Origin of the sequence: Streptomyces spinosisporus (genome assembly GCF_022698145.1) — a bacterium.
In the GTDB taxonomy this organism is placed as follows: Bacteria; Actinomycetota; Actinomycetes; order Streptomycetales; family Streptomycetaceae; genus Streptomyces; species Streptomyces spinosisporus.
This window is the reverse complement of the sequence record NZ_JALDAX010000032.1, coordinates 1-52,258: the sequence shown is the minus strand read 5'-3', so window position 1 is coordinate 52,258 and position 52,258 is coordinate 1. Positions and strand designations below refer to the sequence as shown.

Sequence of the window (52,258 nt, the reverse complement as noted above, 5' to 3'; positions counted from 1 at the left end):
CGATGACCAACAGCCGAAGAGACTCCCTCATCTGCCTCACCATCGCCGCCGGATCCACCGCGTCCGGCGTGTACTTCGCCGTGCACACCAGCTGGCTGTGCCTGCTCGGCTTCTACTCCGCCGCACTCCTCCTGTGGTGCGCGTCCCGCCTCAACGCCGACCACCAACGGCAGATCGCCGCGCACGAGCAGGCACGCGGCGAGGCCGGCGCCGACGCGCCACCGCTCACGCCGTGCTGCCAGTTCTGGACCGCGTCCAAGGGTGAAGTCCACGGCGCCGACTGCACCCGCACCCGAAGGAGCAGCGCCGCATGACGACTCGCCAGACCCGATCCCAGCGCGTCATCGACCGCGGCCTGAACCGTCCGCTGCAGCTGGAGGAGGCCGTCCTCGTCACCAACGAGGTCGTCGTCGACACCGACGACGGTGAGAGCCCCTTCGGCTGGCGCGAACTGGACCCGCCGCCGCCCGTCAACCGCGCAACCCGCCGCGCCGCAGCGCGCGCCACACGGAGGAAGAACCGATGACCAGCCGCATCACACCCCCAGCTGCCCAGGGCCTCCCGCCCGGCGCACTCGACTCCGCGACCGACGGCGCCACCATGCTCGACGCCTGGGCAGAGACCCCCAATGGCCGCAACTTCCTCGCCCACGCCCTCGTTCAACTTGCTCGCGACGGCTGGCTCCCACGCCAACCCGGCGACGGCTACGAGACCATCCAAGACCGCACCGACACCCCCGAACCGCAGGAGATGCCATGACCAGCCGCCTCTTCCCCCTCGCCGATATCCTCAGCATGACCACCGGCCGGCTGCTCTCCCGCCGCCACATGGACGGCATCTACGAGATCGCCAACCACATGACTGGCGACAACTTCTTCACCCACCAGCTGCCCCGCGCCGCCGAGGCATGCGGCCCCGCGCTCCTCGACCAGCACCCGCAGTTGAGGGACGTGACGCCGCCCGAGGACATCGACGCCCCCGACCTCATGGCTTGGCTCGCTGACACCGAACGCCAGCACGGCGATCAGCTCCCCGTCACCCCGCTCCCGGCCGGGGCGTGGCAGCACCAGAACCCGATCGAAGAACTCTGCGACATGGTCGGCGCCGAGCGCGTCATCGTCGCCCCACTCCCGCCGAAGGAGTCGCAGTGACCGCCCGCCTCATCTCCAACCCCACCATCTGGCGCCTCCACTGCAGCCAGGGCCGCCGTGACGCCGTCTGCGACTGGCTCAAGGCCAACGGGCTCGACCCGCTCGCCGTGCTCTCCACCCACGACGCCATCGTCGAAGACGCACCCGACGGCGGCCAGCAGATCAAATGCACCGTCATCGAGAAAGACGCGACGCACCCCGTCGAGACCACCGTGCCCCTCGTCGTACCCGTCCCCGACGGATGGCCCCACTACACGGCCCCCGGCATGCCATCCTGAAACCAGTCCCGCCTGCCAGGCCATCCAGCCTGCGCAGGGCAACAGCCCGGGCCCGGCGGGCGGGCACTGTCACACCCTGGCGCTACCCTCGGACTGCTGCCCCGTCGTCAACCTGGCTCGCGGCCCGGCAGTGCTACTCGGCCCGGATCGCTTCACGGGCGCACGAAGACCCCGACCCTTATGGGCCGGGGTTTTCGCCGTCAGGGGCGCCTCCCGCTGTGACGCCACGACCGTACGGCCGCCGCTCAGCCCACGTCGAGACCGAGCTCCACCTCCGGCCGGCAGTACGTGCATCCCGGTACCCCGTCCGACAGCGCCACGAAGGCCTCGTGCACGTCGACCCACCGCACCTCACCCGACTCTGTCTTGCAGCCGGTCTGGTGGACGGTCGCGTACTCCTCGCCGCCACCCGACACCCGGTGCACGATCTTGAAGCGGGTCGGTGGCGGCATACGGGGGATTACAGCAGCAGGACCCCGCCTCGTCGAGACGGGGGCACAGTCGCGCGCGAGCCCTAGTTGAACCAGCGCGTGACCGCCTGCCGGTGGAAGTTCCACGTCAGCCACTTCACCGCAGCAGCATCGTCGATGTACTCGTGCTTGTCGTTGTCCTTGTCGTCCCACGTGTTCAGGACCCACAGGCCGTCCCTGGTGCGGCAGAGTGCCTGCCACTCGCCCGCACGCCTGCGCCGGGGGTGCTGGTCGTACTTGGTCGACTTCGGGTCGAACCAGCACAGCTTCGGGTCGTCCCGGGCCGTCACCTTCCCGCCCGCGAGCTCGGCGGCCGTGCGCCCGTTCACGATCACGTCAGGCGCGGCCTTCTCGGCCAGCTTCCGGGCGGTGCTGAAGTCGAAGTAGTGGCGGGCGGCCCACCGGTGGTTGCCGATTCGGTCTGAGTTGCGGATCTCTTCATCCCAGCCGCAGTCGGAGTTGAGGACTGCGCCGCGGTTGGTGGCGGCCCAGAGTTCGCCGGGCCGGGGTTTGAGGTGGATGGCGTAGTGGCGGTAGGCGGGGTGGGTGTCGGGGAGGTGGCATATGGGTTTGGGTTTCATGGTGGCCTCGCTCTCGGTTACCTCTCGGGCGCGCTGGATGGAGGCTGTCCTTTGATGTCTGTTCTCCATCCCGGCCGCGTGATCCGGTTCCGGAAGTAGGGCGCGGCAAGCCGGTAGTCGACGGCGTTCGAGCTTCCGATCTTCACCACGGGCGGGAAGTCCGGGTCTTCGCGCGAGATCTTCGACAGGCGCTGGTGGGAGATCGTCTCGACGATTCCGTCCTGAACGAGTCTTCGCGCGAGTTCGCGGAACGACACCATGTCCGGCCCTCCTTCAGCCTCGCCCATGGGCACCATCCTGTCTGACCCTGTTGCCGTGTGGCAACAGGGTCCGTTACTTTGAAGCTGGCAACAAGAAGTACGCCCCGGTCGGGCTCTCACACACCGGCCGGGGCCAGCTCGCCCAACCTGCCGTGAACAGGAAGGACAGCCGTGACACACGGTACAAGCACGCCGCAGGCGCAGCCCAGCCCCGCCACCGAGCCGTGGCCGGACGACGTGATCGCCCGGTACGAGACTGGAGTGGGCGCCATCGTCGAACTCATCGATGGCGAGCACAGCATCAAGGGCACCTGTTCCGGCTGCCCCGAGCATGCGCAGCCGTGGCCGTTCAGCTACGACCCCACGTGCAGCGGCTATCGCATGGACTCGTACGTCAAGCGCGAGGCCACCAACTGGGCGCAGGCTCACGCGGAGAAGTGCCGCGCCCTCCCGCGCCCCACCGCCTGACCCCCGCAGACTGCCGCGCCCCGGTACATCCCCCGGCCGGGGCGCGGCACTTCGCTCCAGGAGGAGCACCGTGAACACCCAGCCCGCCCAGGACAAGCCGCCCGCCATCCTCCACGGCGCCCGCCTCCTCGCCGTGCTCTCCCTCATCTGGTCCGGCTACGCCATCACCGACCTCATGCACAGCGGCCTCTTCGGCCTGTCCGTCGCCGTCGCCGGAGACGTCGGCTGGGTCACCGTCCTGTGGGCGGAGTACCGCGGCATCACCCTCGCCGGCCAGCGGTGGGCCGCACCGGCCGCCGGCTGGCTGATCGCCCTCGGTGTCGCCCTCCTCCTCGTCATCCACGGCCACGAGGCCGGAGGCCGGCCGCAGGCGATCGCGGGACCGTTCGTCGTCCTCGTCGGGAAGATCGTGTGGGCGTTCGCGCTCGCCGCGATGAAGGACCCCACCGAACCCACCCCCGAGCAGCGCGACGAACTCCACACCGAGCTGCGGGACTCCGCGCATAGCGTGGCCATGATGCACGCGCGCGCTCAGGCCCGGATCGCTCACATCCGCACGGAGGCCAGCGTCACCGTCGCCCGCGATGAGGCCGACTTCGAGATCGGACTGGAGCGGCTCGATAAGCAGGCCGCACTTCAGCGCCGCACCCCCCTCGCGCTCACGTCTCCCGTCCGCCCGGCTGAGCCGGCGAACGCGAACAGCGAGCAGTCGAACACCACGGCGAACGTGCTCTCCGCCGCCGCGAACAGCCCAGGCGAGCAGGTCGCGAACAAGGCCATCACCAGCCCCGCCCCCGCGAACACCGGCCCGAGCATGGCCGACCTCGTTCGCGAGCACGTCGCGAACAACCCGGACAACCGTGACGCCGTCGCCGCAGTGATGGCCGCCATGCCGACCGCGAACCGGGCCAGCGTCGCCGCTGCCGTACGTCGCCAGCGGCGGCACGGCCAGGGCTACAACTGACCGCCCCACCACCCGACAGGAGTAGCCACATGGCCGACAACGGCTCCGCGAACCGAGCCAACAACCGCCGCTACCGGGAGCAGCAGCGGGCTAGCCACACGCGCATCGACCTCGAATCCGGCGCCGAGTGGATCCCGCCCCGGGTCCCGCGTAACAACTACCAGGCGCAAGGCAAGAAGCAGCGCCAGCAGGCCCGCCGCCAGAAGACCACCAACCGCACCAAGAACAACACCCGCGAGTACCACATCCACATCAACAAAGGCGGCAACGACGGCGGGGGCGCGCAGGGCCAGTGGTCCAAGTCCTCCCCGATCGGCGACGCCGAGTTCCTCTCCGCAGGCCACGTCCGCGCCTTCGCCGAACGCGGCCGCCGCGCCATGCGGCAGGCCGCCATGGACTTCGCGTACGCCCACGAAGCTTTGCGCGCCGTGCTGCGCGAGGTGCCCCCGCCGCAGGGCGAGTCCCGCGGCCAGATGTACATGAAGGCCAACCGCACCGCCCGCTCCCTGAAGCGGGCCGCGAACGCAGCACAGGCCGCGTCCGCGCACTCGGCGCGGACCTGGCCGGCATTCATGCGGGAGTACCAGCCGTGGCTCGACGCCATGGGCGGCCCCCGCAAGCAGGCCCGCAGGCCCATGAACTTCGGAGCGTGAGACGACGATGATGGCGCGCCGCGAACAGACCGAACACGCAGGTCAGCCGGAGCTCGCCCCGGCCCGGCCGCACAACGGGCTGGTCACGTTCCTGTCCGACAAGGCAATCCAGCACTCCGGGCCGTTCGCGGTGTGGCTGGCCGAGTGGCCGCTCGCCGCGGCCGCGCACTGGCAGTGGGGCGGCTCCGCCGTGGCCAGTGCGTTCCTCACTCTGTCCGCGGTCGGGATCACCGGTACCACCTGGTGGGCCGGTCTTGAGCACGGGCTGAAGCGGCAGCGTCTCGCCATGGCGGTCGGTACCGCCGCGTGCGCGTCGTCCTGGTTCGCGGGCGCGGCGATCGGCGGCGCCACCACCACGCTTGCGGTGAACTCGTGGCTGATGGGCGGCCCCACGATCGCCCTGGCGTGGGCGGTCAAGCGGGCGCTGCGAACAAACGAGAACACGCAGGCCAGCGGCGACCAGCTGAAGGAAGGGCTGTTCGAGAAGATCGGCCTGGCCCGGGCCAAGGCCCGGGCGTCGAAGGTCGAGCCGAACAAGGTCACCGTCCCGGTCGAACTCGACCGCGGCAAGCAGACCCACGACGACGCGGCCAAGGCAGCGAAGGGCCTCGCCAGTGCCCTCGGCGTGCCGGAGAACGCGGTCCGCTGGGAGAAGGATCCCGAGGACGCCGGCCGTGGCCAGTACGTGATCGTGCCCGAGGACATGCTGAAGGAGCCCACCCCGTGGCCCGGCCCGTCCTGCCCGGGCGGCAGCATCGCCGACGCGCCCGTCCCGGTCGGGATCTACGAGGACGGCCCGGTCTGCGCGATCTGGTTTAACGGGGACGAGGAGACCGGCCGGAACGCGCAGCACTACCAGGTCATGGGGATGACCGGCGCCGGGAAGTCGCAGGGCGGCCGGGTCGCGCTCGTGGACCTGATGACGCGCCGCGACGTGGTGCTGTGGCTCCTCGACCCCAGCAAGGGGGCGCAGACGTTCGGGCCGATCCTGCCCGGCGCGGACTGGGCTGCCCTGTCCATGTCCGAGTGCCAGGCCGTCATCAACGTCCTCCCCAACGTGATCACCGCGCGGGCCAACCAGCTCGGCGAACACGGCTACGACCAGTGGACCGCTGAGGCCGGCGCCCGCCTGAACATGCCCTACCTGATCGTGTGGTTCGAGGAGGTCGCCAAGCTGTTCCGTGACGGCGTCGACCTTGCGCCGATCGCGCAGGAGGCCCGCTCAGCAGGGATCAGCCTGGTGTTCTCCCTGCAGCGCTCCTCCCACACGAGCATGGACACCGACGTCCGGGCGAACATCGGCGGAGCAGGCGTGTTCGGCACGAACAGCGCCACCGACTCCGGGTTCGCCCTGTCCGACGACACCATGGACGCCGGCGCCCGCCCCGAGGCGTGGAAGAACAACAAGCCCGGCTACTCCTACTGGGAGGCCGCGGGCCTCGACGAGGCACGGTTCGCGACGCCGACCCGCACGTACCTGATGGACAAGCAGGTCGCCGCGGAGACCATCGCCCGCTACCGCACGGTGCGCGCCCCCGACGTGGGGCCCGTCACCACGGCCGCAGCGGGCCCCGCTTACGCGAAGCGCAGCCGGTACGACAGCGCGGAGCAGGCCGCAGCCGAGCGGCCCGCCGGAGAGGCCACGACAGACGCCGACTTGGACGCCGACGACATGGCGTTGCACGCCACCGACCCCGAGTACGCGGACATCCCTATCGACATCGACCGTGAACTGTCGCCCGTCCCGCCGGGCCTGGACGTGCCCTTTGGTCAGCCCGGCGGGACGGTGGGGGAGAAGAGCCGGGAGGAGGCCCTCGACGAGCTGGAGGCCATCCTCAACGAGTTCGTCGACCGCGGCCAGCTCACCTTCGCCCCGGCCGACGTGTACCCGTTCCTGCCGCGTATCGGGAAGTCCGCGTCGTGGGTGCGCCGCGAGTTCCGGCGTCTCGAAGGCGACGGTGTCCTGTCCCTCACCGACGACACCGGCGTCTACCAGATCAACGTCGCACAGCCTGCCTGACCTGCACGAACAGCCCGGAACAGGTCCTGCACAGGGCCCGGCCCGGGGCCGTACAGGCCACGAAACAGCACCGCACAGCACCGCACACCCCACTGACCAGCACGAACAACGGAACAGGCCTGTGCAGCCCGTCGCACAGGCCCCGCCGATTTCCCTATACGCGCGCGCGAGGAACACCCCCTCGCACAGCACGCCGCACAGCCCACCGAACAGCAGGCCCGAGGAGCCCCCCGTGAAGACCCTGGCACTGATCGTCGACACCGTCCGGTGGCTCTGCCACGCCGCCACCGGCTACGGCGTGCTCTGGGTCGCAGGCAGCACCTGGCCCACCCCCGTCGCCGTCACCGTGATCTGCACCGCGGCCGGCGTCGACTACCTCGCCACCCGGCCGCTGCGGTGGGCGGCCGACTGGCTCACCGCCAACACTCACGTCTAGGAGAACCCGATGCCCGCCCCCAAGCGCCGCCCATCCAACGGGCTGCCCGTCGCCGCCATCGTCATCGTCCTGGTGCTCACCGCGGCCCGCTGGATCGCCGCGCACCCCGTGTTCGGTGTTCTCGCCCTGTTCGTGTTCGCAGGGGTGCTCGTGTTCGCCGCAGTTGTTCGCTACCGCGGTGCCCGCGTCCGCTGGCGCAAGCCGCTCCCGGCGGCGGACCCCTACCGGATGAGCCCCGCCGAGTTCGAGCACTACCTCGCCGACCTCTGCGCCCGCGACGGCTGCCGCAACGTGCGCGTCGTCGGCGGCGCCAACGACCACGGCGCCGACGTCCTCTACACCGACCCGCACGGCCGCCCCGGCATGATCCAGGCGAAGCGGTACGCGCCCGGCAACAGCGTCGGCAACGAGCACGTACAGATCGTCAACGGCACCTACCGCGACGCCCACTCCTGCGCCCACGCCGCGATCGTCACCACCTCCCATTTCACGCAGGCCGCGCAGGCGTACGCGAAGCGGGTCGGGATCGCACTCCTCGACAACACCCGCCTCGACATGTGGGCGCGTGGCTACCAGCACGCCGCGCCCTGGAACTGAACGGAGACCATGAGATGTCTGCGCTGCCTGAGCAGTACCAGCGCTACGCCCAGCTCGGGCAGCCCGCGGTCCGGCACGGCGCCGTCGAGCTGTACGACGAGGTCGATCCGATTGTGTACGTCGCCGACCCCTACGACCCGCGCCGGTCGATCCCTGTGCGTCAGTCGTCGCTGCTGCCTGCTGCTCCTACGCCGCCGCGGGATCTCACCCCGCAGCCGCTCATCGACCCCGTGGCGCAGCGCATGTTCGCTGGGGGAGTCGGGGTCGGTGCGGCCGGGGCGGGGCTCGGGTTCGGTGCCGGGCAACTCGCCGCGGGGATCGCGATGATGGGCACGTCCGGGATGGCGATTCTGCTCGGCCTGCTCCTCGCCGTGGGGAGCCTGCGGGGGCGGGGCGTGGTGAACATCCACAACGAGGTGCACCAGCATGCGCGTTGGGGAGGGAAGAACCACACAGAGCTGTGAACCCCGTGCCACACTGGAGGCTCACGCCGGGTAGCGCCCGGCATAACGAGGCCCCGCCATCTCCCCCCGTGGATGGCGGGGCCTTTGCCGTGCCCGGGGGCGGTGTCACTCGTTCGGGTGACTGACGCGCGCGCCGGCCGCGCCTACGGTCGGAGGCCGGAGCGATCGTGATGCACCCGCGTGTTCGCAGCGCGCGACGGGGATCGGGTCGAGCTGCGACGGCTTCCTCGTAACGGTCGCTCCGACGGCGGCGCTCCTGGTCTTCCGAGGACGTGAGGGGCGCCGCCTCATGATGCGGCCCCGCCTGGAAGCCAGTTCCGGGCGGGGCCCTCGTCAGGTGGTGGGCGCTTCCTTCGAAGCCAGGAACGAGCGGTCGGTGTCATCCGAAGGCAGCGTGCAGTAGCTCGGGCTACCGATCGCCCAGCCCGTCCCTGGCATGTCGCAGACTACGTCCGCCGGGTGCCTGTCCTCGTAGACGAAGGTGCGCTGCGCCTGTGCCATGTGCTCGTCGCAGATGAGTGAGAACTCGGCGAGCGGGGCGAGGCGCCATGCGATATGCCAGGTGGCTGGCGCACCGCAGCTCGGACTGTCGTCAGTGTCGCGAGAGCCACATCGGGGGTCGCCGATACGCTTGGTAGGTGTGAGGTTTGGCGACGTCATGGGGTTTCTCCTCGTCGCATGCGGCGGGCGTCTGCGGTCAGTCCCAATGCCTCGGCTTCGTCGGGGTCGGTGATCTGGCGGCCCGGGCTGAGCACCATCGGGTGGCCCTTCCGCGTGCTGTGGGGGAGAGTGCCACCGCTTGGCCGTGGGCGGCGCAAGCTGCGGACCACCCGGTCCCAGATCCGAAGCGGCCAGCGCAGCCACTTGGGGGCGCCCGGTCGGCTGCCCCACGTTCCGCAAGCGGCTGCGTAGGCGGTGATCGCGCTGAGGGCGAGTGACCACCACGCGCTCATGCGGTCTCCTCGCTGCTCGCCGGGCGCATCGCCCTCACCAGCGTGGCCAGAGCCGGGGCCGCCGACTGCACGGCCGCCCTCGCGTAATCGACCAGCGTCTGCTCCATCGGCGACAGCGGCCGAGGCTCGGCGCGCGGCGGCGTCTCGTCGGCGTGGCGGGCGAGCTGGTGGTAGGCGCGGCCGGCGTTCGGGTACGGGCGATGGTTCACGAGGTGGACTCCGGCATCAGGGTGTTGATCGGTTCGAAGTCGGGTGGCAGAGGGGCGAACGGGCGCTCGGGTAGCTCTGCACCGTCGCGTCGTAGGTACCAGCGCACCAGGTCCTTGATGACGGCTGCGCGGTCGCCACCGGGCGCACGGGCGGCGAGGTCTGCCCAGTCCTGGTCTTCGATGCGGACTGAACGGTGCTTAGTCTTCGGGGCGTTCGGCATGGGTCCACGGTATCGCGGGTGTACTGACACCGGTAGGCCCGAACCCCTTGCGGTGTACGTACACCTCGCGCTACGGTGTACGTACACCAGGAACGAGGGGAACCGAGATGATCCAGTCGAACCGCACCCGCCGCGCCACCCTCCGCCAGCGCCGCCAGCAGACCAACGCCCAATCCCGCATCCGCAAGAACGGCCGCGCATCCCTCGCCACCCACGCCATCGCCGCCGGACTCACCCCCAGCCAGGCTCGCAGCGTCGCCGGATCCCTCCGTAAGGCCGCCGCGAAGCTCGGCATCGACGGCCAGGCCTGCACCGTTTTCAAAGCCGGACGCGCCCGTCACGGCTACCGCTACACCCGGAGCCAGGTCGCCATCCTCGCCGCCACCTACAAGCCTCGGAAGCCCGCCTACAAGGTCGCCGCCGCCCGCCTCGCGCTGGCCGCCTGACCGATCGGAGCCCAGCCCATGCCCGCCACCCGCTACCAGGTCCGTAAGGCCCGCTCCGGCTGGTACGTCCTCGACACCCGCACCGGCACGGTGTGGACCGGCCTCGTCCACGCCGGCGCCCTCCAACTCGCCGCACGACTCAACCGCAACGCCTGACCTGAGAGGAGCTCCCATGCTCACCCTGACCAAGGACGCCGTCACCCTCTACGACATCCAGACCAACACCACCTGGGAGCAGATGAGCCACCGCGACGCCGAACGCGACCTCGCCGCCTGCCGCAGGCTCGGCGACACCCTGCAGGAGTACGACACCACCGACCGCGCGGGAAACCCGCTGCGCGTCATCCTGCAGATCGGGGCGAACGACTACTACAGCGGCCCCGACATGGGCGGCGTATACGAGTTCACCCGTTGACCTCGCACAGCAGAAGGCCCCGCTCCCACCCGGGAACGGGGCCTCTGCCATGCAGCCATCAGTCGATGAACGACCCATCCGCACGCCGCAGATGACGCGACCGCAGATGCCTGCACTGCGGGCAATGCCGCATCCCACCCCGCTTCACCAACCACGAGATCCCGCACGTCATCAAATGCATGAACCCCACGGCCCAGTTCTGCCCGAGCCGCGTAATCCCCGGCATCGTGCACGTCTCACAATCCCGACAACCGGCCACCACAAACCCCCCAACAGGCGCGCCCCCTGCGCGCAGTGCCGGAAGGCTACCGCCCCAGCACCGCAGCCTCCTCTTCCGTGAGCGGATCCTCGTTAAGCCACGTGTGATCGTCGCCCATCGCCGGCGGCGTATGCACGAGATGATCGCCCACATGGCGGCCAGCCGGATCGTCGCTCCAGTGGACGCACTGCAACTCCAGGCCGGCGCCTTCAACATCGATGGTGTCTGTGGCAGGACAGCGGTTCGGCATGATGGGCCTCCTAGACGGCGATCCAGTTGCTGCCGTCAGATCGCAGGGTGACGGCGTCCCACTGCGCGGCCAGGTCGCGGGTGGCGTCGCCATTGATGGTCTCCCCGCCGGACGGATCGATGGTCACCGCGTTCGCTGAGGCATCGGCCTTGACGATCGTGTAGGCGACCAGGTTGGACACCGCAGACGGCAGACTCACCGTCACCGCCCCATCGGCCGCGTCAACCTTCAACACCCGGTCGATCGGCCGGGCCGTGGCCGAGGCGCTGATCTCCCGGACCGCGCTGCCGGCCTGCCCGTCCTCCGACACGATGCCGGTCGGATTGTCGTGCGTGAGCCCGGACTCGGCGAAGATACCCGTCCAGCAGATCTTCCCCCGCGCGGCGGCCATGTGCGCGGCCTGCCCGGCGATGTTCGGCGTCGACGACTCGGTGCTGAGCTGGTCGATGTGGACGATCGGGCCGATGCCGCCCGACCCGGCACCCATGATGTACACCTCGTTGACGCAGTTCTCGATGGACGCCGAATCGATCTTCATCGCGTGGACGCTGCCCACACTGCCCGCGTAGGTGCCGACGATGACGATCCCCGCCCAGCCGTACAGGGACATGAAGCGGTCCATCTTCATGTGCTCGGTCGCGAACATGGCGTACGTGTAGCCACCGTTGCACGACACGTCCGGGACCTTGACGTAGTCGTTGTTCCCGGGCGCCGACAGGAGCAGGCCGACCGAAAGCCCGGTACCGAACACCCCGGGCGACGAGTAGTCCGTCGAGGGGCTGGCGACCGTCCCGGCCGTGCCGTAGGACAGCCCGTCGATGTGGGTCTTGGCGCAGCCCCAGAAGTTCGCGGCCCCGTAGGTCAGGCCGAACGAACTGTGCGTGGTGACGATCGACAGGTTCGTGATCGCGGCCAGCATGTTGCTGAAGTTCGCGGCCGTGCCGTACCCAGAGCCCTCGTTCGGGCCGCAGATCACGGCCGGGTTGCCGTGGGCGTTGATATCGGCGGTCTGCGCGCTGGTCGACGCGTACACGCCGAGGGAGATGATGCAGGCCCCGGAGGCGAGCGGCACGGTCTGCAGCCAGGACCGGACCGGGGCGCCGATGCTACCGCCGGCGAAGTGCAGGGTGCGCTGGTCGCCGCTCATGGCGTACGGGCCAAAGACGATCTGCCCGTTGCCGCTCTTGCTGCTGTTGAGGGAGCCCGCCGCAACGAAGGGCAGTGGAGGGAAGTAGACCTGCGCGTAGGTGTGATTGACCAGGTACGCCTCGGCGGCGGCCACGGCGGCCTGGATGGCCGCGGTGTCGTCCGTGCCCCAGATGACGACCGCGCCGGTGAGGTTCGAGCCGGACGCATTCGACGCGGCAAGCGTCACCTGGGTAGAGCTCACACGCGCGACGATGGTCGTGACCAGAGTGGTCACACCGTTGATGGCCGCGCCCTTGACCGAGATGGCCTTGCCGACGTCGCCAGGCTGGAAGCTGGCCGTCGCGCTGGTCAGGGTCGTCGACCCGGACGTCATCGCGCCGTCGGCGACCACCTTCGCATCACCCTTCGCGCCGTAGGGTGCGGCGGTGACGTCGAACACCCAGGGCTGCAGCGGCCGGTACTTGCCCGCGGCGTCGGCGATCGCTGCGCTCTGCGCGCCAGCCGCAGCCCCCAGGGCATCGTAGGCGCCGTCCGCCCGGGTGACCTCGGCGCTGATCTTCCCGTCGGTGTAGCCCGCCGCGCTGCTCAACGCAGAAGCCGCGGCGCCCGCCGCATCGAACGCGGCGACATCCTGCGTCGCCGCCGTGCCGAGCCCCAGGTTGCCACGGGCCGTGGGCTTGTCCGTGAGGTCGGCCAGGTTCGACGCCTTCTGCGCGGCGCCCACGATCCGGGAGTCGTCGCCCGAGGCGAAGGTGCCCGCAGTCGTGCCAGCCGTCGGTGCGGCCGGTGTGCCGTGCGTGTGATCGCCGCGGGAGTAGGTCGTGCTCACGCCCGCTTCGGCCGGCTGCCCGTAGTCGACCTCGTCGACGACCGTGTCCGACGGCGTCCCATGCCCGCCACCGCCCGGCACCGACACCACGACACCGTCCGAGGCCTCCACCTCGACCAGCGTCGACAAGTCCACGGTCCCGGCCGAGGCGGGGATGGACACGTTGTAGCTGCGGGCCTTCTCGTTCGACAGCAGCTGGTCGAGCCGGTACGTCCAGCCGACCGGCTCGAACCCCTCGGCGTCGTTGGGTAGGACGGCCTTCGACGGGAACGAACCGGACGCGCCGATCGTGAAGTTGACCTCGCCGACGGCGATGATGCCGTGCTCCGCCGACACCACCTCCCGCACCGACGGAGTCAGGATGATCGTGCCGGTCTGGTAGTCGCCGTCGAGGGTGCGGTAGCCGTTCGCCGGGGCGGCGATCGTCACGGTCTGAACGCCAGCAGGGAACGGCATCAGCGGCCGCCTCTCATCTTGCGGGTACGCGCCGCCTTGCGTGCCATACGGCTGCGCTGGGGGAAGCTGCGGCCCGCGTTGCTGATCATCGCGGCGCGCTGCTTGGTCAGTCCCTTGCGGCGCAGGGCACGGTAGGCGGAGAACCTGCTGCGGTAGACGAAGCCATACTTGCCGCCTCGGCTGGAGACCATCACTTCCCCTTGCGCCGCTTGGCTGCCGCCTTCTTGCGGCCCGCGGCGGCTTTCAGCGCCATGCCCGCCTTGCCGTACTTCTTGGCGCCGACGTAGTAGGCGAGGCCTCCGGGGTTGCGGGCGCCTCGTGCAGCGAACTGTGCCTTGCGCTTCTTGAAGCTCATGTGTGCCATCAAGCCCACCCGCCTGACGTTTGATTCGAAGCTCAGTTGGCCTGCTGGCCTACGATTCAAAGGTACAGGCTGGAGGAGGCGCCCACCATGACCCACGACAACGACCGACCACACGACGGCAAGGGCCGCTTCGTCCGCACCCTGGCAACCGCCGAGCGCGATGCGGAAGCGGCCGACCTCCGCGCCCAAGGCTGGACCTACCGGCGCATCGCAGCCCACTTCGGCATCGACGTCCGCAACGCCTACGACGCCGTCCAACGCGCACTCAACTCGGTGATCAAAGAGCCCGGCAAAGCCGTCCTCCACTTCGAGCTGGAGCGCCTCGACGCCGAACTCGCCCGCCTCGACGCGATGGAGGAGAAGGTCCGCAAGGTCCTCGACGCGAAGCACATCACCGTCAACAACGGCAAGGTCATCATCCACCCGGAGACCAATCAGCCGATGGAGGACGACGCCCCCGTCCTCCAGGCCGTCGACCGCCTCCTGAAGATCGAAGAGTCGCGGCGCCGGAACGGTGAGCGGCGGGCGAAGCTCACCGGCATCGAAGCCGCCGTGAAGATCGACGCGACCGTGCACGAGGTCACCCAACAGGACCTCGAACTCCAGGAGATGCTCCGCGAAGCCAAGGCCGCCGTCCGCTCGGAAGAGGCGCAGATCCGCGACGGCGGTGACGCGTGACGACCCGCACCGGCTACTACATCGAGTCCCTCGTCCCGTCCTGGCTCGTGCACGACGGCGGCTACCGTGCCGCCCTCACCCAGCACCTCCGTGACCGGCTCATGCTGCAGGGATACGAGATCGTCGCCCCAATCCGGATCCGCCGCGACGACGGGGACGTGCCGCCGCCGGTCGGGATGGTGATGCTGCGCGTCGAGACGGAGGTCGAGGAGTTCGACATCGAGGTCGACGACGAACAGGAGGCCAGCGATGGCTGAGCAGAAGATCGGTCAACTACTCGACACGCTCGGCGTAACCGCCGAACTCGGCGAAAGCGACATGCCCACCGACGCCCTCGTCATCATGAAGGTGGTCACCGACGAAGGCCGTGTCGCCATCGTCATCGGCGGGTCCGAGTCGATGGACTGGATCACCCAGAAGGGCCTCCTCGCGGGCGCTACCGAGATCACGCAGGGCGGCTTCGTGGACGGTGGCCAGTGACCGCACGCCCCTGCACCTTCCGCGTGACGACCCGCCACTCAGGCCGGAAGCGCGCGGTCACCGTGAAGGTGTACGACAGCCTCGACGACATGCGCGCAGCCGCCGACCGGTACGCGCGCCGCAACGGCACCAGCGAGCCGGGGAAGTTCGGCGACGCCCACGGCATCACCCACGCCTTCCAGACAATGACGATCGGCACGGACGGCGAGGTCGAGTCCGCCTCCGAGGCCGCAGCCCTGGTCCGCCTCTGGCGGCAGCGGCTCGGGACGGGCGTCGTCACGCACGAGGTCGGCCACGCCGCGGCCGCCATCTACGAGCAGGACTGGCTGCCCGAGCACGGACCGATCCACGACAACCTCAACAACGAAGAGGTGTTCTGCTACCTGATCGGCGACCTGGCCAGCCGCATCGTCAAGCAGCTCTACCGCCACGGCATGTACGAGGCCTGACGTGGCCACCCCAACCCGCACGCACGCCGCCTACCTCGAAGGCCTCGACACCGAGACCTTCGACCTCAACACCTACCTCGCCCAATTCGACGAACGCCTCCTCGCCGACCCCGAAGGCCGGCGCACCCTCACCCGCCTCGACCCCCTCCTCTTCGCCCTCGTCTACCTACGCCACCACCTCAAAGACGAAGACGGCCGCATCACCTTCGGCGACGCCCACCTCGACTGGTGCCGCGCCGGCCGCACCTGGGTCCGGCCCGCCGCCGAACCGGCCGAGTCCCGCGACGCCTACATCGCGCCCCGCAACACCGGCAAGACGACATGGTGGTTCCTGATCCTGCCGATGTGGGCCGCCGCGCACGGGCACGTCCGCTTCGCCGCCGCGTTCGCCTCATCCGCCACCCAGGCCGAACGCCACCTGTCCACCTTCAAGCGGGAGTTGGACGGCAACGTCCTGCTCCGCCGAGACTTCCCCGACCTGTGCACCGCGGCGAAGCGGCCGTCCGGGGCCAACGTCGCCGACACGCAGTCCATGTACGTCTCGAAGTCCGGGTTCATCTTCGCCGCGCACGGCATCGACTCCAGCAGCCTCGGCATGAAGGTCGAGGAGAAACGCCCCGACCTCCTGCTATGCGACGACGTAGAGCCGGACGAGAGCAGCTACTCGGCGGCCCTGGCCGCGAAGCGCCTCACCACGCTCATCGACGCGATCCTCCCGCTGAACATCTACGCCCGCGTGGTGATCTGCGGGACCGTCACCATGCCGGGCAGCATCATCCACCAGCTGGTGAAGGCAGCGAAGGGCGTCCACACCGCCGAGTGGATCCGTGAGGAAGGCATCCACCCGCACCACAGCCTGCCGATCGTGCAGCGCGCGGACGGCACGGAACGCTCGATGTGGCCGGCGAAGTGGCCCATCGGCTACCTGGTGGAGATCCGGCACACCCGCTCGTATGCGAAGAACATGGCGAACGACCCGCTGGCCGCGGACGGGGCACTGTGGACGCCGGACGACTTCCGCTACCCGGGCGACGACGGCCCGGACCCGGTCACCCACATGATGCTCAGCATCGACCCCGCGGTGACGGCGAAGAAGAGCAGCGACTTCACTGGCCTCTCCGTCGTCTCGTGGTCGGCTCAGACCCGGCGATGCACGGTGCACGCCGCGTGGGCGGTGAAGTTGGTGCCCGGTCCGCTGTTGCGGAACCGGGTCCTCGCGATCCTCGACGAGTTCCCGCAGATTGCGCTGATCCTGATCGAGGTCAACCAGGGGCACGACACGTGGCGTTCGGTCCTGCATGACATGCCGGTGAAGGTGAAGCCGGTGTCGCAGAACGAGCCGAAGTTCTCCCGGGCTGAGGGTGTGCTGAACCACTACCAGCGTGGCCGGGTGTTGCATGCGCGGAGGCTGCCGGAGTTGGAGCAGCAGATGTGCACGTTTCCGAAGGGCCCGAACGACGACATGGTCGATGCGGTCGGGTCGGCGGTGAGGAGATTTATCCCGCCGGTGCGGAAGGCTGCGCCGTCGGCGTCGCGCGCCTCATACGCGTGACTGGCTACGCATCGAAGGAGAACTGATGCGCCACGGGTGCATGTTGCGCCTGTAGCGTTCGTCTATCCTTCGATTCAAAGGTCACGGGTGGGAGGTCGCATTGGATGACGAGACGGTCGACCCACGCGCCGACCTGATGTACGGCCTCGAAGAACTCCACGAGGCACGGCCCGGCTACGACCAAGCCCAGGCCTACTACGACGGCAAGGTCCCAGAAGTCTTCACCAGCGTCCGCATCCGCCGCGCCCTCGCAGCCCACCGCATCGACTTCGACCTCAACTTCGCGAAGACCCCCGTCGACGCCGTCACCGACCGACTGGAGATCGCAGGCATCACCGGCGGCAACGACGAACAGACCGCCCTCATCTCCAAGGTCTGGCAGGACAACCAACTCGACCTGGAGATGCCCGACGTCTTCCGCCGAGCCGGCGAGTACGGCGACTCCTACCTGATGGTCCTCCCGGTCGAGGACGACGCAGGCACGGTCGTCCGGGTCGAGATGTTCTACAACTCCCCGCAAACCGTCCGTGTCATCTACGACGAGGAGAACCCGCGCCGCAAGCGGTTCACGATCAAGCAGTGGTGCGAAGGCCCGTACCTTCGGGCGGAAGTCCTTACCGACGGGATGACCGAGCGGTGGACGACCGGGAAGAACTCGCGCGGCGAAAAGGCCGCCGACTGGAAGCCGTGGCCTGCGGATGCAGAGGACCCGGAGTCGTGGCGCATCGAGAACGACTGGGGTGAACAGCCCTGTTTCCACTTCCGCACCGACCGCCCGTACGGCACACCCGAGCACTACGGCGCCTACGGCCCGCAGAACGCCATCACCAAGCTGCAGTCGACGCACATGGGCACCGTCGACTACCAAGGCTTCCCGCAGCGGTACGCCCTCACCGAGACCGCGAACACCGACACCAGCGACCTGGAGCCCGGAGACTTTGACGACGGTGACTGGCCCATCGACGAGAACGGTGTAGGCCCATCCGACTCCGGTGACGACTCCAGTCTGAAGGCCGGGCCCGGCGAGATGATGCTGCTCCGCGGCTACAAGTCCGTCGGCCAGTTCGACGCCGCGCAGCCGGGCGTGTTCCTCGACCCGATCCAGTTCAACGTCCGTGCCATGGCCGTCATCTGCACCACCCCGCTGCACCTGTTCGACCCGTCCGGCGAGCAGCCGTCCGGGCAATCCGTGCGCGCCCAGGACGCCCCGTTCACCAAGAAGGTGGCCAACCGGCAGCTGTCCTACGGCGCCACCCTCCGTGAAGCGTTCACTTTCGCGCTCCGCCGCCTCGGTGTCACCGACCCAGTGGTCACGGTGCACTGGAAGCCAGCCGAGACCATCGACGACGCCGAAGGCTGGCAGACCGTCGCCGCCAAGATCGCGGCCGGTGTCCCCCGCAAGCAGGCCCTCATGGAAGCCGGCTACCGCGCCGAGCAGGTCGACGCCTGGCTGTCCGGCACGGACGACGCCGAACTGCAGCGCCGCGTCGACGTCCTCGCCTCCCTCGCCGACAGCGCGCAGAAGCTCGGCGCCGCCCAGGCCCTCGGCGTCATCACCAGCGAGCAGGTCACCGCACTCATGTCCGGCGCTATCGACGACCTCGAAGCCCTCGCGCAAGCGCAGGAGGAAGGCTGATGGCGTACAACAGCGACCGCCTGGCCCGCCTCGTACAAGACGACCACACAGGCGACGTCATCGCCCTGGAGAACCAGCTCGGCGAGCGCACCATCCGCGACAGCGACCGCGCCTTCGAAGACCTCATCCGCCGCACCCTCGCGGCCTGGACCCGGGCATTCGGCGGCCCCAACCAGCCGTCTACCCCCGGCGACATGCTCCGCAGGATCGTCGCGGCGGCCCGTGCCGCAGTGCGCCGCCTGATCGACGACCTCGCCGGCCGGGCGCCGGATGTCCTCGCCGGCGGCCTCGGCTCGGCCATCGCGATGGGTGTCCGGCAGGGCACCGCGTTCGTTCAGGCCGCGTCCGGAAGCCTGCGTCGTCCTCCGCCGGTGCCGCGCGTGGGCCGGGTCCTGCGCAACGAGGCACGCCGCATCCGTGACGTGATCGCCGAGCGCCGCGGGCGGGCCGTGTTCCTGCTGCACCCGGATCGTGTGTCGCGCTGGTCGCATCTGCTGGCCGGGCTCGGTGCGGCCCGTGCTGTGGTGCCTGCGATCCGCGCGCACATTGCGTGGGTCATCAACACCGCCGTGCACGAGGGCCTCGATGCGGTCGTGCGGGCGACCGCACCGCTGCGGGTGTGGGTGTCGGAAGCCGATGCGTGCGTGCGCTGCCTCGCCTACACCGGCCGCGTCGTCAAGGCCGACGAGCCGTTCCCGGGTGGCCTGTCGTGGGATCCCCGCCAGCGCCGCGCCCGGGCGGCCGCGGTGGAGGGGCCGCCTCTCCACAGCCACTGCAGGTGCCGCGTCGTCCCCTGGGACGACGCATGGACCACCTCTGGCATCCCGTTCCCGCTGGCCCTGCAGCGTGAGACGCACCGCTCTATCGGCTACGGCCGGGCCCGCCCCTCCGAGTCCCGCGCCGCCCGCCTGCGCGCCGCACGCGAACTGCTCCGCACCGTCGACGACCTGCTGCCCGCAGTCGACGCCACAGCCCGCACCGCCATCCGCACCGGCCGCTTCCCGGCCGCCGCATAAACCAACGGCAGCCCGCCGATGGGCTACCGCCAACCCGTGATGGGAGAACACCAGATGGGCATCCACCACAGCACCAGCACCGCACAGCCCAACGGCATCAGCCTGCCCCCAGGCACGATCCTCGGATACCGCGCAGACGACCGCCCGATCTACGTCATCGCGGGCGGCGCCGAAGGCGACGACAACGACACCGACTTCGACGTCGAGATCGACGACACCCCCGAGGGTGAGCCAGCCGACGACCCCGAGCCGGAGCCCGAGCCGGAGCCGAAGCCGGAGGGCACGCCGAAGCCGAAGCCCCCCGCGAAGAAGGACGAGCCCGAGCCGTGGAAGCCACCGTCCGAGGCGGAGTGGCGCAAGACGCAGGCCGCGCTGAAGAAGTCCAACGAGGACGGTAAGCGCCACCGGCTCCGCAACAAAGAGCTCGAAGACGCCGCCCGCGCCAACGAGACCGACCACGAGAAGGCCCTGCGCGAGGCGCGCGAGGAAGGCGAGAAGAAGTTCCGGGAGCCGATGAAGCGCTCCGGCGTCCGGGCCGCGCTAGCCGAGGCCGGGTTCGCCAGCCCGGACCGGCTGCTGAAGCTCGTCGACTGGGACGCCATCTCAGTGGACGACGAGGGTGACCTCATCGGCGTCGAGGCCGAGGTGGACCGGGTCAAGGCCGACTACCCGGAGCTGCTCCCGCAGGACAAGCCGAAGCCCAAGCCGCGCCCGACCGGGGCGCCGAAGCAGGCCGCACCGGACAAGCCCAAGAACAGCTGGGAAGTCCACGCCACCCGCATCCTGGGTAAGGCTTGACGACCAGAGGTATATTCATCACCAGGTGAACAGCTCCGGTGATCGGAGCAGACCACCGCCCTTGCTTGCAGGCGCCCGTGATGGGGCCCGAGCCGACAGCCGCATCCCCATCACGAAGCCCGCAGGAGGGCCACCGTGGCACGCAACACGATGGAAGCCTGGATCCCCGAAGAGTGGGAAACCTCGCTCGTCGTCCAGCAAATCCTTCAGGTCTCCGCCGTCGAGGCCCACTCCGCCCGCATTACCATGGGCTCCGACACCAAGAACGTCCCCCGCACCGCGGGCATGGACGTCGACGTCGTCGACAAGGGCGGCGCCTACGGCGAGGACACCTCTCTCAACGACGAGGTCACCCTCAACGCGAAGAAGCTCGGCAAGGCCGTCCGCATCGCGGAAGAGGACATCGACGACTCCGTCGCAGACATCATCCAGGCGAAGATGATGGGCTGGTCGAAGTCCTACGCCAAGGCCCTCGACAACGCCTGCATCGCCGTCACCGGAGCACCCGGCGCCGGCGTCCCCTTCACGTCGCTGTACACGCTGCTCCACACCACGGACAACAACCTCGGCTACACCGGCGACAGCAACATCACCGTCGCAGCCACCGCCGGGAACGTCCAGTACGACGAGTACAACGCGTGCCTCGGGCTCGTGGAGACGGGCGACTACTTCGACCCCTCCACAATGATCGCGATCGCCTCGCCTGCGTTCCGGAAGGCACTGCGAGGCGTCAAGGACTCGCAGGGCGAACCCATCTTCGTGAAGGGCGTCGCCGGAACCCCCGACACCATCTTCGACGTGCCGATCACCTGGTCGCTCGGCGCCCGCACCTCGCCCACCATGAGCAGCCGCCCTGGCGGCCGCCCGGTCATGGCGTTCGTCAACCCGGAGCTGATGCTCCTCGGCATCCGCTCCGGCCCCGAGAGTGTGTTCATCGACGGACGCGACGGCCTGTCCGCGCTCACGGACGAGTCGATCCTCAAGATGCGGTCCCGCCGCGGATGGGCCTACGGCCACCCCGCCGGGGCGTCGCTCCTCATCGGCTGACCAACTCGCAGACCCCGTACCGCCCGCGGCTCCGGGCGGTACGGCGGCCGGCAAGGAGGTGAGCCATGGCAGCAGCGAAGAAGACCGCCGCGTCGAAGCAGTTCCCGGCGAAGTCCGGGGACGTGGAGGTCGAGGTCGGCAAGCGGTCGGCGGACGGCTCCGAAGGCACAAGGCACGTCAAGGAGTTCGTCGTGCTCACCGCCAACTGGCCGGGCACGGGCGAAGAGCAGGCGCACGCGGCGAACCGTGCGGCGACTGCCGGTGAGGCGATCCAGCGCGGCCTGCACCCGCGTGGTGACGTCTCCTTCGACGGCGCTGAGGACCACGGCGACGGCGTGTCCACGGTCCTCACCTACTCGGTGGAGACCGTCCCCGCGTCGGTCGACACCAGCCCGCAGGACACGACCACGCCGCGCGACGTCATCGAGGACGCGGGCGGCGACACCAGCAAGGCGGGCGACTAGTCGTGGTCAACGCCTGGGCTACTGCGCAGCAGGTCATCGACACCACCGGCGTGTCCGTGACCGACCAGCAGCTTGCCCAGGCGCAGTCAGACATCGAGATCTTCAGCAACCGCATCTACCCGGACAAGGACCGGATGCGGACGCGGGATCTCTACTGGCTGGGCCAGGCCGTCGCCCGTCAAGCCGCCTGGTTGGCGGGCCAGTTCGGGCTGGAGACGCGGCTGGATGCCACGCAGATCCAGCAAGACCAGGTCTCCACCACGCTTCAGGGCGACGGCCTGGTCCTCGCGCCCATGGCCGCCCGCGCGTTGAAGCGGGTGTCGTGGATGCGGTCCCGGACGGTGCACATCCGCTCCGCCGTAGAGGGGGCCGGGCCGATCGTCGGGGATGCCCTGTCGGACGGGTCGGACGAGCACATGGTGTGGGCGCCGTACACGGGGGGGCCGTGATGCAGGCCATCGCCACCACCCGGGTCAGCATCCTGCGCGGCACCACCACCGACGCCTACGGCGACGAGCAGGACACCGACACCCCCATCGCCACCGGCGTCCCGGCATCCCTCATCGAGCAGACCCGCCGCGTCACCACCCGAGACGACCCCACCCCGCGGATCGTCCGCTACGCCATCGCCCGCGTCCCGGCCGCAACGGACGTCACCGACCAGGACCGGGTGAAGGACGAGCGGACGGGTGCCATCTACATCGTCGATGCGACGTCGTCGATGGCGAACCCCGCATCGGTGCCGGACATCCGGCTCGACCTGCGGCGCACCACCTAACAGCACAGGCCACACGCCTGGGGAGACCAGGCAGGCCATGAGTACGAGACCGGCTTCGGAGAGGAGGCGGCCATGGCGAGATCCGGTGTGCGGATCGACCCTTCAGCGCGCGCACACGTCGACGCAGCCATCAACGACTGGCTCGAACACAGCATCGGCGACGCCATCCTCGGTGACGCCCGCAACTACGTACCCAAGCGCACCGGCCGCCTCCTCGAATCCCTGCGCGCCGAAGTCCACGACAAGGTACTGCGCGTCGGCTCCCTCGACGTCAACTACTGCACGGACGTGGAGATGGGCACGAGCCCGCACGTCATCAAGCCGCGCTACAAGCAGGCCTTGTACTGGGAGGGCGCTGACCATCCGGTGGCCCGCGTCAACCACCCCGGCACCGCCCCGCAGCCTTTCCTCCGCACGGCGCTCTACCAGCGGAGGACACCATGACAACGCCTGTGCTGCGCGCCACTCCGGAGCTGGTCGCGATCGCCTGGCTGAAGACCGTGGTCGGTGACATCGTCGCCACCACCCTCCCCAAGCCCGGCAGCGACGGCAGCCTGTCGTGGGCGGACACCGGGTTCGTCACCATCACCAGCGCGGGCGGCACCCCGAACCTGTACGTGCCGCTGCGGGAGCCGGTGATGGGCGTGGACTGCTGGGCGACCAACTCGCAGTCGCAGAAGCCGCCGTGGAACAAGGCCGCCTGTCTGGCGGAGGCGATCCAGGCCGCCTGCTACAACCACCCGGCGATCCCGCAGACGGTGACGCTGCCGTCCGGCTACCCCCAGGCGCGTGTGTTGTCCGCGTACACCACCGGCGAGCACCGGCGTGTCCCGGACGACCCGTCGTCGTACGCCCGTTACGCGGTTCCCGGCCTCGTCGTCGTGTGGACGGAGGTGCCGTCGTGATGTGGGCCATCCAGGAGGACACGCCGCACGGGCAGCTCCTCTCCTACAACGGCAAGACCCTCGTCCACGACAACCGTGCGGAGTTGGAGTTCCTCCTCACCGGCCCGGTCCGGATCGTGCTGTGCCCGCCGAGTCTGCGCCCCGAGGACTGCATGGAGATCCGCTTCCACCCGCAGTTCAGCCACCACCAGTTCCCGCTCGTGAGGAGTAACTACCGATGACCCGTCGCGTCCGCATCACCAAGCGCCCCTGGGAGGAGATCGAGGTCAGCGACGCCGCCTACCTCGACCTCAAGCGGCAGGGCCTCCTCGTCGAAGACACCCCGGCCCCCGAGACCCCGGCCGCGCCCGCGCCGCCGGTTACCACCAAGAAGACGTCCGGCGCGACCGGAAGCAAGGAGAACTGACCCATGGCAGTCTCGACCACGAATCTCATTCAAGGCCCGGCAACCCTCTACCACGGGGATTTCCAAGCGACCGAGCCCGCTGACACCGCCGTCAACACGACCCCCGCAGCGTCCGCATGGACCGACCTGGGCGGCACCCAGGACGGCGTGAAGCTGTCCGTCGACCAGACCTACAGCGAGCTGGAAGTCGACCAGATCACCCTCCGCGTCGGCTCCCGCCTCACCAAGCAGGACTTCACCATCGAGACCAGCCTCGCGGAGGCCACCCTGGAGAACCTGTCGCTGGTCCTCAACGGCGGCACCAGCGCGTCCGGCACGGGCTGGAAGTCGTTCGAGCCCAACGTCACCTCCAGCGCGACGCAGCCGAACTACTTCGCCGTCATCCTCGACGGGTACGCCCCCGACCAGCTCCGCCGCCGCATCATCGGCCGGAAGATGCTCAACACGGACAGCGTCGAGGTCGCGTACACGAAGGACAAGCAGACGCTGATCCCGGCCAAGCTCGCCGGCCACTACGTCAGCGAGGTCACGGCCCCGTTCCACATCGTCGACGAGACCAGCTGACCCACACCTGTCTCTGCCCACTGCGAGGAGCACCACCCATGGCATCCACCACCCGTACCCGCCAGACGACCGCCGCCCGTAAGAAGGCGGCGGCCAGGCCTGCCAACGGCCTCGGAGACGACCTTGACTTCGAGCCCCTGCGGATCGACGCCGACGACGAAGTCGAGGAGGAGCGCGTCCCGCTGTTCTACATCGGCGACGACGAGTACACGATCCCGAAGCTGATCCCCCCGGGTGTGGCGCTGCAGTTCATGCGCGAGGCCCGCGAGCACGGCCGTGAGCTGGCCGCAGCGCCGCTCCTGATCCGCGTCCTCGGAGAGGACGCCTACATGGCTTTGGAGCAGTCCAAGTCGCTGTCTGAGGACCAGATGGAATGGATCATCAACAAGGTCCTCGACCTCGCCCTCGGGCGGAAGAAGCAAGGGGGAAAAGCGAAGTAGACGACGGCCCTGCCGCATGGGTGCGAGCCCTCGAAGAACTACGAGAGCCGGACTGTGCGCAGGCCATCGTCGACCGGGTCGAGGAGCGGCTGTGGGTCCTCGACCATCAGGACGACATCGACGCCGACTTCCTGGCCATCTACGGACTCGACCTTGAGCAAGTCGAGATCAGCGGACCCCGCTACTTCTCACTGGCCTACCGGCTGACCGCATACCAGGGCGTGATGGCGGCCCTGGCCGAGGAAGAACGCGAAGAGCGCCAGCCGACGACCACCCCAACCCGCACGAGCACGACCGCCACGCATGCGCGTGGCAGCAGTGAGAGGACCGAGCTCTCACTGACCCAGTTCCGGGCCAAGTTCCCGGGACTCGTGAGCGTGGCAAAGGGAGGGTAGATGGCCGGCTCGTTCCGGATCGCCGAGGGCTATGTCGAGGTCACCGCCGACGAGTCCAACTACGACCGGGCGATCGACCGACTGAAGGCCTCCAAGCACACGGTCAGCGTGGGCGTCGATCTCGACGACAAAGACGCGGTCGCCAAGCTCGACAAGCTGATCAAGAAGCGCACCGTCAAAATCACCGCCGACATGGACACCCGCACGGCGGCCGACGACCTGGCTCTGCTCACCCGCCGCCGCACCGTCGCCCTCGCAGCGGACATCGACGAAGGCTCCGCGCTCGGCGAACTGACCGCGCTCACCATCGACCGCCGCGTCCGACTGTTTGTGGACGTCGATGATGTTGAAGCCATCGGCCGCTTGGACGCACTCACCCGCGACCGCATGGTCAACGTGCTTGCCGACATGGACACCCGGGTCGCTGCAGCCGACCTAGCCAACCTCACCCAGCGGCGTACCGTGCGCGTCGACGCAGACGCTGACACGGCGGCTGCTGCCGCGCGTCTGGACATCCTCACCCGCGACCGCACGGTCCACGTCCGGGCCAACTTCCTCGGCGGCCTTGGCGGCGGTGGTGGGGCGTCCGGCGGCCTCAGCATCCTGTCCTCGTCGATTGCCCGGATCGCCGCGCTTGCCGTCGGGGCGCTCCCGACGATCGCCTCCCTCGGGCAGGCCATCATTCAGATGGGTCCGGCCGCCGCGCTGGCCGCACCGGCGGTGCTGTCACTGGCATCCGCGTTCGCCGCGATCAAGATCGGCACCTCGGGGATCGGGGACGCCTTCAAGCAGGCGTTCGCGCCAGCCACCAAGAGTGCGGCCGCGGCGGAGAACTCCACCCGCCGTGTAGAGGCAGCGCAACGCTCCCTCGCGAAAGCCCAGCAGGCGGTGAAGGACGCTGAGGTCAACGCGGCACAGGCCCGCATCAAGGCCGCACGGGACATCGCCGACGCGCAGCAGAACCTGAAGAACACCGTCTCGGATGTCGCCGACGCGAACCGGCGCGCGCTGGAGTCCGTCGAGTCCGCCGAACGGGACCTCGCCGACGCGCAGCGCGCCGCACGGAAAGCGCAGGAAGACCTCAACGACGCCCGCAAGCAGGCCGCCGAGGACCTCGAAGACCTCAACAACCGGCTCGCGGACGCCCAACTCGACCAGCGGCAGAAGGTCCTCGACCTCCAGGACGCCGAACAGGAACTGGCCGCGGTCAAGGCCAAGGGCGCCGCAGCCTCGCAGGAGGACCTCGACAAGGCGCAACTGCAGTACGACAAGGCCGTCCAGGCCCTGCAGGAGCAGCAGACCGAGACCGCAAGGCTGCAGACACAGACCGACGAGGCCAACGCCGCGGGTGTCGAGGGCTCGAAGACCGTCACCGACGCCAAACAGAAGATCTCCGACGCGAGTCAGGAAGTCACCGACAAGACCCGCGAACTGAAGGACGCGGAAATCGAAGCGGCCCGCACGCAGCAGGACGGGGCGCAGCGGGTCGCGAAGGCGCAGCGGGATGTCGCGGACGCTCAGGCCGCCGCAGCGCAGGCAGCGAAGGACGGCGCCCGGCAGATCGCCGACGCCCAGGAAGCCGCGCGAGAAGCCGCCGAGGCGTTGGCGGACGCGCAGACCAAGAGCGCCACGGCGACGACCGCGACGGCGAACGCCATGGCGAAGCTCGCCCCGAACGCGCGTGCCTTCGTCGATGCGGTCCTCGCCCAGCGGGAGGCATGGCGGGCGCTGAAACTGGACGTGCAGAACGCCCTGTTCGCGGGGCTGGGGCAGAAGTTCACGCAGCTGTCCACCGCGGTCCTGCCGTCCCTGAAGGCCGGACTGGTGGGCACGGCCGGTGTCCTCAACCAGATGGCGAAGAACGCCGCTGACGCCATCACACAGCTCGGCAAGTCGGGGCAGCTGCGCCAGCTCTTCGACGGCCTCAACGGCGGCCTCGCACCCCTGTCACGGCTGCCGGGGCAGATCATCACCGGCCTCACCCAGATCTCGATTGCTGCGTCGCCGGCGTTCGAGCGGCTCACCACCGCCGCGGCTGGCGCCGCCGACCGGGTGTCCCAGAAGCTCAGTGGTGCCTTCAAGTCAGGCGCGCTGGAGGACTCGATCAACGGGGCGATCGAGGTAGCGAAACAGTTCGGCCAGCTGCTCGGGGACATCGGCGGCACGATCGGCAACATCATGAAGGCCGCGGCCGCTGGTGGCGGGGATGCGCTCGGGACGCTCGGGTCGGTGTTCGCCGAGCTGCGCCGCATCACCGCGATGCCCGAGGTGCAGAAGGCCCTCACGAGTATCTTCACCGCGATCAACGCGATCGCCAAGCTGTTCGCGGGGACGCTCGGTGCGGTGATTCAGGCGCTGTTGCCGCTGCTGGCGAAGCTGGCCCCGGTCATCACGGACCTGGCGACACGGTTCGGCCCGGTCCTTGCGGAGCTGGCGAAGACCCTCGGTGAGGCGCTGATGCCGATCATCGACGCGCTTCTGCCGATCGTGACGCAGGTGGGCGGGGTCCTCGTCGGCGTGGTGGAAGCGGTCATGCCGCTGCTGAAGCCGCTCGGGGATCTGATCGCGGCGATCGTGACCGCGCTCGGCCCGATCATCTCGTCGATCGCGGCGGCGATCGTGCCGCTGGTGGGTGCGCTCGCTCAGGGCCTCCTGCCGATCGTGGGCGCGCTGGTGCCGATTGTGCAGATGTTCGGCCAGTTCCTTGCCGCGCTGGCACCCATGTTCCCGCAGATCATCAACGCTCTGCTGCCGTTGATCCCGCCGATCGCTCAGCTGACGACGTCGCTGCTGACTCTGGCGCTGCAGGTCCTCACGCCGTTGCTGCCTCTGATCACCGGGCTGGCGCAACTGCTGGCAACCGTGCTGACCGGGGCGATCAACATCCTGGTTCCGGTGATCACGACGGTGATCGGGTGGGTCACCAACTTCGTGAACGCCGTCAGCGACGGCGTGAAGATGATCGTCGGCTTCTTCCAGCATCTGTACGACGTTCTCGTCGGGCACTCGATCATCCCTGATCTGGTGAATGCGATCATCGGGTTCTTCACCGGGCTGTGGTCGAAGACGAAGCAGATCTTCACCGATCTGAAAAACGGCGTCGTCGCCATCTGGAACAGCCTGTGGAACACCGTCAAAGACAAGTGGAACAGCTTCTGGTCCGGGCTGAAGACCGCATTCACCGGCGCGTGGAAGAGCTTCCGCGACAGTGTGACCAGCCTGAAAACGTCGATCACGAACACGTGGTCTTCCATGTGGAATTCGGCGTCCGACAAGGTCAAGTCGATTTTCTCCACGATCAATTCGAAGATCTCCGGATTCGCGTCCGGGATGAAGACCGCCTTCTCCAACCTGAAGAACAGCCTCGGCACGATCTGGGACGGCGTGAAGTCGAAGATCGGAAGCCCGGTCAAATTCGTCGTCGGCACCGTCTACAACAACGGCATCCGCAAAATGTGGAACACCATCGCCGGGAAGATCAGCAGCAAGCTGACCCTGCCGTCGATCTCGCTCGGCTTCAACCGCGGTGGTGTCGTCCCCGGAACCGGCAACAGCGACACCGTCCCCGCGATGCTCACCCCCGGCGAACGCATCCTGTCCAAGGCCCAGGTCGCCCAGCTCGGCGGACACCGCGGCATCGACGCCATCCTCGGCCAGGACCACCCCACCGGCACCGGCGGCAACCCCTCCCGTACTGAGGAGAAGCGCCGCTACCAGGGAGGCACCCAGCACTTCGCCTCCGGCGGCATCGTCGGCACCGTCACCTCCGCAGTCGGCGGCGCCATCGGCAAGGCCGCCAGCTGGGCGAAAGACCTCGTCATCGGCGGCCTGAAGTCGGCCGGACAGAAGGCCCTCAGCAGCCTGGTGCGGCCGCTCATCAACCGCATCCCCGGCGGTAGCTTCGGCGGCCTGCTGAAGGGCCTGGCGAACAAGGCCGTCGACGGGATGATGTCCTGGTTCGGCAACGAGGACAAGAAAGCCGTCGGCGGGCCCGCCGTGCAGCGGGCGCTCGCCTGGGTGAAGACGCAAAACGGACTACCGTATCAATGGGCTGGAAATGGGAACCCCAGTTGGGACTGTTCTGGACTGATGTCAGCCATTGAGTCCGTAATTAGGGGGGAACGTCCGCATCGTCGGTGGGCGACCGGCTCGTTCCCGCCCGGCCCGTCCGGCTGGGTCCGCAACCTGAAGTCCCCGTTCATGATCGGTATCACGAATGCGGGCGTCGGTCACACTGCGGGCACCCTCGCCGGAATGAACGTCGAGTCGTCCGGCGGCCGCGGCGTCCACATGGGCAAGAGCGCCCGCGGCTACAACGACCCCCTGTTCACCAGCCAGTGGGGCTTCGCCCCGGCCGCGAAGTACGACTCCGGCGGTCTCCTCCAGCCCGGGGCGACGCTCGCGATCAACAAGACCCGCAAGCCGGAAGCCGTCCTCACCGCGGAGCAGACGGCGGCGATGCAGAGCATGACCGGCAGCGGCGGCAGCGTCGTCATCGAGAACATCACCGTGTCCGGCACCTTCGACTTCTCCACCCCCGCCGCGCGCCGCCAGGCCGCGAACGCGCTTGTGAGCGAGATGAAGGAAGCCCTCCGCAAGTTCGACAGGGAGCGAGCCTGAGATGGCCTTGTACGACTGGGGCGACGTCACCATCGGCCGGATCCCTTTGCGGGAGACGTTCGATACGACGGAGTCGGGCGGGGACCGTTCCCTCGACCTCGACGGGCAGGAGTCCTACCCGCCGCTCACCCGGGCACAGGTCATCGCCCGCCATGACGGAATCAACGCGCTGATCGTCGGGCAGGTCATCCCCGTCACGTTCACCGACAAGCCGGAACGCTCCGGCTACTACGCCGTGAAGTCGTGCTCGTCGACGTACACCGAGTACCGCACGGACATGGTCACCGCGGCCTGGAAGGTGAGCCTGGACCGGATCGGCTCCGACGCGGAAACCGACCTTCAGTCCCGCCTCACCGGCGCTGTCCGGTTGAACGATTTCGACCTGGCCGGGGAGCGCTGGCACGCTCCACCGATCGGCCACTACGGCTACTACACCGGCGACACGAACGCCACCGTCATGACCCGCACTGGGGCCGACGGCACGATCACCGTGTACCGCGGTGTCCCGGCGGACTTCTCCCCACGCTGGGGCTGCGACCCGACCGACTACCTCAACGGCCGCGTCAAGGCCACCACGACCGGCGGGCAGGAGGTGTACGGCGCCGACGTGCCCCTCGCCGCGACCGGCTGGTCCCTGTCGAACGGCCTCATCAACGTCACCTGGTCAGCGTCCGGTGGCGGCACCCTCGACGTGCAGACGTACACCGGCGGCGCCTACCGGTCGAAGCTGTGGCAGGTGATGTCCGCGGCGGCCGTGCAGGTCGACGACTGGGACGGGGCGACGCTGCTCCGCAACGACCCCGAGATGGTCATCCTCCGCCTCACCAAAGCACTGAACCCGGGCCGGGCCACCCTGGACCTGACGCTGCGGCGCGGCTCCCGCATCATCGAGGGCTACCTCCAGCGCGGCACCGCGGACACCCTGTCCGTGCGGCTGAACACGGCCGAGACGTACGCCGACACGTCCGCGCAGGGCTACCTCACCGCCACCAACGACGACACGGACGGCAACAGGTTCGCCTGCGGCAGCGCGCTCACCTTCACCGCGGCGGCCAACGGCGGCGTGCAGAAAGCCACCACCACCAAGCTGGACTTCTGGCTCGGTGCCTCCACTACCGGCGGCGGCGGGACAACCCTCAACGCGAACCCGGGCTTCGACACCGACCTCACTGGTTGGAACGCCAACGGCGGGACCGCCGTGCGGGTGACCACACCGGTCAAGGCCGGGGCCGGGGCTGCCCAGTTCACCCCGGACGGGGTCGCCGAGTTCCCGAGCATCGAGTCCGACCGCGTCCCGGTGACGGGCGGCACCGTGTACCGCGCCTCCGGGTGGATCCGCTGCGCCACCGCCCGCGCGATCGACCTGAACGTGAACTGGTTCGACGAGGACGGCGGCTACCTGTCGACGGGCACCCTCACCAACACGCTCGCGGTGAACACGTACACGTTCTACGACGGGACGGTGACCGCGCCGGCTGATGCGGTGGAGGCGACGATCGCGCCGACGGTGGCGAATTTCCCACCGGGCACGGATGTGATCATCGTGGATGAGGTGCGGCTGCGGCTGCCGGTCGCCTCCGGGGACGCGGCCACGGACCTGCGGGATCAGTACCTTGCGGCCATGCCGGAAGCCGTCTACGGCGTAAGGAGGTAGACGGGTGGCCGTCCAAGAGGTTCTGAAGGCCCTCGGGTCATGGCAGATCAAACTCAAGTCCGGGACCCCTCGCGACGTCCTCGACGCCCTCGACTACTTCGGCCACGTCGCGATCATCCCCGGCCGCCTGGACCCGCTCCAGTACGGCGACAACCTCCTCACCACCGCCCGCTACGTCGGCGTCGTCCGCACCAAGACCATCGGCGACGACGGCCGCACCAACGCCCCCATGGACGACCTGACTGTCGGCGGCGTCGGCATGGCCATGTGGCTCGGCGACGAGGACAACAAGGGCTCCGTCTACGAGAACGCCGTCGAACCCGCCTCCGCCACGTTCGCCGACACCATCAACATGCTGCTCCCAGCCTCCGGGGCGGGCGCGGTGACCGCGGGCACCATCTACCCGGTGGCCGGCCTGTACACGGGAAGGCACCAGTACGAGTCGCCCCGCACGGCGATCACCTACGTGTGCGACACCATGTCCACCGACAGCGTGCCGGTGTCGTGGCGGGTCAACGGGGACGGCACCCTAGATGCCGGGCCCGACGAGGACCTATTCGTCACCGAGCCCACCTGTGTCCTCATGGCCGTTGGCTCGGGCGAGGACATGACGATGCGGGCCCTGCCGTCCAGCATGGACGTCACCCGCGACGTCGAGGACTACACCACCCGCGTCGTCCTCCTCGCCGAGGGCGAGGGCACCACCATCGCCACCGGCAGCGCCGACATCACCCCGGCCACCGGCTACAAGGACATCCACGGCAACCCGCTGAACATGACCCGCCTCGTGTCCGAATCGGGCACAGAGACCGCGAACGCCACGACCCGGGCACAGTTGGCCCTCAACCAGTACACGTCCACCCGCAACGCCCTCACCCTGTCCACCGCCGACTACGACGTCCACGGCACCTTCCAGGTCGGCGACCGGGTGTGGGTGTACGACCCGGACGCCGGCCTCATCGACACCAGCACAGAGATCACGTTCCGGGGCCAGCGCATCAACCCGCTCAAGCTGCAGGTGACCGAGGCCAACTGGGCGGTCACCGCCGGGTACACGGTCGCCTACCGGGCCGGAGACGGCACCTGGACCGACCTCACCCAGTACATCGAGTTCGAGACCGACACCACGTCCACGGTGACCGTAGGCGACTTCTCCCGGCAGCTCACCAACTCCTCGACGGAGCCCATCGGCTCCCGTCCGAACTCCGACACCTCGGTGCCCGGAGTCCCCACCTTCGTCGAGCCCTTCCTCGGTGCCGCCTACCTCGACGACCGCGGCTTCACCCGCGCGCGCGTCATCCTGTCGTGGAACGCCCCCAACAACGTCGACGGCTCCACTGTGCTGGACGGCGACCACTACGACATCCGCTACGCCATCGACACCGACATGATCTACCCGGCGACGTGGGCGGCCTGCTCACAGATCCGCTGGGAAGACATGCAGATCTGGGCGCAGCCGTTCGCCGCGCCGGACAACCAGTGGCAGTACATGACCGTTGCGTGGGACCACACCACGGCCGAGTTGCTGGACCTCTCCCCGGGGATCGGCTACGACGTGCAGATCCGCGGCGTCGACACCACCGGCAACACCGGCGCCTGGTCGGCGACGACGACGTTCGTGGCGACCTCGGACAACATCCCGCCGAGCACGCCGGCGCCTCCGAGCGTGGCGGGGTCGCGGATCGCCCTGCAGATCACGCACGAGCTGGGCAAGTCGTCCGGCGGCACGTTCAACCTGGAATCCGACCTGGACCATCTTGAAGTCCACGTCGACTACGAGCCCACTTTCACCCCCAGCGACAGCACGCTGAAGGGGAAGGTCCCTGCGAACGCGGGCATGATCCAGGCTCAGATTCCCGTCGTGTACACGGTGCAGGTCGAGGAAACCTCCGCCCGCTACGTGCGGGTGATCGCCGTGGACAAGGCGGGCAACAAGTCCGGGCCCAGCGATTCAGCGTCGGCGACCGCGCTCCTCATCGACGACGCACACATCTCCGACCTGACCGTGTCGAAGGTGACAGCCGGAACGATCACCGCATCCTGGGTGATGGCCGGGGAGATCAAGACCGCCGACACCGGGGCCCGTGCCCGGATCTCCGCGGACGGCTACGAGCTGTACAACTCGGCCGGCACCCGCACCCTGTTCGCGGACGCCGACACCGGCGACGTCAGCATCATCGGGCAGCTCGTCTCCGGCACGTCCGGCAAGCGGATGGAGATCAACCCGACTGCCACGTTCCTGCCCGAGATCCGCTTCTACCCTGACAGCGGCAGCAACTTCGCCTACATCAACGCCGTTTCGTCCGGCAGCGACTCCAACATCGGCGTCAACGGCAGCGCCTACGATCCTGGCGACGGGATCGACGTCTTCGCGCGCTGCTTCCTTACCTCGGGGACGTCCGAGCTTGCCCTTGTGCGGGAGGATACGCAGGCCCGGCGCGGCCCGTATGTGCGGTTGACGTCCAGCGTGTTCTTCGCGGGCTGGAACTCGAACGGCTCGGACGGCGGGTTCTACTCGGCGGACAGCAACAAGGGCCGCGTGGGCTGGAATCCCAACGACACGACCCATGGCCAGTACTTCGACTTCGTCTCCGACCGGACCCGTCATGTCGGCAGGTGGGCCGACTTCATCGCAGCCGACACAAACGATGGCCTCTTCACCGGGTCCGTGTCGCCCACGAGTGGGGCCTCAAGCTATTCGGCTTCGTTCGGGCCGACGATGCTCACCCAGATGCTGCCGCTGGTCTCGGTCCGCGACGACATCGTTCACCAGCAGGCCATCACAGCTTCGGACGATACCGGCTTCACGATCACCATTTCACCGGCAGCCCACACCGATTGGGCCGTGTACTTCTGGTGCTTCAGGATCTGAGGAACGACATGGACACATACGAAGTGCAGGCAGCCGACGCGACAACCACCTCGACCGGCACCCCGATCTGGATGGTGACGATGCGCAAGCCTGACGGCAGCATCCACTGCCACACGTTCCCGCCGTCCACGATCGAGTGGCGCATGGCGGAGTACGAGCTGGTCAATCCCGACGAGGCCTTGGACATCGTCCTGCACGAGCCGTACCTTCCGGACGCCCCAGGCCGAGACGACGCCGCTCTCCGTGTGGGGCTGGTGACGTCGACGCGTCCAGACGCGGAAGCAATCACACTGTTCAACGCGGCGTCGACCGCCGACGCGCGGGCGGCGCACCGGCTGAGGGTGGCGGACGCGAAGACGAGCCGAGTGCAGGTGCTGCCACCGTCTGGCGAGGAGGATCCGCTGAACGTGATCCGCGCTAATCACGGGGTGACGGCTCGCGGTATCCGCGCGAAGCGCGAACGAGTGGACATCGCCCGCTGGCAGATGGTGTACGGGGAGCTACCCGTCCCGCTGTCCCCAGAACGCCCGCTCTTGGGTCAATGAAGGAATGACAACGAAGGGAAAACCATCATGTTCATCTGGAATAGCGACGGCTGGATGAGTGTGTCCGATGACTCGGGCAGCCCCAACATCGCAGAAGCAGACCAACTGGCAAAGCAGTTCTGGGCGGAAAGGGATGTCGAAAACCACAACGTCTCCGTCCCCGGTAGCGGGTCAGTCACGTACCCCGGGAAGCTGTGGCTCATCTTCGTGCCCGGCGTACGGCCGGACGAGAACAACAGCCCGGAAGACTGCTGGCACACAGGTTGGATGTCCACCAAGTACGACGTGCCCGGCTGGCCGACAGACACCGTCTCCTACTCCGGCGCGCTGACCGCGCAGGAGATCGCCCAAGCCCTCAAGGACGCAGGCAAGACCGTCGTCCTGCGCGAGTACACCGACTTCGCGACCACCTACGACACCACCGGCACGACCGTCACCCTCACGTGAGATAGGCGGGCCCTTCGGGGCCCGCCTCCCGCGCGTCCTTACCTACCGAATGGAGGGCCCTCGTGCCTGACCCGTCCACCACGCGCCTCGGCCTGTACAAATCCAAGTCGGACGGGTCCGAGCTCGTCAACTACACCCAGGACATCGGCCAAAACCTCGACAAGCTCGATGCCGCGGCCGGATTCCAGATCGTCACCTCATCCACCCGCCCGTCCTCGCCCTACCCCGGGAAGCCGATCACCGAGTCCAACACGAGCTACCGCACCTACTTCTCCAACGGCACCGTGCCAGCCTCCGGGTCGTGGGTGGAGATCCCTAACAGCAGCGGCACATTCGGCAGCAGCCTCACCATCGCCCAGGGCAAAGCGATCGATATCGGCGGCGCGGCCAACGGCGGCGGCTACGGTGTCCTCGGCTCGGCCACGACGTCTGACGTGCTGTACGCCAAGGTCAGTGGCGAGAGTGTGGGGCGCTTCTACGTCTCCGCCGACGGCGCCCACCAGTGGGGCTCTGGCACGGCCACCCGTGATACCAACTTGTATCGGTCCGCCGTCAACACACTGAAGACCGACGACAGTTTCGTCGTCGGTATCAACCTGACCGTCGCCGGAAGCGGCAGCATCACCGGCAGCCTCGCCGCCGGGAACTTCGCGGTCGTCGTCGACTGGACATCACCGGCCCTGGCCAGCGGCTACACCGGTGACGGCAACAGCAACGGCACCCCGCAGTACCGGGTAATCAACGTCCTCGGGACGCAGTTCGTGCAGTGGCGCGGTGGCATCAACGCCACCTACAGCGGCAGCTCGCCTGTGAATGGCGGGATGCCGTTCAGCGCGAACCTTCCGGCGAGTGCCCGGCCGGCGTCGCGCCGGTCGATGAGTTGCGCGTGTTCGGCGGCGTCGTCGACGTCACTGTCAATCAAGATCGATTTCAATACGGATGGCTCGCTACAGATCGTGGGCGGCACGGGGATCACGCCACCGTGGATCGCCATGAACCTCATGTACTCGCTGTAGCTCTGCGCCCTGGGCGATCATCGCCCCTGGCGCCGGGCCAACTGCGACAGCACATACCAACCAAAGGAAGGAACCGTAATGGCTGAAACTCTGCCGTACTACGCGATCAACGCATCGAAGGTGGACACGGAAGGACTCAGTGTCATCGTCCGCTTTGACACCGGGGCGCTTGACTAAACCGACCGCGATGCCGTGGTCGCTGTCCTGGCAGACGCTATCGGCGATCTGTCGGAGGTTGCATCGGTGAACTCGGTCATGGAGGTGACCGCGACGAGTCGCGCCATCAGCTAAGCGGCGGATGGGGCGACGCCGGAGCAGGCGTCGATGTGCGCTTGCCTACGGGCCAGTTTCCTAGTAAGGAGTCACGAAGTGGCAAACCTCGAACAGCGTGTACACGTCGCTGGCACCACTGACCAGCTGTACGAAGTCACCGTGAACGACACCGACCCGAACGCCGAATTCGGCACCTACACGTTCCCGATAGGCGCGAACAACCTCGGCAACGGCGGGCTGACCGCAGCGAACTTTGAGACCGCCGTACAGGCATTCGCGGACTCGCTGGCCGGGTCGTATCCCACGTTCGTCCTGGGATCGGTCAAGAAGATCAGCGTGTCCGAGACGACTCTTTAGCCGGTCGCTTCCTGCCCGCTCACGTCGTACGGCGGTTCGCTCGCCGGCTGCTGCGCCGCCTGGAGGCGAGTGTTCTCCTCCCTGGCGGCGTCCAGCTGCCGCTGCAGCACGTCGACTTGGGCTTGGAGGACCAGGTTGGCTTCGAAGAGTTCGCTGCACTTCCTCTGGAAGGTGGGAAAGGCGTCTTCCATGCTGATCTGCTGAGTCATGGGCGCTGCTCCTTGGGGTCGATGACTGCGATGAGGTCCGCGAACGCGTCCTCGTGGAAGGTCCGCTCGTAGCGGGAGAACAGGTCGTCCAGCGTTGCCCGCTGCTGTTCGGCGAGGTCGTGTGCGTGCTTGTCGAGGATTCCCTGGGCCATCGACCGGCGGATGGGCTCCGGGTAGCTGGGGTCCATCAGGCCCATGATGTGTTCGAGGGGTGTCACGTCTGCTCCGGCGGGTTGATGGCTTGCTGCCAGGCGATGCTGTCGGGGTGTTGGCTGGTGGCGACGGCTGCGGTGAGCGCGGCGAGGAAGTGGGCGGTGGCCGTGAGGGCTTCGTGGATGGCGCCGATGGCGTATCCGTCGCCGGGTTCTTGGGCTTCCTGCCATTGGTAGTCGCTGGCGAGCATGCGCTGTTCGCCTTCGCGGTAGTGCTCGGGCCCGGTCACGGTCTGCTCTCCTTACAGCCCCGGCGCGCAAGGGCGCGTCGCACCCAGAATCCGATACTCAGGGCTGCCACAGTGGCGAGGCTCCCTGCCGCCGTGCTGAGAAGAGTGGTGGCGCCTTCGCTCATGTCCGCCTCGCTGCTGCGTCGCCGCGCCCGGGCTGCCCCGAGCTGTTGCCCTGGTGGTGCCGCCATGCCCAGGTTCTACGAGGAATGTGCACGATCTTCGCTCCGGCCTGCGCGCACTCCACCGTGTATTGAAAGTCCTCGCCATAGTGCTCCCCGTTGATGAGCGCCCCGTGCGGTGGTTCTCGGAAGCCGATCTGCTGGGCGAGCTCTGTGCGGCACAGCGTGGTGATGGTGGTCTGGTGCGGGCGCTGCGGGTCGAACTGCTTCCCGAAGTGGCCGAGGGGATCGTTCGCGGGCCACGGGCGGCCGTCGGGGAAGTGGACCATATAGTACGAATAGGTATAGTCCGCGCGGAAGATCTGCGCACCCTTCGCCAGCACCTTCAGATGCTCGGGGTAGAACCAGTCGTCCGAGTCGAGGAAGGCCACCCATTCGGTCTTCGCCGCGTCGAGGGCGCGCTGGCGGGTGATGGCGGCGCCGTCGCCGTCTTCGTCGATGGCGATGCTGATGTCGGCGGCTGGGAGCAACTGCTGCTTCACGCTGGCCACCGCGCGGTCGAGCATGCCGTTGACGACGCGGGCCGGGTGTGCGGGGATGCACACGGTGATCTCGGGTGTCTGCACGTCGTTCACCTCAAAGCCAGGTCACTGCAGCGGCATTGATCGCCAGATGCATCGTGTTGTCGGCGATGATCATCAGCCAGACCGCGAGCCAGACCGGGCGGTCCTTGTGGTAGCCGGTCGCCGCGCACTCGGACCAGGGGTGCCAATACGAGCGCGGGGCCAGGAAGTTCTTCGCCCACACGACGTGCCGGGCGAGCCGGTAGTGGTCGATCACGGCGTGCGTGATGACGATGACGGCGAGCGCGGCAGACGACTGCGTGACGAGGAGGAACGGCAGCCCGTAGGTGATGGCGTGTGCCCATGCTGGCCACCAGCGTTTCGTCTTCTCGTTGGCCATCCAGTCGGACTGGATGAGGTAGTCGCCCGCGAGGTGAGCAAGCAGGAGTCCTAGGGCGGTGCTCATGGCCGCCACCTTTCGTCGTAGTCCGGGTGCGCGGCGAACGGCACCGCGAGGTGGCGCAGCGTCCTGCACGGGTGGCGCTGGGGGCTGCTGCTGCCGTGGGTGGGGTAGCCCCACTGGCCGTCGACGCAGGTGTCGCAGTCGCCGTCGTTGACGTCCTGGTGCTCGTCGAGGACGGCGAGCTTGGCGTCCAGGTCGGCGAGCACAGCCGGGTCGGCGGCAGGCTGGCCGTACCGCCTGTAGAAGGCCTTCGCAGGCGCGCGGTGAAGGCCCTCGATCAGCACGAACTCTTCGTTCCACTCGAAGACGTGAGTCCACCTGAACGGCAGGTTCCCCGGGATGGATCGCCGACTGGCCTCAGCCTCGCGTGCGTCCATGTACCGGGCCCGCAGGAACGCCGCGATCAGCTCACCCTGAGACGGCACGACGCACCCCCTCCTCCAACGACACCTTCGGCTCGTAGAAGCCGAGCATCCGCGACGGGTCACACACCCGCGTGTGCACACCCTGCGGCGCCCCCGGCTCGTACCTCAGCTCCGCCTCGTACCCGGCCGCCGCCGTCATCAGCCCAGCCAGCTCGTCGAAGCTCGTCGCCCGCCCGGTGCCGATGTTCACCGGGCCCGTCACGTCCGTGTCGAGGAGCGCGAGCGTCGCGCCGACCACGTCGTCGATGTGCACCCAGTCCCGGCACGACGTCCCGTCGCCCCAGACCGTGAACGGGTCCTCCCGGCGGCGGGCGCGGGCGGCGAACGCCGGAAAGGGGTACGCCTCGTCCTGGTCCTCGCCGTACCCGGAGAACGGGCGCGGGATGAGGATGCGGCAGCCCTCCGCCTCGGCGTAGCTGGCGAGTAGCTCCCCGCTCAGCTTCGCCCAGCCGTAGGTGGCGTCCGGGCGTTCCGGCTCGTCGACGTCAATGTGCGACTCGTGCAGCCGCGTGAACGGCCAGCCCTTCGCCTGGAGGTGCACCGGGTACGCGGCCGAGCTGGAGAAGTACACCGCCCGCGGCACCCGCGCCTTCACCAGCCACCGCATGTACCAGGCGTCGAGCGCCAGGTTCGTGGCCACCCCCAGGGGCGACTCGTCGATGGACGCGCGGCCGCCGACGATCGCCGCACAGTGCACGGCCAGATCGAAGCCGATGGTCTCGCTGCGGAAGAAGTCCAGAGCATCCACGCCGTCGACGAGGTCGATGCCGGTGACGTCCCAGCCGCGCTCGTGCATCGCCGCGTGGAGGTGCCGGCCGACGAAGCCCCGGTGCCCAGTCAGGAGGACGTGCACGGCGCCGCTCCCATCTGCTCGGCGAGCACCACCTGGAACTGCCCGACCGTCTCGTGCCGCAGGATCGTGAACCCACCCTGCTCGATGAGGGCCCGGTAGCCGTCCTGGTCCCATGCCCACGCGTGGCATTCGTCGTGGGCCTCGGGCGTCTCGTTCCAGGGCGACGAGGCGACGAGGTAGCGGGAGTGCTCGCCGATCCATCGGACGACACCTCTCGGATCGGCGACGTGCTCCAAGACCTCCGTGGCGACCGCGATGTCGCCGAGACAGATCTGGTCCCGGTCGGCGCCGAACACGTCCGCCAGCTCGGCCTGCACGCCGCGCTCGATCCATCCGGCCTGGTTGCTGGGCTGGAAGTCGTAGCCCCACGCGGTGAGGCCGACGATGCCGTTCAGCGTCTGGAGGAGCCCGCCGTCGCCGCAGCCGAGGTCGGAGAGGGTGATCTCGCTCCGTCCTTCGTTGGCCATCCGAACGTAGGCGGCGGCGATGAGCTCCAGCGCCATTTCAAGGCGGGGCCGGTGGACGGGCTGTTCCAGGTGCGGGGCGCGCTCGCGGCGGGCGTGGAACGCGGCGGTGGACACATGCGGGGTGTCGCCTTCGAAGAGCTTGTACTCAGCCATTGTCGATCTCCGTCTCACCCCACTCGAAGCGGACGACCTGCCAGCCGGACGGCTCGTCGAGGTCACCCAGCTCGATCCGATAGCCGTGCCGCATCGCGATCAGGTCCACCTGCTTCAGGAACCGCGCGTCGATGTACCGCTCCCGCGGCAGCGTGTGCAGCGCCGCGGTGATAGTCAGCTCCTGGTCGAGTGCGCCGCACGTCATTCCGGCGACGAACGCCCCGTCGTCGAAAGGGCCGCCCTGGCTCTTGGTGAGGACGAACGGCATGACCGCCTCGTACTCGCCTTCACTGCTCTCAGCCACGCTCGTACTCCTTGATCTGCTGCACCCAGACGGGCAGTTCGTGCTGCCGCCACTGCTCGAACACGGCCCGGTCCGCATCCGACCGGGCGTCCGTGTTCGCCTCCGCGTAGCCCGCATCCCACTGCGCCCGGCCGGCGATCGGATGGAGGTGCTCGACGATGACGTCCGGCAGGTAGGTGAGGGCGTCCAGGGCGCGGCCGAGCTCCAGCCAGGCGTTGTCGAGCCACAGGTGAACGGCCCCCGCCGGCACCATGTGCCCGGTCGCGAGGATGACGTCCGACGTCATCGCCACCTGCGTCGGCAACGCCGCCTGCTGGATCAGGTCGTTGCCGTACACCAGCCCCGTGCCGAGGCGCCGCAGCTCTTCGAGGTATCGGCCGTCCCAGCCGACGGTGCGCGGCAGGTGGTCGTCGCCCATGAACCCGACAGCATCCGAGCGGGCCGCCCACTTCGGCGCCGCCACGTTCAGTGTCGGACCGAGACGCAGCCGCGGACCGATCCCCATGCGGAACATCGGTTCGTGTTCCAGCTGCCGGTAGATGGCCTGGTAGCCGCGCAGCTCCGGGTCGTCACTGTCGACGAGGGCAACGAGACGCGTCTCGTACTCGCAGGTGTCTTTGAACGCTTGCCATAGCCGGGTGAGGTTCTGCGGCCGGCCGCGGGTGGGGACGAGGATCGTGAGCGTCATCTGAGGAGTGCTTTCTCCCAGGCCGGGGCGAGCCGGCTGATCGTGTATTGGCGGGCGTGTTCGCGGGCCGCGTTGCCCATTTCCTGCCGCATGGCGGGGTCGTGGGTGAGGGCGCGGAGGTGTTGCGCCCATTCGTGGTCGCGGTGGACGAGGAGTCCGGTGACGCCGTGTTGGATGAAGTCTTCGTAGGGGCGGACGGCGGAGGCGATGACGGGGATGCCGAGGGCTGCGGCTTCGGTGGCTTTCACGGCGCTCTTCGACCGGTTGAAGATGTGCGGCAGGAGCGGGGTGACGGCGATGTGGTAGTCGATGGCTCGGTAGTAGTCCTCGACGCTCTGCTGCCAGGGGGTGAAGCGGCGGCGGGGTGCGCGGAGGAGGGCGCCGTAGTCGTTGCCGATGCAGTGGAGTTCGGTTTCGGGGTGGCGTTGGAGGAAGCGGCGTATCTGCTGGTCGCTGCTGCCCCAGTCCATGTTGTGGGTGGCGCTACCACCCCAGCCGATGGTGAGGACGTCGTCGCGCTGCGGGGGCTGGTGGTCGATGAGCCAGTCGGGGACGGCGTTGGGGATGACGTGGACGTTGGTGTTCCACTGGGCGACGATGTCGGCGAGGGGTTCGGTGGTGACGGTGACGGCGGCGGCGACTTGGATGTTGCGGCGGATGTTGTCGCGGACGTCGGGGCGTGCGTAGTACTGGTGGGCGGCCGGCGACCGGTGGTCGATGTTGAAGAGGTCGTCGTCGACTTCGTAGATGAGGTGGCGGCCTTCGGCGGCGAGTTGCTGCCACATGCTGGAGGGGTCGGGGTCGCAGACGCGTTGGCCGATGATGGTGACGTCTCGGTTGTGGCGGACTGGCCGGGGGAGCCGCGTGGAGTGGTGTGTCTTGTAGCCGAGAGCGGCGAGCCCTTCCATCGGGAGTTGTGCGCGGTACCAGCCGCACCCGGCAGAGTCGGCCGCCCAGGCGAAGACGTCGGGGACGGGGATGCCAGCGAAGGGGTCTTGCCAGTCCGGGCCGCGGAGGGCTGGGGGGATGGTGTAGGCGGGGTGTGTGGGGGCGATGCTCTGCCGGTTCACGGCCGCTCCGGCTGGCGTTCGTAGTTGACGCCCTTCCAGCAGACGGTGCGGCCGTCCTTGCTGGCGAAGATCTCAGGGCCGAGTGCGGTGACGTCGCCGTCGTCGCGCGGGTAGAGCCTGGCTTTGTGCTTGGCGAGGGCGGTGTCGCGGACGGCGTAGGTGATGATGTTGATGACGACGACGACGGCGATGATCGCGGTGATGGTGACGGCAGTGTTCACGGCGTCTCGCTTTCGACGGGGAGGATGTGTCCGCCTTCAACGCAGTGCGAGGACACGCAGCGGCCGACCGGGGTGGCGGCGAGCGCCGCGTGAACAGCCCGCCAGATGATCGCGTTGCGGTGCACCCGGTCGGGCGGCAGGTAGTCGCCGAGCGCGCGGATGTACTCGTATACGGCGTCGTAGGCGGGCTGGCACGGGTCGGGCATGACGGGTAGGGCGGTGTTCAGCTCTTCCTCGGAGGGCGCCTCTGGGTGACCCTCATCGACGTGCGGGTAGCCAGGGCAGGGGACGGTGTTGCCCTCGTCGTCGGTGTGCAGCACGGCACAGGCGACGCCGCTCGCCACGACAGCATGAGAGACGACGCCCATGGCCTTGAAATGGTCGAGTCCGACGACACGGGGCTCAGGCGGCCGGTGTGGTGTGGCGTCGAGTGCACTGTCATTCCATACGTACCGAGTCCACGTCTCCCCGCCGCGCTTGCTGGCGTGCCACTTCCCGTACTCGCCCTTGTCGTGCCCGGCGCGGAATGCGCAGGCATAGGTAGGGCCGCCCTCAAGGTCGATGCGAGCCGTACACGGCGGCAGGTCGGCGTGCGCCGCAGCAACGTGGGCATCCATCTGCTGCGACGGCTGGGGCTCGTCGCAGTGCGGACATTCCTCGTCCACGTCGAAGTCCCTCATCGGCTGCTCCATGCGGTCGTGGCGGGCTGGTAGTTGTAGGTGACGGGCGCGTAGGGGATGAGCGCGGTGAACGCGAACCACAGACCGAGCGCATGGCACAGGTACGTCACGGTCAGTCCACCTCCACGTCGAAGTCTTCGGTCACGGCCGCGATGCGCGGCCGGTATCCGTACTGCGTCCGGTCCGCCGTCATCCGCGCTGCGATCGCCGCGGCGGCCTCCGCAGGCCAGGTTCCTCCCTCTACGGAGGCGGCGCTCACGTCGACGGCCGACCCGAGGACCAGGCCCCGCCCGCGCTGCTTCGTCGGGATACCCGGCCGGGTGAACCAGTCGACCGTCCAGGAATGGAAGCGGCGCCGGTTCCGGCCGTCGGTGCACTTCTGCAGCTTGAGGCGGACCTCGTGGTCGTCGCCGTGCGGCATCCGCACCGTCACGGTCAGCGGCTCGCCGATGTCCTCGTACTCGTAGCGGGAACGGCCGAACAGCCGGTCACGCGGGTCGAGTTTGATCGTGCCCCGCATCCACCACGGGTCATCGCGGGACGACTCGTCACGCTTCGCCCACAGCTTCCAGTCGATGCCGCCGTGCTGAATCCCCAGCGAGATCACGCGCGACTCGTAGCCGGTCGGGTTGAGGCGCCGCTGGAGCCAGGTCCCGAACCGCTCGGTGTGCAGGTAGATCGCGCCGAAGGGGTGGAGGCGGAGGTGCGCGGCGAGGGTGTGTTCGCTGCCCGCGTTGCCGATCTTCAGTTCGGCGTCCCAGCCGGGGAACGACTTCCCGATGATGAGCTGGGCGCCGACATCGCCGGTCGGCTTGCCAGGCCATGGGCCCGGGACAGGCTCGCGTTCGTACAGCGGTAGGCCCTGTTCGGCCCGCTGCTTGATCTCTTCCCTCGACGGGTACGGGGGACGGACTCCATCGAGAGGACCGTCGTACCGGTCACCGATGTCCCAGCGGTCCGGGTCGAGATGGCCTTGCGGGTCGGGGCGGACGCCGCAGCGGTCGCAGCACACCCAGCGGTGGCCGGGCCGGTCGTTGAATCCCTCGGTGCCATCGACGACGGGCCGGTGGCCGAGCAGCCGGCAGGCGAGGATGAGGCGGGGCAGGCTGCTGGCGAAGTAGCCGCGGTTCAGCAGGGTGCCTCGTCGTTGGCCGTCACGCTCGCGGTAGTTGACCGAGAAACGGTGCATGGCTGCTGCTCCTGCAGGTTGTTTGCGGGTTGGAGGTGGCAGGGGGTAACCCGCAAAGGAACCCCCCTGCCACCGGCCCCGAGCCAGGGTTGCCAGAACTGTAGCCTACGAATCACAGGTGACAGTGGTATCTACAGCTACGATTCGAAGGAACCTAGCTGTGGGAGGACCCGCATGACCACGCCCCATCCGCTCGGCCGCCTGGTCGAACACGACCCCCGCAGCCTCCACTTCGCCCACGGCGTCCTACCGAAGACCGCGATCAAGTCCGTCGACTGGACCCGCCGCGCCCCGATCTTCGACCAAGGCCAGCTGGGCTCCTGCACCGGCAACGCCGCCGCCGGACTCATCGGCACCGACAGCGCAGCACGCACCGGCCTCACCTCGGTCACCGTCAACGGCGATGTCCTGCCGGTCGATGAAGACCTCGCCGTCGACGTGTACAAGCTGGCCACTCAGCTCGACGACATCCGCGGCACCTACCCGCCCGACGACACCGGCTCCTCCGGGCTCGGCGCCGCCAAAGCCCTCAAAAAGTTGGGCCTGGCCAGCGGTTACACCCACGCGTTCTCCCTCGACGCGCTGAAGAGCGCACTCCAGAACGGGCCGGTCATGGTCGGCACCGTCTGGCTCAACTCGATGTTCGACCCCACCTCCGCGGGCAACGTCACCGTCGACCGGCACTCCGACGTGGCCGGCGGCCACGAGTACGTGATCTCGGCCTACGACGCGGGCGCGGGCCAGTTCCGCATCGACAACTCGTGGGGCGTGCGCGGCTCGGCGTGGATCACAGCGTCGGATCTGCAGTGGCTGCTGTCTCAGCAGGGCGACGTCACTGTCCCGGTCTGGGCGACGGTGCCCTCCCCTCCTCCGGCGCCCACTCCTTCTCCGGCTCCTGCAGTCGATCCTCGACTGGTTCAGGTGGCGACGCTGATGAACGAGTGGGCCAAGGACAACAACGTCGCCACGAACGGAGCCTGAGCATGGCCACACCGCTCACCGCCGACCAACTCCTAGCCGCACTGAAGGCCGAGGGACTGACCGTCCACGAGCACACCGGCTGGCGCACCCACAACCGCGACACCGCGACCGGCAAAACCTTCGGCCCCGTACACGGCGTACTCATCCACCACACGGCCGGACACGGCGACAAGGAGCTCTGCTACAACGGCCGACCCGACCTGCCCGGCCCGCTCTGCCACTCCTGGCTCGGCAAGACCGCAGGCCTGTGGATGATCGGCCACGGCCGCGCCAACCACGCCGGCCTCGTCGACCTCGACGTGCTGAACGCGCTCATCGCCGAGAAGTCACCGCTCCCGCACGACGACCAGGCCAACGCCGACGGCAACGACAGCCTGTACGGCTTGGAGATCGAGAACCTCGGCGACGGCCACGACCCCTACCCGGCAAGCCAATACCACCAGGCCGTGCTGTGGGCGGCCGCGATCTGCCGCAAACACGGCTGGTCGGAGCGGTCCGTGGCCGGGCACAGGGAAGTCCAGCCCGGGAAGATCGACCCATCGTTCGACATGGACGACTTCCGTGCTGACGTGAAGGCCGAACTGGCGAAGAAGCCAGGCGGAACGGTCACGCCGAAGCCGACCCCGTCGACACCGCGCGTGGACCTGTCCCGGCTCATCACCGCGGCGAAGACCGACCCTGCCGCGAGGCAGGGACACGTCACCTATATGGCCGGCACCAACCTTGTCGAAGCAGCGCTGGTGAAGCTCGGCTACCTCGGCAAGACCTACGCGGGCGACGGATCGTTCGGCTCGACCACGGTCACCGCGTACAGCAAGTGGCAGCGTCACCTCGGCTACTCCGGCAAGGACGCCGACGGCATCCCCGGCAAGGCCTCCCTCACGCAGCTCGGCAAATCGTCCGGGCTGTTCACCGTCGTCGCCTGACCTTCTGGAAGGACCCCGTCATGACCGTCAACCTCGACTCGGCCTACTGGCTCGGGCTCGTCGCGTCCGTCGTCCTGCCCGTCCTCGTCGGCCTGGTGACCACGAAGGTCACGCACGCGGGCTGGAAGGCCGTTCTCCTCCTCGCCCTGTCCACCGTGAACGGGTTCATCGTCGAGTACGCGGGACCGCACGACGCTGGGTACAGCGTGGGCACGGCAGCCGTCCTCGCCCTGGTCTCCTTCGGCACCGGAGTGCTCGCGCACTTCGGCCTGTGGAAGCCGACCGGTGTCAGCGGCAAGGCGCAGGACTCCTTCGTCAAGGCCGCGTAGGGAGGCCCGTGGACGGCACCACCCTCGGCACCGTCCTGGCGGCTGTCGCCGGCCTCGTCGGGTCGGGGGTGGTGTGGATCGGGAAGCGCGGCGAGAACGGCGTGTCCCGATTCAACTCGGTGACAGACCAGATCCAGGAGGACAACGCCACCTTGAGAGAGCAGCTCTCCAAGCGTGACGAGCTGATCGGAGTCTTGCAGGACCGACGGTCGACGGACATCGAGACGATCACGAAACTACGCATCAAGGTTATTCAACTCGGAGGAGACCCAGACCAGTGACCCGGACAGAGCGAACGATCGTCATGCACTGGAGGGGCATCGCCACCCTGTGCGCGATCGTCGCTCTGGCTGGGATCTCGTGGGTGCTGTGGCATCGCATCGACTCCTCCGACCGTAACTATGCGGCGGCCGTGAAGGAAGCGGACCGGCGCGGCGACGCGGTCACCACGCTGGCCAGCGATGTGCGGGCGCTGCGGGCGCAGGTGAAGGCAGCGGGCAAGACCCCGGTGGCGCCGGACCCGTCGAAGGCGGTGGCGGATCTCCCGTCGCGGACGACGGTTCCGGTGCCGATACCGGGCCCGCGGGGGGCGGCGGGCGTACAGGGTTCGCCTGGGGCGACGGGAGCGCCAGGCAAGGATGGCAACAACGGAAGCAATGGGGCGGACTCCACCGTGCCCGGCCCTGCGGGACCACCGGGACCTGCAGGTCAAGACGCGACTGGAGTGCCAGGCAAGGACGGCACCGATGGGCGCGACGGAGCTGACGGCAGGCCTCCCGCGGGCTGGACATTTGAATACGGTGGCGTGACGTACACATGCCGTCCCGTGGACGACTTCAATGCCGACAATCCGCGGTACACGTGCGATGCGTCCGAGTCCAGCCCGGGACAGAAAAACTCGGGCCAGAACCCTTTGGCGATGGCTCTAGACCCGAGTAGGCGCGAATGGTGAGTCAGACGTTCAGGGTGTCCTCGGCACGCCACTTCGCCTGAAGCCGCCTCTTCTTCGCCGCCTCGCAGATGCTGCAGTACCGCTGCTGGCCGCCGTTCGACTTCCTGTAAACGCGGTCGAAAGGGTGGCCGTTCTTGCAGTGCGTCTTCCGCGCGTTTATCGCAGATACGGTGGACGAGTCCTTGAGGGTGTTCTCCCTGACCGTGACTGCCTGGAGGCGCTGCGGGTTGACGCATGCCCGGTTGCGGCAGACATGGTTGATGACCAGCCCGTCTGGGACTGGCCCGTGCATGTCGTACCAGGCGACGCGGTGGGCGCGGCGGTTCCTGCGACGCAAGAAGAAGGAGCCGTATCCGTCTTTGTCGAGAGGGCCTGTCCATACGTGGCAGTCGCTGCTCTCCTTGCGGATGCGTGTTTCGAATCGCGCCTTTTCAGATTCGGTCAGGTTTCCCATGTGGGCAATTCTATTAATTCCGCAGGGCGTTGACGGCCCGCCCGGTTGGATAAGTCGGCGGATGATCTGTGGGATGCGTAACACGGGGTACGTGCAACTATTTCCCCGGGCCTTGGCGTGGGCGCTGACGCGCCGCCAGTACGCATGAGAGTGCCCCCGGGCACCACCCCGGGGGCTTCGCTGGACGGCCGGCCAGGCCTCAACGTCGTATCCACGGTAACTGCCTTGGCGGCGGTGAACTCCCTGCCACTGGGGAGTCACGCCGCCTTCACGACCTCGGCCTGCCTTGTCGCGGCCGCCCACTCCTCGTACAGGTCTTCCAGCGCGGCCCGTTCCTCATCGGTGAGCTTCACTCGCGGATCGGTCCACAGGGCGCGGATCTCCTCGTTCACGACGGCAGCAGGCCGCACGCGGCCACAGGCCAGGGGAGTTGGGGGCATGCCTGAATTTTACGGCTCCCCACCGTCGGACCGCGCGGCTATGCTGACTGCACCGCCCCGGGGCCCGACCCCCGGGGCGCGCCTGCTGTCGGGAGTAGAGGAACACCCCATGCCCACCCAGTACTTGGTTCGCTACGCCATCCTGCCGCCCGGCACGGGCCCGGACGACTACGAGAGCGCAGACCTCGTCCACCGCGAGGAGACGTTCGAACTGTCCGACCCCGAGCAGGCCGGGGAGGTGGCAGGGCAGAACCTGCGGTACGGGCCTCACCGAGGTGAGGTCCAGGCCGCTGTCCGTAAGCGGCTCGCCGAGGGCGAGGAGCCCATCATCCTCAGCGTTCGCCTGCCCTAGGCCCGCCGCTCAGCATCTTCCAGCCGGGCCCGGTAGTACGCCTGATCCCGAGGGAACCCAGCCAGCGCAGGCAGCGCCTCACGGAAACCGGCCGCCGCATCCGCCCACGCACGGCACGCATAGGCCGCGTCCGCCAGCTGCAAGCGTGCACGCGACTGGTCCAGCCAGTACAACCAGCCCGGCCGGTCCCGCTCGTCGCCCGCCCGAAGCGCCAACTCGTGCGCCTCATCGGCCAGCCGCCGCGCACGGTCGCGTTCGGCGCAGGCCGCGGCCGCCATCGCCGCCTGATGCACCGCCACCGACTCCGCCGCCGGGGACAGCGGGCGCGGCCCGGCGAAGCGGGCGGCCTCGGCGGTCCGCAACGCCCGCACCGGATCCCCGTGGTTGAGGGAGTAGTAGGCCCGTACGCGCTGCGCCCACGACTGCATGTCGGTGTGGCCGCCGTCGACGGCCCACCCGTGCGCGAGGTCGATCCACGCCAGGGCGGCGCCGCGGCGCTGCTCCTGCCACGCCACCCACGACAGCCAGTGCGCATGCTCCGCAGCGAGCAGCATCAGCCGGTCGGCGGCCGCGCCGGTGGTGCCGGGGATCAACTGGGTCACCGCGTCGAGCTGAGCCCGCACGACTGGCCACAGATCGGGGCCGGCCTGTTCGTCCTCGGCCCTGCGGTGTTCGGCCAGGACACGGCCGATCCAGTCGGCGGTACGCAGGTCGGTGCGGCCGTTGGCGTGGCCGTGAGCGATGCGGTCACGCAGCTCGCCGGACGGGTCCCAGTCGGCGTAGCGGCTGGACTGGCCGGCGGCCTTCAACTCTGGTGGCACGTGCAGCCCTTCGGTGATGCGAGTCTTCACCTCCTCGGTTTTCACCGTGCGGCGGCGTGACTCGATGGCAGAGATGTGGGGCTGCGGCAGTCCGACGAGCGACTCCAGTTGGCGCTGAGTCAGCCCGGCTACGCGCCGGTATTCGTAGAGAACGGCAGCCCAGTCGGCGCGAGCCCATGCGGCACGCAACGCGACGTCTGCCCAGAGTCCCCGACTACTCACAGCGAAAAGATACTGCCGCCGCGTCAAAGGCTGTATCGGCTTGGTGGTTTCCCCCTCGCACGATATTGTCTCAGTCACACCGAGTCGGGTCGGGAAAGGCAACAGCCATGAACGCGCACAGCAGAACCAGCACAGGTACCGAGGCGCCACCGGACATCCCCGTGATGCGTGACAGCGCACGCCGGGCCCTCGCCGATGCACCCTCCGTCGACGACCTGGACCTCCTTGCGTCCACGCTGCGCGGGCACATGCACGTCCTGATCCCGGAGGTCGAGCAGCTCGCTGTCCGCCGCCACGACACCGCAGGGATCTCCGCCCGCGCGTGCGTGGACGAGGCCCGCCGGAAGCTGAACCTCGGCAACGGCGACATCGAGGCCGTGCGCGTGAGTGTGGTGCAGAAGCTTGCCCGCAGCGTGGACGCCCTGTGCCGCCACTACGTCGCGCTGGGCGGAGCCGACGCGTGATGTGTGCCCGCTGCAACGAGTCGATCCTCCCGGGGGAGAGGGCGCTGCCCGTCGACAAGCTGTCGCCGTCCGGCGCCGGCGTCACCCTCCACGTGCACGCGGTGCTGTGCAAGCGGCCGCCGACCCAGACCTCCCCCGTGAGCGTGTCGCGCGTCCGCGGGGGAGAGGCCGCCCCGACCCCCCGAGCGGGACGGCCGTGAGTGCCCGCCGCCGGCGCCCGGACCCCGCACCGGTGGCGGGTCACAGATGGAAGCCGCTGGCCACAGCGTCACGCGGGGCGACACGTTCACAAATTCTGTCGAAAATCCACGCAGATATATGCGGCCTACACCTTTACCTACCGGCGGTAGAAGGCTTGACTTCCGTTCAGTCGCCTACCGGAGGAGGTCGGAGATGGTCACGCCGATCACTCGTGCTATGCGCAGCAGCATGTCGAGCGTCGGGTTCGCCTCACCGGACTCGATCTGCTGGTAGTGGGACCGGTTCATCGGGACCGCGAGGAAGACCTGCTCTTGCGTCAGGTCGCGGTCTTCCCGGGTGACCCGGATGCGCCTGCCGATGCGCTGGCGTTCGCGCTGTAGCCATTCGTCGTCATCGGACAGGTGAACTTGCACCCGACAAAGCTCGAACCCTCATGATCATTAGTCAGCCTGGTGAGACCAGGCTTTCTGTGATCTTCACAAGCTCGGCGCGGCCCCAGACCCCGCCCGCGTCGACGGCCGCCCGTCCGCCGTGCACCCCCTTGTCGACGGGCGGGCGGTCCCCGACCGGGTCCGATCGGGTTAGCCCATTCGGGTGACGCAGATGACCGTGTCATGTGCCTGATCGGATCGTTAGAGAAGATGGCCAGGGCGGCGGCTGGTCCCACCCCCCAGGTGGCGCCGCCGTCCTGGTCCTTGTCGCCTCTGGTCGGCAAGGCGAAGGCCCCCGCGGGAGATGTCCGCGGGGGCCTTCCTCATGTCTCCCGCTGGGAGAGTGGGAGACAACCGGGAGACGATCATGGGAAGCGAGCGGGAACCCTCGCGGGTTTCCGCGAGTATCCGCAAGAGATCGATAGCGGAAAACAGCGGCCGAACAGCCCCGTCACCCCGCAGATTCGGCAGCGTGAGGACTCACAAAACCCGCCGTGACCAGGGCGATGATGACGATGCCGAGCGCGATGCGGTACCAGACGAACGGCATG

General features: G+C 68.5%; 76 protein-coding genes and 1 pseudogene (1 of these 77 cut by a window edge). 48 read left to right on the top strand and 29 right to left on the bottom strand.

All coding sequences use genetic code 11. The annotated features are described in order from the left end of the window. The 6 genes in view from MQN93_RS42320 to MQN93_RS42295 are tightly spaced (each overlapping or abutting the next) and all read left to right on the top strand, a layout consistent with a single transcriptional unit that may run on beyond the window. Positions 1-6, top strand: the 3' portion of a protein-coding gene (locus MQN93_RS42320; protein ID WP_242713699.1) for a hypothetical protein. It extends 306 nt beyond the left edge of the window; only the last 6 of its 312 coding nucleotides appear in the window; its start codon lies off the left edge, out of view; it ends in the stop codon at positions 4-6. Then, entirely contained in the window at positions 3-314 is a 312-nt protein-coding gene (locus MQN93_RS42315) for a hypothetical protein (RefSeq protein WP_242713698.1), read from the top strand. Before MQN93_RS42320 ends, MQN93_RS42315 begins: the two co-directional genes overlap by 4 nt. Then, on the top strand, positions 311-526 hold the full coding sequence (locus MQN93_RS42310) for a hypothetical protein (RefSeq protein ID WP_242713697.1): 216 nt from the start codon (positions 311-313) through the stop codon (positions 524-526). The genes MQN93_RS42315 and MQN93_RS42310 overlap by 4 nt, the downstream gene beginning before the upstream one ends. After that, entirely contained in the window at positions 523-759 is a 237-nt protein-coding gene (locus MQN93_RS42305; protein ID WP_242713696.1) for a hypothetical protein, read from the top strand. The genes MQN93_RS42310 and MQN93_RS42305 overlap by 4 nt, the downstream gene beginning before the upstream one ends. After that, complete coding sequence (locus tag MQN93_RS42300) at positions 756-1,151, top strand: DUF7736 domain-containing protein (RefSeq protein WP_242713695.1); 396 nt, start codon at positions 756-758, stop codon at positions 1,149-1,151. The genes MQN93_RS42305 and MQN93_RS42300 overlap by 4 nt, the downstream gene beginning before the upstream one ends. Beyond that, entirely contained in the window at positions 1,148-1,429 is a 282-nt protein-coding gene (locus MQN93_RS42295) for a hypothetical protein (protein ID WP_242713694.1), read from the top strand. The genes MQN93_RS42300 and MQN93_RS42295 overlap by 4 nt, the downstream gene beginning before the upstream one ends. A 245-nt stretch (positions 1,430-1,674) precedes the next feature. On the opposite strand, the gene MQN93_RS42290 is transcribed toward MQN93_RS42295, so the two are convergent. The 3 genes from MQN93_RS42290 to MQN93_RS42280 all read right to left on the bottom strand — a co-directional run bounded on the left by MQN93_RS42290 (position 1,675) and on the right by MQN93_RS42280 (position 2,767). Further along, positions 1,675-1,881: a DUF6233 domain-containing protein gene (locus MQN93_RS42290; RefSeq protein ID WP_242713693.1), complete on the bottom strand. Its 207-nt coding sequence runs from the start codon at positions 1,879-1,881 to the stop codon at positions 1,675-1,677. 62 nt (positions 1,882-1,943) lie between these two features. Next, entirely contained in the window at positions 1,944-2,480 is a 537-nt protein-coding gene (locus tag MQN93_RS42285; protein ID WP_242713692.1) for a hypothetical protein, read from the bottom strand. A gap of 17 nt (positions 2,481-2,497) precedes the next feature. Next, on the bottom strand, positions 2,498-2,767 hold the full coding sequence (locus MQN93_RS42280; RefSeq protein WP_242713691.1) for a hypothetical protein: 270 nt from the start codon (positions 2,765-2,767) through the stop codon (positions 2,498-2,500). A 144-nt stretch (positions 2,768-2,911) separates the two neighbouring features. Here MQN93_RS42280 and MQN93_RS42275 point away from each other — a divergent pair, with 144 nt between their 5' ends. The 7 genes from MQN93_RS42275 (at position 2,912) to MQN93_RS42245 (ending at position 8,342) form a co-directional block, all read left to right on the top strand. Beyond that, complete coding sequence (locus tag MQN93_RS42275) at positions 2,912-3,208, top strand: hypothetical protein (RefSeq protein ID WP_242713690.1); 297 nt, start codon at positions 2,912-2,914, stop codon at positions 3,206-3,208. 70 nt (positions 3,209-3,278) lie between these two features. Continuing rightward, positions 3,279-4,172 (top strand): hypothetical protein, encoded by an 894-nt coding sequence (locus tag MQN93_RS42270; RefSeq protein ID WP_242713689.1) that lies wholly within the window; start codon positions 3,279-3,281, stop codon positions 4,170-4,172. A gap of 29 nt (positions 4,173-4,201) precedes the next feature. Continuing rightward, positions 4,202-4,825, top strand: a complete 624-nt coding sequence (traA, locus tag MQN93_RS42265) for a plasmid transfer protein TraA (protein ID WP_242713688.1) — start codon at positions 4,202-4,204, stop codon at positions 4,823-4,825. A gap of 7 nt (positions 4,826-4,832) precedes the next feature. Then, positions 4,833-6,845: an FtsK/SpoIIIE domain-containing protein gene (locus tag MQN93_RS42260; RefSeq protein ID WP_242713687.1), complete on the top strand. Its 2,013-nt coding sequence runs from the start codon at positions 4,833-4,835 to the stop codon at positions 6,843-6,845. A gap of 232 nt (positions 6,846-7,077) precedes the next feature. Continuing rightward, entirely contained in the window at positions 7,078-7,281 is a 204-nt protein-coding gene (locus MQN93_RS42255; RefSeq protein ID WP_242713686.1) for a hypothetical protein, read from the top strand. Positions 7,282-7,290: 9 nt separating this feature from the next. Then, positions 7,291-7,878: a restriction endonuclease gene (locus tag MQN93_RS42250; protein ID WP_242713685.1), complete on the top strand. Its 588-nt coding sequence runs from the start codon at positions 7,291-7,293 to the stop codon at positions 7,876-7,878. A gap of 14 nt (positions 7,879-7,892) precedes the next feature. Next, positions 7,893-8,342 carry a hypothetical protein gene (locus MQN93_RS42245; RefSeq protein ID WP_242713684.1) on the top strand — a complete coding sequence of 150 codons (450 nt, stop codon included), beginning with the start codon at positions 7,893-7,895 and terminating at the stop codon, positions 8,340-8,342. Between the two features lie 333 nt (positions 8,343-8,675). Here MQN93_RS42245 and MQN93_RS42240 read toward each other — a convergent pair whose 3' ends face one another. The 3 genes from MQN93_RS42240 to MQN93_RS42230 all read right to left on the bottom strand — a co-directional run bounded on the left by MQN93_RS42240 (position 8,676) and on the right by MQN93_RS42230 (position 9,725). Beyond that, complete coding sequence (locus MQN93_RS42240) at positions 8,676-9,002, bottom strand: hypothetical protein (RefSeq protein ID WP_242713683.1); 327 nt, start codon at positions 9,000-9,002, stop codon at positions 8,676-8,678. 289 nt (positions 9,003-9,291) lie between these two features. Continuing rightward, positions 9,292-9,504 (bottom strand): hypothetical protein, encoded by a 213-nt coding sequence (locus tag MQN93_RS42235; protein ID WP_242713682.1) that lies wholly within the window; start codon positions 9,502-9,504, stop codon positions 9,292-9,294. After that, on the bottom strand, positions 9,501-9,725 hold the full coding sequence (locus MQN93_RS42230) for a hypothetical protein (protein ID WP_242713681.1): 225 nt from the start codon (positions 9,723-9,725) through the stop codon (positions 9,501-9,503). Before MQN93_RS42230 ends, MQN93_RS42235 begins: the two co-directional genes overlap by 4 nt. Positions 9,726-9,832: 107 nt before the next feature. Between MQN93_RS42230 and MQN93_RS42225 the strand changes: the two genes are divergently transcribed. The 3 genes from MQN93_RS42225 to MQN93_RS42215 are packed head-to-tail and all read left to right on the top strand — an operon-like array spanning position 9,833 to position 10,586. Next, on the top strand, positions 9,833-10,171 hold the full coding sequence (locus MQN93_RS42225) for a hypothetical protein (protein WP_242713680.1): 339 nt from the start codon (positions 9,833-9,835) through the stop codon (positions 10,169-10,171). Between the two features lie 18 nt (positions 10,172-10,189). Beyond that, positions 10,190-10,327, top strand: a complete 138-nt coding sequence (locus tag MQN93_RS42220; RefSeq protein WP_242713679.1) for a hypothetical protein — start codon at positions 10,190-10,192, stop codon at positions 10,325-10,327. A gap of 16 nt (positions 10,328-10,343) precedes the next feature. Beyond that, positions 10,344-10,586 (top strand): hypothetical protein, encoded by a 243-nt coding sequence (locus tag MQN93_RS42215; RefSeq protein ID WP_242713678.1) that lies wholly within the window; start codon positions 10,344-10,346, stop codon positions 10,584-10,586. A 305-nt stretch (positions 10,587-10,891) separates the two neighbouring features. Here MQN93_RS42215 and MQN93_RS42210 read toward each other — a convergent pair whose 3' ends face one another. Genes MQN93_RS42210 through MQN93_RS42195 form a run of 4 tightly spaced genes read right to left on the bottom strand, consistent with a single transcriptional unit; the run spans position 10,892 to position 13,884 of the window. Then, positions 10,892-11,095, bottom strand: a complete 204-nt coding sequence (locus MQN93_RS42210) for a hypothetical protein (protein WP_242713677.1) — start codon at positions 11,093-11,095, stop codon at positions 10,892-10,894. Positions 11,096-11,105: 10 nt separating this feature from the next. After that, positions 11,106-13,502, bottom strand: coding sequence for a hypothetical protein (locus MQN93_RS42205; RefSeq protein ID WP_242713676.1), 2,397 nt, complete (start codon positions 13,500-13,502; stop codon positions 11,106-11,108). A 26-nt stretch (positions 13,503-13,528) separates the two neighbouring features. After that, entirely contained in the window at positions 13,529-13,720 is a 192-nt protein-coding gene (locus MQN93_RS42200; protein WP_242713675.1) for a hypothetical protein, read from the bottom strand. Continuing rightward, positions 13,720-13,884: a hypothetical protein gene (locus tag MQN93_RS42195; RefSeq protein ID WP_242713674.1), complete on the bottom strand. Its 165-nt coding sequence runs from the start codon at positions 13,882-13,884 to the stop codon at positions 13,720-13,722. The genes MQN93_RS42200 and MQN93_RS42195 overlap by 1 nt, the downstream gene beginning before the upstream one ends. A gap of 96 nt (positions 13,885-13,980) precedes the next feature. Here MQN93_RS42195 and MQN93_RS42190 point away from each other — a divergent pair, with 96 nt between their 5' ends. The 26 genes from MQN93_RS42190 (at position 13,981) to MQN93_RS42065 (ending at position 37,285) form a co-directional block, all read left to right on the top strand. Then, positions 13,981-14,571 (top strand): hypothetical protein, encoded by a 591-nt coding sequence (locus MQN93_RS42190; protein WP_242713673.1) that lies wholly within the window; start codon positions 13,981-13,983, stop codon positions 14,569-14,571. Further along, positions 14,568-14,828, top strand: a complete 261-nt coding sequence (locus tag MQN93_RS42185) for a hypothetical protein (RefSeq protein ID WP_242713672.1) — start codon at positions 14,568-14,570, stop codon at positions 14,826-14,828. Before MQN93_RS42190 ends, MQN93_RS42185 begins: the two co-directional genes overlap by 4 nt. Further along, the gene (locus MQN93_RS42180; protein WP_242713671.1) at positions 14,821-15,051 is read left to right on the top strand and encodes a hypothetical protein; all 231 of its coding nucleotides are present in this window, start codon (positions 14,821-14,823) and stop codon (positions 15,049-15,051) included. The genes MQN93_RS42185 and MQN93_RS42180 overlap by 8 nt, the downstream gene beginning before the upstream one ends. Continuing rightward, entirely contained in the window at positions 15,048-15,500 is a 453-nt protein-coding gene (locus tag MQN93_RS42175) for a hypothetical protein (protein WP_242713670.1), read from the top strand. Before MQN93_RS42180 ends, MQN93_RS42175 begins: the two co-directional genes overlap by 4 nt. A gap of 1 nt (position 15,501) precedes the next feature. After that, positions 15,502-17,052, top strand: a complete 1,551-nt coding sequence (locus MQN93_RS42170) for a hypothetical protein (RefSeq protein ID WP_242713669.1) — start codon at positions 15,502-15,504, stop codon at positions 17,050-17,052. A 100-nt stretch (positions 17,053-17,152) separates the two neighbouring features. After that, on the top strand, positions 17,153-18,688 hold the full coding sequence (locus tag MQN93_RS42165) for a phage portal protein (RefSeq protein WP_242713668.1): 1,536 nt from the start codon (positions 17,153-17,155) through the stop codon (positions 18,686-18,688). Further along, entirely contained in the window at positions 18,688-19,704 is a 1,017-nt protein-coding gene (locus MQN93_RS42160) for a putative phage head morphogenesis protein (protein WP_242713667.1), read from the top strand. Before MQN93_RS42165 ends, MQN93_RS42160 begins: the two co-directional genes overlap by 1 nt. A 39-nt stretch (positions 19,705-19,743) precedes the next feature. Next, on the top strand, positions 19,744-20,502 hold the full coding sequence (locus MQN93_RS42155; protein ID WP_443744620.1) for a phage scaffolding protein: 759 nt from the start codon (positions 19,744-19,746) through the stop codon (positions 20,500-20,502). Between the two features lie 135 nt (positions 20,503-20,637). After that, positions 20,638-21,549, top strand: a complete 912-nt coding sequence (locus MQN93_RS42150) for a phage major capsid protein (protein WP_242713665.1) — start codon at positions 20,638-20,640, stop codon at positions 21,547-21,549. Positions 21,550-21,614: 65 nt separating this feature from the next. Then, positions 21,615-22,013 (top strand): hypothetical protein, encoded by a 399-nt coding sequence (locus MQN93_RS42145; protein ID WP_242713664.1) that lies wholly within the window; start codon positions 21,615-21,617, stop codon positions 22,011-22,013. Between the two features lie 2 nt (positions 22,014-22,015). After that, a complete protein-coding gene (locus MQN93_RS42140; RefSeq protein WP_242713663.1) occupies positions 22,016-22,462 on the top strand; it encodes a hypothetical protein in 447 nt (148 codons plus the stop codon). Then, positions 22,459-22,791: a hypothetical protein gene (locus tag MQN93_RS42135; RefSeq protein ID WP_242713662.1), complete on the top strand. Its 333-nt coding sequence runs from the start codon at positions 22,459-22,461 to the stop codon at positions 22,789-22,791. The genes MQN93_RS42140 and MQN93_RS42135 overlap by 4 nt, the downstream gene beginning before the upstream one ends. 72 nt (positions 22,792-22,863) lie before the next feature. After that, the gene (locus tag MQN93_RS42130; protein WP_242713661.1) at positions 22,864-23,235 is read left to right on the top strand and encodes a hypothetical protein; all 372 of its coding nucleotides are present in this window, start codon (positions 22,864-22,866) and stop codon (positions 23,233-23,235) included. Continuing rightward, complete coding sequence (locus MQN93_RS42125) at positions 23,232-23,696, top strand: hypothetical protein (protein ID WP_242713660.1); 465 nt, start codon at positions 23,232-23,234, stop codon at positions 23,694-23,696. Before MQN93_RS42130 ends, MQN93_RS42125 begins: the two co-directional genes overlap by 4 nt. Next, entirely contained in the window at positions 23,696-23,917 is a 222-nt protein-coding gene (locus tag MQN93_RS42120; protein WP_242713659.1) for a hypothetical protein, read from the top strand. The genes MQN93_RS42125 and MQN93_RS42120 overlap by 1 nt, the downstream gene beginning before the upstream one ends. Beyond that, positions 23,914-24,102, top strand: a complete 189-nt coding sequence (locus tag MQN93_RS42115) for a hypothetical protein (RefSeq protein ID WP_242713658.1) — start codon at positions 23,914-23,916, stop codon at positions 24,100-24,102. Before MQN93_RS42120 ends, MQN93_RS42115 begins: the two co-directional genes overlap by 4 nt. Before the next feature lie 3 nt (positions 24,103-24,105). Then, positions 24,106-24,666 (top strand): hypothetical protein, encoded by a 561-nt coding sequence (locus tag MQN93_RS42110; RefSeq protein ID WP_242713657.1) that lies wholly within the window; start codon positions 24,106-24,108, stop codon positions 24,664-24,666. A gap of 38 nt (positions 24,667-24,704) precedes the next feature. After that, the gene (locus tag MQN93_RS42105; RefSeq protein ID WP_242713656.1) at positions 24,705-25,106 is read left to right on the top strand and encodes a hypothetical protein; all 402 of its coding nucleotides are present in this window, start codon (positions 24,705-24,707) and stop codon (positions 25,104-25,106) included. 20 nt (positions 25,107-25,126) lie between these two features. After that, positions 25,127-25,501, top strand: coding sequence for a hypothetical protein (locus MQN93_RS42100; protein ID WP_242713655.1), 375 nt, complete (start codon positions 25,127-25,129; stop codon positions 25,499-25,501). Positions 25,502-25,609: 108 nt separating this feature from the next. Further along, positions 25,610-30,121, top strand: a complete 4,512-nt coding sequence (locus MQN93_RS42095) for a phage tail family protein (RefSeq protein WP_242713654.1) — start codon at positions 25,610-25,612, stop codon at positions 30,119-30,121. 1 nt (position 30,122) lies between these two features. Further along, on the top strand, positions 30,123-31,775 hold the full coding sequence (locus MQN93_RS42090; protein WP_242713653.1) for a hypothetical protein: 1,653 nt from the start codon (positions 30,123-30,125) through the stop codon (positions 31,773-31,775). A 4-nt stretch (positions 31,776-31,779) separates the two neighbouring features. Next, positions 31,780-34,647, top strand: a complete 2,868-nt coding sequence (locus tag MQN93_RS42085) for a phage tail protein (RefSeq protein WP_242713652.1) — start codon at positions 31,780-31,782, stop codon at positions 34,645-34,647. A gap of 8 nt (positions 34,648-34,655) precedes the next feature. After that, positions 34,656-35,192: a hypothetical protein gene (locus MQN93_RS42080; protein WP_242713651.1), complete on the top strand. Its 537-nt coding sequence runs from the start codon at positions 34,656-34,658 to the stop codon at positions 35,190-35,192. A gap of 267 nt (positions 35,193-35,459) precedes the next feature. Next, on the top strand, positions 35,460-35,639 hold the full coding sequence (locus tag MQN93_RS42075) for a hypothetical protein (protein ID WP_242713650.1): 180 nt from the start codon (positions 35,460-35,462) through the stop codon (positions 35,637-35,639). Between the two features lie 62 nt (positions 35,640-35,701). Then, positions 35,702-36,655 (top strand): hypothetical protein, encoded by a 954-nt coding sequence (locus MQN93_RS42070; RefSeq protein WP_242713649.1) that lies wholly within the window; start codon positions 35,702-35,704, stop codon positions 36,653-36,655. A 369-nt stretch (positions 36,656-37,024) separates the two neighbouring features. Continuing rightward, entirely contained in the window at positions 37,025-37,285 is a 261-nt protein-coding gene (locus MQN93_RS42065; protein ID WP_242713648.1) for a hypothetical protein, read from the top strand. Here the strand turns inward: MQN93_RS42065 and MQN93_RS42060 are convergent. The 14 genes from MQN93_RS42060 to MQN93_RS41995 all read right to left on the bottom strand — a co-directional run bounded on the left by MQN93_RS42060 (position 37,282) and on the right by MQN93_RS41995 (position 45,134). After that, positions 37,282-37,494: a hypothetical protein gene (locus tag MQN93_RS42060; protein ID WP_242713647.1), complete on the bottom strand. Its 213-nt coding sequence runs from the start codon at positions 37,492-37,494 to the stop codon at positions 37,282-37,284. The two genes, MQN93_RS42065 and MQN93_RS42060, sit on opposite strands and share 4 nt — an antisense overlap. Continuing rightward, complete coding sequence (locus MQN93_RS42055) at positions 37,491-37,712, bottom strand: hypothetical protein (RefSeq protein ID WP_242713646.1); 222 nt, start codon at positions 37,710-37,712, stop codon at positions 37,491-37,493. Before MQN93_RS42055 ends, MQN93_RS42060 begins: the two co-directional genes overlap by 4 nt. Beyond that, on the bottom strand, positions 37,709-37,936 hold the full coding sequence (locus tag MQN93_RS42050; RefSeq protein ID WP_242713645.1) for a hypothetical protein: 228 nt from the start codon (positions 37,934-37,936) through the stop codon (positions 37,709-37,711). The genes MQN93_RS42055 and MQN93_RS42050 overlap by 4 nt, the downstream gene beginning before the upstream one ends. A gap of 121 nt (positions 37,937-38,057) precedes the next feature. Continuing rightward, positions 38,058-38,684, bottom strand: coding sequence for a glycosyltransferase family 2 protein (locus tag MQN93_RS42045; protein WP_242713644.1), 627 nt, complete (start codon positions 38,682-38,684; stop codon positions 38,058-38,060). Between the two features lie 10 nt (positions 38,685-38,694). Then, complete coding sequence (locus MQN93_RS42040; RefSeq protein ID WP_242713643.1) at positions 38,695-39,087, bottom strand: DUF3307 domain-containing protein; 393 nt, start codon at positions 39,085-39,087, stop codon at positions 38,695-38,697. Further along, positions 39,084-39,509 carry a DUF6221 family protein gene (locus MQN93_RS42035; RefSeq protein ID WP_242713642.1) on the bottom strand — a complete coding sequence of 142 codons (426 nt, stop codon included), beginning with the start codon at positions 39,507-39,509 and terminating at the stop codon, positions 39,084-39,086. Before MQN93_RS42035 ends, MQN93_RS42040 begins: the two co-directional genes overlap by 4 nt. Continuing rightward, on the bottom strand, positions 39,493-40,362 hold the full coding sequence (locus MQN93_RS42030) for an NAD-dependent epimerase/dehydratase family protein (protein ID WP_242713641.1): 870 nt from the start codon (positions 40,360-40,362) through the stop codon (positions 39,493-39,495). Before MQN93_RS42030 ends, MQN93_RS42035 begins: the two co-directional genes overlap by 17 nt. Continuing rightward, positions 40,347-40,982 (bottom strand): methyltransferase domain-containing protein, encoded by a 636-nt coding sequence (locus MQN93_RS42025; RefSeq protein WP_242713640.1) that lies wholly within the window; start codon positions 40,980-40,982, stop codon positions 40,347-40,349. Before MQN93_RS42025 ends, MQN93_RS42030 begins: the two co-directional genes overlap by 16 nt. Continuing rightward, positions 40,975-41,286, bottom strand: a complete 312-nt coding sequence (locus tag MQN93_RS42020) for a hypothetical protein (RefSeq protein WP_242713639.1) — start codon at positions 41,284-41,286, stop codon at positions 40,975-40,977. The genes MQN93_RS42025 and MQN93_RS42020 overlap by 8 nt, the downstream gene beginning before the upstream one ends. Beyond that, positions 41,279-41,974, bottom strand: a complete 696-nt coding sequence (locus MQN93_RS42015; RefSeq protein ID WP_242713638.1) for a hypothetical protein — start codon at positions 41,972-41,974, stop codon at positions 41,279-41,281. Before MQN93_RS42015 ends, MQN93_RS42020 begins: the two co-directional genes overlap by 8 nt. Then, the gene (locus tag MQN93_RS44320) at positions 41,971-43,044 is read right to left on the bottom strand and encodes a glycosyltransferase family 4 protein (RefSeq protein WP_242713637.1); all 1,074 of its coding nucleotides are present in this window, start codon (positions 43,042-43,044) and stop codon (positions 41,971-41,973) included. The genes MQN93_RS42015 and MQN93_RS44320 overlap by 4 nt, the downstream gene beginning before the upstream one ends. Further along, the gene (locus MQN93_RS42005; protein ID WP_242713636.1) at positions 43,041-43,265 is read right to left on the bottom strand and encodes a hypothetical protein; all 225 of its coding nucleotides are present in this window, start codon (positions 43,263-43,265) and stop codon (positions 43,041-43,043) included. Before MQN93_RS42005 ends, MQN93_RS44320 begins: the two co-directional genes overlap by 4 nt. Further along, complete coding sequence (locus tag MQN93_RS42000) at positions 43,262-43,945, bottom strand: hypothetical protein (RefSeq protein WP_242713635.1); 684 nt, start codon at positions 43,943-43,945, stop codon at positions 43,262-43,264. Before MQN93_RS42000 ends, MQN93_RS42005 begins: the two co-directional genes overlap by 4 nt. A gap of 112 nt (positions 43,946-44,057) precedes the next feature. Continuing rightward, on the bottom strand, positions 44,058-45,134 hold the full coding sequence (locus MQN93_RS41995; protein ID WP_242713634.1) for a hypothetical protein: 1,077 nt from the start codon (positions 45,132-45,134) through the stop codon (positions 44,058-44,060). 174 nt (positions 45,135-45,308) lie between these two features. On the opposite strand from MQN93_RS41995, the gene MQN93_RS41990 reads away from it, so the two are divergent. From MQN93_RS41990 to MQN93_RS41975, 4 genes are read left to right on the top strand one after another with little or no spacing between them, the layout of a single operon-like run. After that, positions 45,309-46,115, top strand: a complete 807-nt coding sequence (locus MQN93_RS41990; RefSeq protein WP_242713633.1) for a hypothetical protein — start codon at positions 45,309-45,311, stop codon at positions 46,113-46,115. 2 nt (positions 46,116-46,117) lie between these two features. Further along, entirely contained in the window at positions 46,118-47,041 is a 924-nt protein-coding gene (locus tag MQN93_RS41985; RefSeq protein ID WP_242713632.1) for an N-acetylmuramoyl-L-alanine amidase, read from the top strand. Positions 47,042-47,061: 20 nt separating this feature from the next. Then, positions 47,062-47,370 carry a hypothetical protein gene (locus MQN93_RS41980; RefSeq protein ID WP_242713631.1) on the top strand — a complete coding sequence of 103 codons (309 nt, stop codon included), beginning with the start codon at positions 47,062-47,064 and terminating at the stop codon, positions 47,368-47,370. Positions 47,371-47,378: 8 nt separating this feature from the next. Further along, the gene (locus MQN93_RS41975) at positions 47,379-47,651 is read left to right on the top strand and encodes a hypothetical protein (protein ID WP_242713630.1); all 273 of its coding nucleotides are present in this window, start codon (positions 47,379-47,381) and stop codon (positions 47,649-47,651) included. Between the two features lie 672 nt (positions 47,652-48,323). Here the strand turns inward: MQN93_RS41975 and MQN93_RS41970 are convergent. After that, positions 48,324-48,776, bottom strand: coding sequence for an HNH endonuclease signature motif containing protein (locus MQN93_RS41970; RefSeq protein WP_242713629.1), 453 nt, complete (start codon positions 48,774-48,776; stop codon positions 48,324-48,326). A gap of 257 nt (positions 48,777-49,033) precedes the next feature. Then, positions 49,034-49,216, bottom strand: coding sequence for a hypothetical protein (locus MQN93_RS41965; RefSeq protein ID WP_242713628.1), 183 nt, complete (start codon positions 49,214-49,216; stop codon positions 49,034-49,036). Positions 49,217-49,325: 109 nt separating this feature from the next. Here MQN93_RS41965 and MQN93_RS41960 point away from each other — a divergent pair, with 109 nt between their 5' ends. Then, on the top strand, positions 49,326-49,568 hold the full coding sequence (locus MQN93_RS41960) for a hypothetical protein (protein ID WP_242713627.1): 243 nt from the start codon (positions 49,326-49,328) through the stop codon (positions 49,566-49,568). Here MQN93_RS41960 and MQN93_RS41955 read toward each other — a convergent pair. Next, entirely contained in the window at positions 49,565-50,611 is a 1,047-nt protein-coding gene (locus tag MQN93_RS41955) for a helix-turn-helix transcriptional regulator (RefSeq protein ID WP_242713626.1), read from the bottom strand. The two genes, MQN93_RS41960 and MQN93_RS41955, sit on opposite strands and share 4 nt — an antisense overlap. A 164-nt stretch (positions 50,612-50,775) precedes the next feature. Here MQN93_RS41955 and MQN93_RS41950 point away from each other — a divergent pair, with 164 nt between their 5' ends. Beyond that, positions 50,776-51,075 carry a DUF6415 family natural product biosynthesis protein gene (locus MQN93_RS41950; RefSeq protein ID WP_242713625.1) on the top strand — a complete coding sequence of 100 codons (300 nt, stop codon included), beginning with the start codon at positions 50,776-50,778 and terminating at the stop codon, positions 51,073-51,075. A gap of 374 nt (positions 51,076-51,449) precedes the next feature. Here MQN93_RS41950 and MQN93_RS41945 read toward each other — a convergent pair whose 3' ends face one another. After that, the gene (locus tag MQN93_RS41945) at positions 51,450-51,689 is read right to left on the bottom strand and encodes a helix-turn-helix domain-containing protein (protein ID WP_242713624.1); all 240 of its coding nucleotides are present in this window, start codon (positions 51,687-51,689) and stop codon (positions 51,450-51,452) included. Between the two features lie 469 nt (positions 51,690-52,158). Continuing rightward, positions 52,159-52,258: pseudogene (locus tag MQN93_RS41940) on the bottom strand (undecaprenyl-diphosphatase); the annotation flags it as partial.

Excerpts from the sequence above, each read along its gene's own strand:
- MQN93_RS42110 (WP_242713657.1), top strand. The coding sequence starts at position 24,106 with ATGGCAGTCTCGACCACGAATCTCATTCAAGGCCCGGCAACCCTCTAC.
- MQN93_RS42310 (WP_242713697.1), top strand. The coding sequence starts at position 311 with ATGACGACTCGCCAGACCCGATCCCAGCGCGTCATCGACCGCGGCCTG.
- MQN93_RS42245 (WP_242713684.1), top strand. The coding sequence starts at position 7,893 with ATGTCTGCGCTGCCTGAGCAGTACCAGCGCTACGCCCAGCTCGGGCAG.
- MQN93_RS42210 (WP_242713677.1), bottom strand. The coding sequence starts at position 11,095 with ATGCCGAACCGCTGTCCTGCCACAGACACCATCGATGTTGAAGGCGCC.
- MQN93_RS42215 (WP_242713678.1), top strand. The coding sequence starts at position 10,344 with ATGCTCACCCTGACCAAGGACGCCGTCACCCTCTACGACATCCAGACC.
- MQN93_RS42220 (WP_242713679.1), top strand. The coding sequence starts at position 10,190 with ATGCCCGCCACCCGCTACCAGGTCCGTAAGGCCCGCTCCGGCTGGTAC.
- MQN93_RS42250 (WP_242713685.1), top strand. The coding sequence starts at position 7,291 with ATGCCCGCCCCCAAGCGCCGCCCATCCAACGGGCTGCCCGTCGCCGCC.
- MQN93_RS42105 (WP_242713656.1), top strand. The coding sequence starts at position 24,705 with ATGGCATCCACCACCCGTACCCGCCAGACGACCGCCGCCCGTAAGAAG.
- MQN93_RS42125 (WP_242713660.1), top strand. The coding sequence starts at position 23,232 with ATGACAACGCCTGTGCTGCGCGCCACTCCGGAGCTGGTCGCGATCGCC.
- MQN93_RS42285 (WP_242713692.1), bottom strand. The coding sequence starts at position 2,480 with ATGAAACCCAAACCCATATGCCACCTCCCCGACACCCACCCCGCCTAC.
- MQN93_RS42315 (WP_242713698.1), top strand. The coding sequence starts at position 3 with ATGACCAACAGCCGAAGAGACTCCCTCATCTGCCTCACCATCGCCGCC.
- MQN93_RS42195 (WP_242713674.1), bottom strand. The coding sequence starts at position 13,884 with ATGAGCTTCAAGAAGCGCAAGGCACAGTTCGCTGCACGAGGCGCCCGC.
- MQN93_RS42305 (WP_242713696.1), top strand. The coding sequence starts at position 523 with ATGACCAGCCGCATCACACCCCCAGCTGCCCAGGGCCTCCCGCCCGGC.
- MQN93_RS42155 (WP_443744620.1), top strand. The coding sequence starts at position 19,744 with ATGGGAGAACACCAGATGGGCATCCACCACAGCACCAGCACCGCACAG.
- MQN93_RS42130 (WP_242713661.1), top strand. The coding sequence starts at position 22,864 with ATGGCGAGATCCGGTGTGCGGATCGACCCTTCAGCGCGCGCACACGTC.
- MQN93_RS42280 (WP_242713691.1), bottom strand. The coding sequence starts at position 2,767 with ATGGGCGAGGCTGAAGGAGGGCCGGACATGGTGTCGTTCCGCGAACTC.
- MQN93_RS42230 (WP_242713681.1), bottom strand. The coding sequence starts at position 9,725 with ATGCCGAACGCCCCGAAGACTAAGCACCGTTCAGTCCGCATCGAAGAC.
- MQN93_RS42040 (WP_242713643.1), bottom strand. The coding sequence starts at position 39,087 with ATGAGCACCGCCCTAGGACTCCTGCTTGCTCACCTCGCGGGCGACTAC.
- MQN93_RS42060 (WP_242713647.1), bottom strand. The coding sequence starts at position 37,494 with ATGACTCAGCAGATCAGCATGGAAGACGCCTTTCCCACCTTCCAGAGG.
- MQN93_RS42015 (WP_242713638.1), bottom strand. The coding sequence starts at position 41,974 with ATGACGCTCACGATCCTCGTCCCCACCCGCGGCCGGCCGCAGAACCTC.
- MQN93_RS42290 (WP_242713693.1), bottom strand. The coding sequence starts at position 1,881 with ATGCCGCCACCGACCCGCTTCAAGATCGTGCACCGGGTGTCGGGTGGC.
- MQN93_RS41980 (WP_242713631.1), top strand. The coding sequence starts at position 47,062 with ATGACCGTCAACCTCGACTCGGCCTACTGGCTCGGGCTCGTCGCGTCC.
- MQN93_RS42080 (WP_242713651.1), top strand. The coding sequence starts at position 34,656 with ATGGACACATACGAAGTGCAGGCAGCCGACGCGACAACCACCTCGACC.
- MQN93_RS42075 (WP_242713650.1), top strand. The coding sequence starts at position 35,460 with ATGTCCACCAAGTACGACGTGCCCGGCTGGCCGACAGACACCGTCTCC.
- MQN93_RS41995 (WP_242713634.1), bottom strand. The coding sequence starts at position 45,134 with ATGCACCGTTTCTCGGTCAACTACCGCGAGCGTGACGGCCAACGACGA.
- MQN93_RS42180 (WP_242713671.1), top strand. The coding sequence starts at position 14,821 with ATGGCTGAGCAGAAGATCGGTCAACTACTCGACACGCTCGGCGTAACC.
- MQN93_RS42115 (WP_242713658.1), top strand. The coding sequence starts at position 23,914 with ATGACCCGTCGCGTCCGCATCACCAAGCGCCCCTGGGAGGAGATCGAG.
- MQN93_RS41965 (WP_242713628.1), bottom strand. The coding sequence starts at position 49,216 with ATGCCCCCAACTCCCCTGGCCTGTGGCCGCGTGCGGCCTGCTGCCGTC.
- MQN93_RS42240 (WP_242713683.1), bottom strand. The coding sequence starts at position 9,002 with ATGACGTCGCCAAACCTCACACCTACCAAGCGTATCGGCGACCCCCGA.
- MQN93_RS42190 (WP_242713673.1), top strand. The coding sequence starts at position 13,981 with ATGACCCACGACAACGACCGACCACACGACGGCAAGGGCCGCTTCGTC.
- MQN93_RS42025 (WP_242713640.1), bottom strand. The coding sequence starts at position 40,982 with ATGGCTGAGTACAAGCTCTTCGAAGGCGACACCCCGCATGTGTCCACC.
- MQN93_RS41950 (WP_242713625.1), top strand. The coding sequence starts at position 50,776 with ATGCGTGACAGCGCACGCCGGGCCCTCGCCGATGCACCCTCCGTCGAC.
- MQN93_RS42300 (WP_242713695.1), top strand. The coding sequence starts at position 756 with ATGACCAGCCGCCTCTTCCCCCTCGCCGATATCCTCAGCATGACCACC.
- traA (WP_242713688.1), top strand. The coding sequence starts at position 4,202 with ATGGCCGACAACGGCTCCGCGAACCGAGCCAACAACCGCCGCTACCGG.
- MQN93_RS42160 (WP_242713667.1), top strand. The coding sequence starts at position 18,688 with ATGGCGTACAACAGCGACCGCCTGGCCCGCCTCGTACAAGACGACCAC.
- MQN93_RS42090 (WP_242713653.1), top strand. The coding sequence starts at position 30,123 with ATGGCCTTGTACGACTGGGGCGACGTCACCATCGGCCGGATCCCTTTG.
- MQN93_RS42145 (WP_242713664.1), top strand. The coding sequence starts at position 21,615 with ATGGCAGCAGCGAAGAAGACCGCCGCGTCGAAGCAGTTCCCGGCGAAG.
- MQN93_RS41990 (WP_242713633.1), top strand. The coding sequence starts at position 45,309 with ATGACCACGCCCCATCCGCTCGGCCGCCTGGTCGAACACGACCCCCGC.
- MQN93_RS42200 (WP_242713675.1), bottom strand. The coding sequence starts at position 13,720 with ATGGTCTCCAGCCGAGGCGGCAAGTATGGCTTCGTCTACCGCAGCAGG.
- MQN93_RS41985 (WP_242713632.1), top strand. The coding sequence starts at position 46,118 with ATGGCCACACCGCTCACCGCCGACCAACTCCTAGCCGCACTGAAGGCC.
- MQN93_RS41960 (WP_242713627.1), top strand. The coding sequence starts at position 49,326 with ATGCCCACCCAGTACTTGGTTCGCTACGCCATCCTGCCGCCCGGCACG.
- MQN93_RS42000 (WP_242713635.1), bottom strand. The coding sequence starts at position 43,945 with ATGAGGGACTTCGACGTGGACGAGGAATGTCCGCACTGCGACGAGCCC.
- MQN93_RS41970 (WP_242713629.1), bottom strand. The coding sequence starts at position 48,776 with ATGGGAAACCTGACCGAATCTGAAAAGGCGCGATTCGAAACACGCATC.
- MQN93_RS42260 (WP_242713687.1), top strand. The coding sequence starts at position 4,833 with ATGATGGCGCGCCGCGAACAGACCGAACACGCAGGTCAGCCGGAGCTC.
- MQN93_RS42120 (WP_242713659.1), top strand. The coding sequence starts at position 23,696 with ATGTGGGCCATCCAGGAGGACACGCCGCACGGGCAGCTCCTCTCCTAC.
- MQN93_RS42225 (WP_242713680.1), top strand. The coding sequence starts at position 9,833 with ATGATCCAGTCGAACCGCACCCGCCGCGCCACCCTCCGCCAGCGCCGC.